Annotated in this window: 46 protein-coding genes, 2 pseudogenes and 1 riboswitch (1 of these 49 cut by a window edge); of the genes and pseudogenes, 20 read left to right on the forward strand and 28 right to left on the reverse strand. The window is 38.4% G+C overall.

All coding sequences use genetic code 11. The features are described from left to right. The 3 genes from pyrD to pepN all read right to left on the reverse strand — a co-directional run. Positions 1-984 carry the 5' portion of a quinone-dependent dihydroorotate dehydrogenase gene (gene pyrD, locus HMPREF2750_RS02400; RefSeq protein ID WP_070582432.1) on the reverse strand. Its footprint begins 36 nt before the window's first position, so only the first 984 of its 1,020 coding nucleotides appear in the window; it begins with the start codon at positions 982-984; its stop codon lies off the left edge, out of view. Between the two features lie 136 nt (positions 985-1,120). Next, positions 1,121-2,731: an ABC transporter substrate-binding protein gene (locus HMPREF2750_RS02405; protein ID WP_070582433.1), complete on the reverse strand. Its 1,611-nt coding sequence runs from the start codon at positions 2,729-2,731 to the stop codon at positions 1,121-1,123. A gap of 150 nt (positions 2,732-2,881) precedes the next feature. Beyond that, positions 2,882-5,491, reverse strand: a complete 2,610-nt coding sequence (gene pepN / locus HMPREF2750_RS02410) for an aminopeptidase N (protein ID WP_070582434.1) — start codon at positions 5,489-5,491, stop codon at positions 2,882-2,884. A gap of 162 nt (positions 5,492-5,653) precedes the next feature. Here pepN and purE point away from each other — a divergent pair, with 162 nt between their 5' ends. The 3 genes from purE to HMPREF2750_RS02425 all read left to right on the forward strand — a co-directional run bounded on the left by purE (position 5,654) and on the right by HMPREF2750_RS02425 (position 8,636). Next, positions 5,654-6,148 (forward strand): 5-(carboxyamino)imidazole ribonucleotide mutase, encoded by a 495-nt coding sequence (gene purE / locus HMPREF2750_RS02415; protein WP_070582435.1) that lies wholly within the window; start codon positions 5,654-5,656, stop codon positions 6,146-6,148. A 70-nt stretch (positions 6,149-6,218) separates the two neighbouring features. Continuing rightward, positions 6,219-7,307: a 5-(carboxyamino)imidazole ribonucleotide synthase gene (purK, locus tag HMPREF2750_RS02420; protein ID WP_070582436.1), complete on the forward strand. Its 1,089-nt coding sequence runs from the start codon at positions 6,219-6,221 to the stop codon at positions 7,305-7,307. A gap of 138 nt (positions 7,308-7,445) precedes the next feature. Then, positions 7,446-8,636, forward strand: a complete 1,191-nt coding sequence (locus tag HMPREF2750_RS02425) for an amino acid aminotransferase (RefSeq protein ID WP_070582437.1) — start codon at positions 7,446-7,448, stop codon at positions 8,634-8,636. Between the two features lie 100 nt (positions 8,637-8,736). On the opposite strand, the gene HMPREF2750_RS02430 is transcribed toward HMPREF2750_RS02425, so the two are convergent. From HMPREF2750_RS02430 to moaA, 5 genes are all read right to left on the reverse strand, one after another. After that, positions 8,737-11,019, reverse strand: a complete 2,283-nt coding sequence (locus HMPREF2750_RS02430) for a YadA family autotransporter adhesin (protein WP_070582438.1) — start codon at positions 11,017-11,019, stop codon at positions 8,737-8,739. Between the two features lie 251 nt (positions 11,020-11,270). Continuing rightward, on the reverse strand, positions 11,271-11,723 hold the full coding sequence (gene moaE, locus HMPREF2750_RS02435; protein ID WP_005631888.1) for a molybdopterin synthase catalytic subunit MoaE: 453 nt from the start codon (positions 11,721-11,723) through the stop codon (positions 11,271-11,273). Further along, entirely contained in the window at positions 11,724-11,969 is a 246-nt protein-coding gene (moaD, locus tag HMPREF2750_RS02440; protein WP_070582439.1) for a molybdopterin synthase sulfur carrier subunit, read from the reverse strand. Between the two features lies 1 nt (position 11,970). Further along, on the reverse strand, positions 11,971-12,453 hold the full coding sequence (gene moaC / locus HMPREF2750_RS02445) for a cyclic pyranopterin monophosphate synthase MoaC (RefSeq protein ID WP_009499888.1): 483 nt from the start codon (positions 12,451-12,453) through the stop codon (positions 11,971-11,973). Between the two features lie 88 nt (positions 12,454-12,541). Beyond that, positions 12,542-13,555 carry a GTP 3',8-cyclase MoaA gene (gene moaA / locus HMPREF2750_RS02450; protein WP_070582440.1) on the reverse strand — a complete coding sequence of 338 codons (1,014 nt, stop codon included), beginning with the start codon at positions 13,553-13,555 and terminating at the stop codon, positions 12,542-12,544. Continuing rightward, positions 13,544-13,685, reverse strand: a riboswitch (molybdenum cofactor riboswitch). (Overlaps the previous gene by 12 nt.) 157 nt (positions 13,686-13,842) lie before the next feature. On the opposite strand from moaA, the gene yvcK reads away from it, so the two are divergent. Beyond that, positions 13,843-14,787: a gluconeogenesis factor YvcK family protein gene (gene yvcK / locus HMPREF2750_RS02455; RefSeq protein ID WP_070582441.1), complete on the forward strand. Its 945-nt coding sequence runs from the start codon at positions 13,843-13,845 to the stop codon at positions 14,785-14,787. A 34-nt stretch (positions 14,788-14,821) separates the two neighbouring features. Here the strand turns inward: yvcK and thiI are convergent, their stop codons facing one another. Then, the gene (gene thiI, locus HMPREF2750_RS02460) at positions 14,822-16,273 is read right to left on the reverse strand and encodes a tRNA uracil 4-sulfurtransferase ThiI (protein ID WP_070582442.1); all 1,452 of its coding nucleotides are present in this window, start codon (positions 16,271-16,273) and stop codon (positions 14,822-14,824) included. Positions 16,274-16,440: 167 nt separating this feature from the next. Here thiI and xseB point away from each other — a divergent pair, with 167 nt between their 5' ends. The 3 genes from xseB to dxs all read left to right on the forward strand — a co-directional run bounded on the left by xseB (position 16,441) and on the right by dxs (position 19,503). Further along, positions 16,441-16,683 carry an exodeoxyribonuclease VII small subunit gene (gene xseB / locus HMPREF2750_RS02465; RefSeq protein ID WP_005696153.1) on the forward strand — a complete coding sequence of 81 codons (243 nt, stop codon included), beginning with the start codon at positions 16,441-16,443 and terminating at the stop codon, positions 16,681-16,683. Between the two features lie 3 nt (positions 16,684-16,686). Further along, complete coding sequence (gene ispA, locus HMPREF2750_RS02470; RefSeq protein WP_070582443.1) at positions 16,687-17,580, forward strand: (2E,6E)-farnesyl diphosphate synthase; 894 nt, start codon at positions 16,687-16,689, stop codon at positions 17,578-17,580. Positions 17,581-17,649: 69 nt separating this feature from the next. Further along, positions 17,650-19,503, forward strand: a complete 1,854-nt coding sequence (gene dxs / locus HMPREF2750_RS02475; protein WP_070582444.1) for a 1-deoxy-D-xylulose-5-phosphate synthase — start codon at positions 17,650-17,652, stop codon at positions 19,501-19,503. A 244-nt stretch (positions 19,504-19,747) separates the two neighbouring features. On the opposite strand, the gene rplT is transcribed toward dxs, so the two are convergent. The 5 genes from rplT to thrS form a co-directional block, all read right to left on the reverse strand. Continuing rightward, positions 19,748-20,101 (reverse strand): 50S ribosomal protein L20, encoded by a 354-nt coding sequence (gene rplT, locus HMPREF2750_RS02480; protein WP_005596075.1) that lies wholly within the window; start codon positions 20,099-20,101, stop codon positions 19,748-19,750. 66 nt (positions 20,102-20,167) lie between these two features. Continuing rightward, positions 20,168-20,365, reverse strand: a complete 198-nt coding sequence (gene rpmI / locus HMPREF2750_RS02485) for a 50S ribosomal protein L35 (protein WP_005596065.1) — start codon at positions 20,363-20,365, stop codon at positions 20,168-20,170. Between the two features lie 198 nt (positions 20,366-20,563). Further along, positions 20,564-21,106: a translation initiation factor IF-3 gene (gene infC, locus HMPREF2750_RS02490; RefSeq protein ID WP_080351268.1), complete on the reverse strand. Its 543-nt coding sequence runs from the start codon at positions 21,104-21,106 to the stop codon at positions 20,564-20,566. Between the two features lie 145 nt (positions 21,107-21,251). Next, positions 21,252-22,070: a D-hexose-6-phosphate mutarotase gene (locus HMPREF2750_RS02495; RefSeq protein WP_070582445.1), complete on the reverse strand. Its 819-nt coding sequence runs from the start codon at positions 22,068-22,070 to the stop codon at positions 21,252-21,254. 127 nt (positions 22,071-22,197) lie between these two features. Continuing rightward, a complete protein-coding gene (gene thrS, locus HMPREF2750_RS02500) occupies positions 22,198-24,129 on the reverse strand; it encodes a threonine--tRNA ligase (protein WP_070582446.1) in 1,932 nt (643 codons plus the stop codon). A 260-nt stretch (positions 24,130-24,389) separates the two neighbouring features. On the opposite strand from thrS, the gene HMPREF2750_RS02505 reads away from it, so the two are divergent. The 9 genes from HMPREF2750_RS02505 (at position 24,390) to trpA (ending at position 33,015) form a co-directional block, all read left to right on the forward strand. After that, positions 24,390-24,971: an FMN-dependent NADH-azoreductase gene (locus tag HMPREF2750_RS02505; RefSeq protein ID WP_054420397.1), complete on the forward strand. Its 582-nt coding sequence runs from the start codon at positions 24,390-24,392 to the stop codon at positions 24,969-24,971. Positions 24,972-25,168: 197 nt separating this feature from the next. After that, the gene (gene trpE / locus HMPREF2750_RS02510) at positions 25,169-26,719 is read left to right on the forward strand and encodes an anthranilate synthase component I (protein ID WP_070582447.1); all 1,551 of its coding nucleotides are present in this window, start codon (positions 25,169-25,171) and stop codon (positions 26,717-26,719) included. Positions 26,720-26,731: 12 nt separating this feature from the next. Then, entirely contained in the window at positions 26,732-27,316 is a 585-nt protein-coding gene (locus HMPREF2750_RS02515) for an aminodeoxychorismate/anthranilate synthase component II (protein ID WP_070582448.1), read from the forward strand. A 9-nt stretch (positions 27,317-27,325) separates the two neighbouring features. Further along, entirely contained in the window at positions 27,326-27,712 is a 387-nt protein-coding gene (locus HMPREF2750_RS02520; RefSeq protein ID WP_005629316.1) for a tautomerase family protein, read from the forward strand. An 11-nt stretch (positions 27,713-27,723) separates the two neighbouring features. Beyond that, positions 27,724-28,725, forward strand: a complete 1,002-nt coding sequence (gene trpD / locus HMPREF2750_RS02525; protein WP_070582449.1) for an anthranilate phosphoribosyltransferase — start codon at positions 27,724-27,726, stop codon at positions 28,723-28,725. Between the two features lie 56 nt (positions 28,726-28,781). Further along, a complete protein-coding gene (trpCF, locus tag HMPREF2750_RS02530; RefSeq protein ID WP_070582450.1) occupies positions 28,782-30,218 on the forward strand; it encodes a bifunctional indole-3-glycerol-phosphate synthase TrpC/phosphoribosylanthranilate isomerase TrpF in 1,437 nt (478 codons plus the stop codon). Between the two features lie 23 nt (positions 30,219-30,241). Further along, positions 30,242-31,000 carry an SDR family oxidoreductase gene (locus HMPREF2750_RS02535; protein ID WP_070582451.1) on the forward strand — a complete coding sequence of 253 codons (759 nt, stop codon included), beginning with the start codon at positions 30,242-30,244 and terminating at the stop codon, positions 30,998-31,000. A 12-nt stretch (positions 31,001-31,012) separates the two neighbouring features. Then, positions 31,013-32,209: a tryptophan synthase subunit beta gene (trpB, locus tag HMPREF2750_RS02540; protein ID WP_070582452.1), complete on the forward strand. Its 1,197-nt coding sequence runs from the start codon at positions 31,013-31,015 to the stop codon at positions 32,207-32,209. Beyond that, complete coding sequence (gene trpA, locus HMPREF2750_RS02545; RefSeq protein WP_070582453.1) at positions 32,209-33,015, forward strand: tryptophan synthase subunit alpha; 807 nt, start codon at positions 32,209-32,211, stop codon at positions 33,013-33,015. Before trpB ends, trpA begins: the two co-directional genes overlap by 1 nt. A 49-nt stretch (positions 33,016-33,064) precedes the next feature. Here the strand turns inward: trpA and HMPREF2750_RS02550 are convergent, their stop codons facing one another. The 4 genes and pseudogenes from HMPREF2750_RS02550 to rplM form a co-directional block, all read right to left on the reverse strand. After that, positions 33,065-33,511, reverse strand: coding sequence for a ClpXP protease specificity-enhancing factor (locus tag HMPREF2750_RS02550; RefSeq protein WP_049366607.1), 447 nt, complete (start codon positions 33,509-33,511; stop codon positions 33,065-33,067). Then, positions 33,511-34,148, reverse strand: a pseudogene (gene sspA, locus HMPREF2750_RS02555) (stringent starvation protein SspA). The gene HMPREF2750_RS02550 and the pseudogene sspA overlap by 1 nt, the downstream one beginning before the upstream one ends. 229 nt (positions 34,149-34,377) lie before the next feature. Further along, positions 34,378-34,770, reverse strand: coding sequence for a 30S ribosomal protein S9 (rpsI, locus tag HMPREF2750_RS02560; protein WP_005696173.1), 393 nt, complete (start codon positions 34,768-34,770; stop codon positions 34,378-34,380). Positions 34,771-34,786: 16 nt separating this feature from the next. After that, the gene (gene rplM, locus HMPREF2750_RS02565) at positions 34,787-35,215 is read right to left on the reverse strand and encodes a 50S ribosomal protein L13 (protein WP_005628896.1); all 429 of its coding nucleotides are present in this window, start codon (positions 35,213-35,215) and stop codon (positions 34,787-34,789) included. 329 nt (positions 35,216-35,544) lie between these two features. Between rplM and metF the strand changes: the two genes are divergently transcribed. Beyond that, a complete protein-coding gene (gene metF / locus HMPREF2750_RS02570; RefSeq protein ID WP_070582454.1) occupies positions 35,545-36,435 on the forward strand; it encodes a methylenetetrahydrofolate reductase in 891 nt (296 codons plus the stop codon). Between the two features lie 42 nt (positions 36,436-36,477). Here metF and HMPREF2750_RS02575 read toward each other — a convergent pair whose 3' ends face one another. The 4 genes from HMPREF2750_RS02575 to pheS all read right to left on the reverse strand — a co-directional run bounded on the left by HMPREF2750_RS02575 (position 36,478) and on the right by pheS (position 40,779). After that, positions 36,478-36,963: a C40 family peptidase gene (locus HMPREF2750_RS02575; RefSeq protein ID WP_049383976.1), complete on the reverse strand. Its 486-nt coding sequence runs from the start codon at positions 36,961-36,963 to the stop codon at positions 36,478-36,480. 47 nt (positions 36,964-37,010) lie between these two features. Then, entirely contained in the window at positions 37,011-37,310 is a 300-nt protein-coding gene (locus HMPREF2750_RS02580) for an integration host factor subunit alpha (RefSeq protein WP_005697518.1), read from the reverse strand. A gap of 13 nt (positions 37,311-37,323) precedes the next feature. Further along, positions 37,324-39,714, reverse strand: a complete 2,391-nt coding sequence (pheT, locus tag HMPREF2750_RS02585) for a phenylalanine--tRNA ligase subunit beta (RefSeq protein WP_070582455.1) — start codon at positions 39,712-39,714, stop codon at positions 37,324-37,326. 75 nt (positions 39,715-39,789) lie between these two features. Next, on the reverse strand, positions 39,790-40,779 hold the full coding sequence (gene pheS / locus HMPREF2750_RS02590) for a phenylalanine--tRNA ligase subunit alpha (protein ID WP_070582456.1): 990 nt from the start codon (positions 40,777-40,779) through the stop codon (positions 39,790-39,792). Between the two features lie 200 nt (positions 40,780-40,979). On the opposite strand from pheS, the gene HMPREF2750_RS02595 reads away from it, so the two are divergent. Further along, positions 40,980-41,843, forward strand: a complete 864-nt coding sequence (locus HMPREF2750_RS02595) for a fructosamine kinase family protein (RefSeq protein WP_070582457.1) — start codon at positions 40,980-40,982, stop codon at positions 41,841-41,843. A 65-nt stretch (positions 41,844-41,908) separates the two neighbouring features. Here HMPREF2750_RS02595 and HMPREF2750_RS02600 read toward each other — a convergent pair whose 3' ends face one another. Further along, on the reverse strand, positions 41,909-42,766 hold the full coding sequence (locus HMPREF2750_RS02600) for an OmpA family protein (protein ID WP_049365443.1): 858 nt from the start codon (positions 42,764-42,766) through the stop codon (positions 41,909-41,911). 213 nt (positions 42,767-42,979) lie between these two features. Next, positions 42,980-44,035, reverse strand: a complete 1,056-nt coding sequence (gene sohB / locus HMPREF2750_RS02605) for a protease SohB (protein WP_070582458.1) — start codon at positions 44,033-44,035, stop codon at positions 42,980-42,982. A gap of 140 nt (positions 44,036-44,175) precedes the next feature. Between sohB and asnS the strand changes: the two genes are divergently transcribed. Together asnS and can are read left to right on the forward strand one after the other, a co-directional pair. Next, entirely contained in the window at positions 44,176-45,579 is a 1,404-nt protein-coding gene (gene asnS / locus HMPREF2750_RS02610; RefSeq protein ID WP_005696185.1) for an asparagine--tRNA ligase, read from the forward strand. A 128-nt stretch (positions 45,580-45,707) separates the two neighbouring features. Further along, positions 45,708-46,400 carry a carbonate dehydratase gene (can, locus tag HMPREF2750_RS02615; protein ID WP_049366615.1) on the forward strand — a complete coding sequence of 231 codons (693 nt, stop codon included), beginning with the start codon at positions 45,708-45,710 and terminating at the stop codon, positions 46,398-46,400. 56 nt (positions 46,401-46,456) lie between these two features. On the opposite strand, the gene bioD is transcribed toward can, so the two are convergent. The 4 genes and pseudogenes from bioD to HMPREF2750_RS10025 form a co-directional block, all read right to left on the reverse strand. Continuing rightward, entirely contained in the window at positions 46,457-47,191 is a 735-nt protein-coding gene (gene bioD / locus HMPREF2750_RS02620; RefSeq protein WP_070582459.1) for a dethiobiotin synthase, read from the reverse strand. Positions 47,192-47,293: 102 nt separating this feature from the next. Then, on the reverse strand, positions 47,294-47,560 hold the full coding sequence (locus HMPREF2750_RS02625; RefSeq protein WP_070582460.1) for a YcgL domain-containing protein: 267 nt from the start codon (positions 47,558-47,560) through the stop codon (positions 47,294-47,296). Positions 47,561-47,629: 69 nt separating this feature from the next. Then, positions 47,630-48,175, reverse strand: coding sequence for a histone (locus HMPREF2750_RS02630; protein WP_049373402.1), 546 nt, complete (start codon positions 48,173-48,175; stop codon positions 47,630-47,632). Between the two features lie 300 nt (positions 48,176-48,475). Continuing rightward, a pseudogene (locus tag HMPREF2750_RS10025) lies at positions 48,476-48,789 on the reverse strand (histone); the annotation flags it as partial.

Consider the following 48,789-nt stretch of genomic DNA (forward strand, 5'->3'; position numbering starts at 1 on the left):
TGGACCGTGATAAATCAAACCCGAATAAACTTGTAACAATTCAGCACCCGCTTCAATCTTCTCTTGTGCATTTTGTACACCATCAATGCCACCACTCCCAATAATCGGAATTTGACCTTTCAGCTCTTGATGCAATCTTCGAATAATTTCTGTGCTTTTATGCTGTAACGGTTTTCCACTTAAGCCACCTTGTTGTTCTGCATTTTTCAGACATGTGACGTTGTCGCGAGAAATGGTCGTATTAGTCGCAATTACCCCGTCCATTTGATGACGAAGTAACGTATCTGCAATTTGAACAAGCTCAGTCTCGGATAAATCAGGTGCAATTTTTACTGCAATCGGCACATATTTATTATATTGCTCAGCTAATACTTTTTGGCGCTGTTTTACACTTTGCAGTAAATCATCAAAATAATCACCATACTGCAATTGACGCAAATCTGGAGTGTTCGGTGATGAAATATTTACCGTAATATAATCCGCATAGTTATAGGCTTTATTTAAGCAAAATAAGTAATCATCTTTCCCCTTTTCAAGTGGCGTGACTTTATTTTTGCCAATATTAATCCCAATTACACCATCAAATTTTGCTTTTTTAACATTCTCGACCACGTAATCAATGCCATAATTATTGAATCCATTACGGTTAATAATCCCTTCCGCTTCTACTAAACGGAATTGACGAGGCTTAGCATTTCCCTCTTGTGCCAAAGGCGTAACCGTACCGACTTCAATAAAACCAAATCCCATCGCACCAAAGCCATCAATAGCCTCGGCATTTTTATCAGCCCCCGCTGCTAACCCAATAGGATTTTTAAACGTAATGCCCATTACTTGCTTAGGCGAACCTTGTGGACAAGCCAAAAGCTGCTTCAATAAAAATTGAAAAGGTGATTTACCCGCTAAGTGCAATGATTTAATCACTAAATCATGGGCGGTTTCAGGATCAAGGGAAAAGATGGCTTTACGGATCAAAGAATACATACTCGTTTATCTCTCAGGATAGTTCACTGTAAATGGAAAGTGCGGTCAAAATTAACCGCACTTTAGCTGAAAATTTCGTTGCATAGCATTTTAAAATGAAAGCAATGTATATGCAACGAAAGGTGCTTAGATAACACTACTTACGAATATAAAGCTCCTTAGTATAAACATAATCCTGTGGATTATGCATTGGGAACCCACCTACTGCTGGATTAATTACTTTGATCAACGGTGAATAGAAAATCGGTATTAAAGGTGCTTGCTCCGCAATAAGCTGCTCGGCTTGTTGATATAAATCAGCACGAGTTTTGTCATTTAAAGTACTTTGCGCATCTTTCATGACTTGATCAAATTTTTTGTTCTTCCACTGCCCCACATTTTCTGGTGATGTAGAAAGCAAAGAATTGAGAAATGCAGACGGTTCATTGTATTCAGCATCAATAGACATACGGGATAATTGGAAATTACCGACATTGCGTTCACCCAAGTAGGTTTTCCATTCCATCGTACGTAATTTTACATCTGCACCTAATTGTTTCTTCCATTCAGAAGCGAGCGCCAACGCCACTTTTTCATGAGTTGCATACTTATTATAAAAAATTTCAAATTGAAGCGGTTTTTTTTCACTATACCCCGCTTCATTTAATAATTTTTTAGCCTGCGCTATTCTTTCTGTTAATGGCTGATTTAATTCAGCAATATTTGGCGCATTAAAACCATCAACTTCTGGTGGTGTCAATGTTGCTGCTGGTTTGCGCAAACCAATAATATGCTCGGCAATCAATGTTCTATCTAAGGTAAGATATAACGCCTTGCGTACTTTTTCATTATCAAATGGAGGTTTAGCCACGTTGAATGTATAGAATTCCGTGGTTAATCGAGGTACGACAATCAGTGCATCTGGTGTGTGTTTTTGAATATGTGGAATCTGTTCTACTGGTACCCAAGTTAAATCCAATTCTTTAGCTTGGTAACGTTGATAGGCTGAAGCCAAACTTTCTTGAAATAAATATTCTGAAGTATTAATAAGCGTCTTTTTATCATTCCAATAGAATGGGTTACGTTCTGCCGTAATTTTCTCGTTAATTGTCCATTTTTTTAATTTATAAGCACCATTACTCACGATATTTTTAGGGGTAGCCCATTTATCACCAAATTGCGCTAATTTATGATGGGGAACAGGAAATGTTGTAGGATATGCGAGTAGCTGTAAGAAGTAAGGTGTGATTTGGGTTAATTTGATTTCAAGTTGTTTATCATTAATCGCCTTAATGCCCAAAGCGCTCATAGGCAGTTTACCTTGCATCACATCTTCCGCATTTAAAACATGTGCTTTAGATAAATAACTAGCATTTGGACTACCAAACTTAGGATCAACTGCACGTTGCCAACCTAGCACAAAATCTTGAGCAGTTACTGGTGTACCATCCGACCATTTTGCATCACGCAATGAAAAGGTATAAATCTTGCCATCGTCAGATACTATCCATTTCTCTGCCTGTGCAGGCTGAACTTGTCCATTTTCATCTAACCAAATTAACCCTTCAAATAAATCAATCACAATTTGTGCAGCGGTATTTTCTTGTACCAATTGGGGATCAAGAGAACCAGGATCACTATGTGTGTTTTGACGGAAGACTTGAGTGTCAGAAAGTGGCGTACCAGCAGGCACAGTGGCAGAAAATGCTGTTGTTGAAAAAATGCCAAGCATCATACTGACCAGCACTGATGTTTTGTATGTTTTCATATAAAATCCTTATTAACTAACATGGCGAAATGCCACCAATCATTCTATCAAGGTCAATAAAAGAAAAGATTGATATAGTTAACAAATTTGAAAAAAATACGGAATGTATTAGACATCCCGTATTAAATTTATTAAGCCTCTGTATAGCGATTATTGCAAGGCTTTTTCAATCTTCTCAAATAAATCTTTTGAGAGATCTTCAACAGCACTTAATCGTTCTAAGGCGCGTTTCATTAATGTTTGACGTTGTGCATCAAAACGTGAGAAACGAATTAATGGCTCAATTAAACGTGCTGCCACTTGTGGATTGCTTTCATTTAAACGAATTAAGACGTCTGTTAAGAAACGATAGCCAGAACCACTGATATGATGGAATGCTTTTAAGTTGTGATTTGCAAAGCTCCCCACTAATGAACGCAAACGGTTTGGATTGTTGAAGTTAAAGCTTGGGTGATCCATTAATACTTGTACAATCTCCAATACGTTTTCATCAGGGCGGGTTGCTTGTAAAGCAAACCATTTATCCATGACCAAGCCATCATGTTGCCATTTTTGTTCAAAATCGGCCAACAAGGCATCACGGCAAGGTAACGCCGCTTTGGTTGCCATATTTAATGCAGCCAAAGTATCTGTCATATTATTGGCATTATTGTAATGTTTTTGAACTACATTGTTGCCTAAATTGGTGTAAGCCAAGTAACTTAAACAAAGATTACGCATTGCTCGTAAAGCAATATCTTCTTGCGTCACTCGATAATCTTCAAGACGAATATGAGTGTAAATACGCAATAAATCTTCTTTCAAGTATTCTGCAATTTGCACCAACATAAATTCTCTTGCGGCTGCAATGCCATCAGGATCAATCGTTTTAAAACTTTCTGCAAACTCAATGTCTTTTGGTAAGGTTAGAATTAATGTGGCTAATTCGATATCCTGTTCGTAATTTTCCAATACATGCGCAAGTGCGGTCAAAACATCAGGTGAAATGTCAAAGGCTTCACCTTGTTGGAAATGTGCAACATTACGACGCAATTCCTGAGTAAAGAGCATTTGTGCTGCATCCCAACGAGCAAATTGGTTATCTGCAAATTTAAGTAAACCTAATAACTGCTCTGTGGTGTAATCATAATCGAGTTTCACCGGTGCAGAGAAATCACATAATAACGCAGGAATTGGGCGACCATAAATGCCATGGAATTCAAACACTTGGTCTTTTTCCGTTACATTTAACACATCGCTTAACAATTCACCGTTATGCTGTAACATTTGTTTGGTGCCTTTGGCATCATAAAGCGCAATTTTTAATGGAATATGTAAATTTACTTTTTCCATTTGGTCCGCTGTTGGTGGCGTAGATTGCGAAACGGTTAAACGATAAGTATGAGTTTGTTCATCATAGGTATCGCTAATCAATAATTCAGGTGTGCCTGATTGACTATACCAACGACGGAATTGTGCTAAATCAACGTCATTTGCACGTTCCATTGCAGAAACAAAATCTTCACAGGTTGCTGCTTTACCATCGTTTTCAGCAATATAAAGTTGCATACCTTTTTGGAAACCTTGTTCACCCAATAAGGTGTGCAACATACGAATCACTTCTGCCCCTTTTTCATATACGGTCACTGTATAGAAGTTATTCATTTCAATGACTTTTTCAGGGCGAATTGGGTGTGACATTGGGCTTGCATCTTCAGCAAATTGCACCGTACGTAAGAATTTCACGTTATTAATACGATTAACTGCTCGAGAACCTGTGTCAGATGAAAACTCTTGATCACGGAAAACCGTTAAACCTTCTTTCAAACTTAATTGGAACCAATCACGGCAAGTTACACGGTTTCCTGTCCAGTTATGGAAATATTCGTGTGCAATCACGCTTTCAATGGCGAGATAATCATCATCGGTTGCTGTTTGTGGATTTGCCAACACAAATTTAGAGTTAAAAATATTCAACCCTTTATTTTCCATGGCACCCATATTGAAGAAGTCCACTGCAACAATCATGTAAATATCTAAGTCGTATTCTAAATTGAAACGCTCTTCATCCCATTTCATCGCTTTTTTCAGGCTTTCCATTGCCCAAGAAGCACGATCAAGATTGCCACGGTCAACATAAAGCTCTAAGGCTACTTCACGACCACTTTTTGTCGTAAAGGTATCTTGTAATAAATCAAAATCACCTGCCACTAAAGCAAATAAATAGCTTGGTTTCGGGAATGGGTCATTCCATTCAACCCAATGACGACCGTCCTCTAATTCACCACTTGCAATGCGATTACCATTAGAAAGTAAGTAAGGATATTTAGTCTTATCTGCGGTAATTTTGGTTGTATAGCGCGCCAATACATCTGGGCGATCAAGCATATAAGTGATTTGACGGAAACCTTCCGCTTCACATTGTGTACAAATGCCCTCGCCAGATTGATAAAGCCCTTGTAAAGAGGTGTTTTGTGCAGGCTCTAAATTCGTCACAATTTCAAGTTCAAAATTGACCGCACTTTGATTGGTTAAATCTAACGTTAAACTTTCGTGATCTTGATGATAATGTTTGAAATCTTCACCATTGAATTTAATGGAGGCAAATTGGAAGCCATGACCATCTAATCGTAGATGGGTTGCTTCATCATTTAAACGTTGGAAGGTTGTTTTTGCAGTGACAACGGTATGCTTAGGATCTAATTGAAAATCAAGGAAAATATCCGTAACTGTAAAATCAGGTTGTTTGTAATCTTTTCTATATTTCGCTTTAGCTAACATAATCTGCTCTATTTCTAAGAAAAAAACTCGTATTAGGATAAGATTTTATGACAAAACTTGCAATGGAATTTTCAGTTTTTACCACATGGCAAACGTTTGCTTAAAAGTAGGTAAATATGCTATTCTACGCATCGTTTTTTATCAGATAATTTTTTTTAAAATATGTCAAATACCACACAAATTGCTATTGTTATGGGCTCAAAAAGCGATTGGGCAACCATGCAAGAAGCCACTCAAATTTTAGATGAACTCAATGTGGCATATCATGTTGAAGTTGTTTCCGCACATCGAACCCCCGACAAACTGTTTGAATTTGCCGAAAATGCACAAAAAAATGGTTACAAAGTGATTATTGCAGGTGCGGGTGGCGCTGCTCATTTACCCGGTATGATTGCAGCTAAAACGCTTGTACCGGTATTGGGTGTCCCTGTTAAAAGTTCTATGTTAAGCGGTGTTGATAGTCTCTATTCTATCGTGCAAATGCCTAAAGGCATTCCTGTCGGTACGTTAGCTATTGGCCCTGCTGGTGCTGCTAATGCAGGATTACTCGCTGCACAAATTCTTGCAGGTTGGGATGATGCGTTATTCGCTCGCCTACAAGTATTCCGCGAAAATCAAACCAATATGGTATTGGCTAATCCTGATCCACGTACATAAAACACCTTGCAATTTGACCGCACTTTTTAAAGTGCGGTTGTTTTTTTAGCTAGATTTGATGAGAAATTTTATGCAAAACTCTACCCTATATCCTACCGTTTATGTGCTTGGTAATGGTCAACTCGGCAGAATGTTACGTTATGCAGGCGCACCTTTAGATATTCACGTTCAACCGCTTGAGTTCAATGCACCCGTATTTGATTTACCTAAAGATGCCATCATCACCGCAGAAATTGAACGTTGGGAAAAAACACCGTTAACCGAGTTATTAGGTCATCACAAGAATTTCGTTAATCAGAATGTTTTTGGCTTATTGGCTGATCGCTTTACCCAAAAATCCTTACTAGATGAACTCAATCTCTCTACCTCGCCATGGTGTTTATTAAAAGATAAAACGCAATGGTCTGAAGTATTTAAAAACGTAGGTGAAAAAGTCGTTGTTAAACGTCGCACCGGTGGTTATGACGGCCGTGGTCAATGGATTATTACTGAAAGTAATCAACGTGATATTACGGACGATTTATTCGGTGAAGTTATCGCAGAAAAATTTATTCCTTTTGATTATGAAGTGTCTATCGTTGGCGCAAGATTTAAAAATGGTGAAAAACGTTTCTATCCTGTGACGCATAACCTGCAGCAAAATGGCATTTTACGTTACAGCGTGACAGATATTTCATTTCCTCAACAACAAAGCCAACAAATTCAGGCTGAATCTATGCTCGGAAAAATCATGGATAAGCTTGAATATGTAGGTGTAATGGCAATGGAATGCTTTGTGGTGGGGGATAAATTATTAATTAATGAGCTTGCCCCTCGAGTGCATAACAGTGGTCATTGGACACAATTAGGTTGTGCTATTAGTCAATTTGAATTGCATCTACGTGCCTTGTTAGATTTACCTACTCCGTCATTACAGCCCATTGCACCAAGTGTCATGGTCAACTTGATTGGTACAAAACATAATCCACAATGGTTGAACACGCCTTTCTCTCAGTTACATTGGTATGGTAAGGAAGTTCGTCCAGGTCGGAAATTAGGTCATATTAATATTACGCATCCTGATAAAACAATCATTATCCAACAGCTTGAAAAACTTCGCCATGAACTCCCTGAAGACTATCAATCCGGTTTAAATTGGGCAATTGAAAAATTAAAATAATTGAAAAAACAACCGCACTTTTTGATGAATATCTAAAAACATCAAAGTGCGGTTGATTTTTATTAGGTTCTTCTTGATAAAATCCATCGACTGAAGTATAAAATTACTCATCTCACAACACATACATAAGGAAAAGCTATGTTTGAACATATCAAAGCGGCTCCGGCCGATCCTATCTTAGGCTTAGGCGAAGCATTCAAATCTGAAACACGTGAAAATAAAATCAATTTAGGTATTGGCGTTTATAAAGATGCACAAGGTACAACACCGATTATGCGTGCGGTAAAAGAAGCCGAAAAACGCTTATTTGATAACGAAAAAACGAAAAACTATCTGACTATCGATGGTATTGCAGATTATAACGAACGTACAAAAGAACTCCTTTTCGGTAAAGATTCAGAAGTCATTAAAGCAAATCGTGCAAGAACGGTACAAAGCTTAGGCGGTACAGGTGCATTACGTATTGCTGCGGAGTTCATCAAACGCCAAACCAAAGCTCAAAATGTGTGGATTAGCACGCCAACATGGCCAAACCACAATGCCATTTTCAATGCGGTAGGCATGACGATTCGTGAATATCGTTATTATGATGCTGAACGCAAAGCCCTTGACTGGGAACATTTACTTGAAGATTTAAGCCAAGCAATCGAAGGTGATGTAGTGCTTTTACACGGTTGCTGCCACAACCCAACCGGTATTGACCCAACCCCTGAGCAATGGCAAGAATTAGCTGCGCTTTCAGCAAAAAATGGCTGGTTACCACTCTTTGACTTTGCTTATCAAGGTTTAGCAAATGGCTTAGACCAAGATGCTTACGGTTTACGTGCTTTTGCGGCAAATCATAAAGAATTATTAGTGGCGAGTTCATTCTCTAAAAACTTTGGTTTATACAATGAGCGCGTAGGTGCCTTTACCCTTGTGGCTGAAAATGCAGAAATTGCTTCAACAGCATTAACACAGGTGAAATCAATTATTCGTACACTCTACTCTAACCCTGCATCTCACGGTGGGGCGACCGTAGCAACAGTATTAAATGATGCACAACTTCGCCAAGAATGGGAAAATGAATTGACTGAAATGCGTGAACGTATCAAAAAAATGCGTCATTTATTCGTTCAGTTATTAAAAGAATACGGTGCAGAACAAGATTTCAGCTTTATCATGGAACAAAATGGTATGTTCTCTTTCAGTGGCTTATCACCTGAACAAGTTGATCGCTTAAAAGAAGAATTTGCGATTTACGCTGTTCGTTCTGGTCGTATCAATGTGGCTGGTATCACTGAAGACAATATTCGTTATTTGTGTGAAAGTATTGTGAAAGTGCTTTAATCAATAAAAACAAAAAGTGCGGTTAAATTTGACCGCACTTTTTTTCATCTCAACATAACAAAAGAAAAGGCAGATTTTACTCTGCCTTTTTATCAAATAATTACCATTGGTAACCGATGCTTCCGCCCCAGTTCACATCACTGCGGGAATTAATACTTGCACCAACTTTAATCGAAATTTTATTATTATCAGAGTTTCGACCATAACCAACCGCTAATGCATTTTCGTTGCGATAACCACCAACACCAACAGAAACTAAGCTTTTACCCGCTTCATTTGGACGTTGTAAGAAAGAAATCGCTGTCGCACCTGCAATACCTGCACGTAAACGACGATCAACGTGATCAATTTTGTTGTCTAAACGATTGATGTTGTTATTAATGTTTTTCACTGCATTATCAACATAACGTTTATTTACTGCATCAGTTGGGTCTTTAGGATCTGCCACATTCACAATTCGATTATTGTGAACATCCAAGCCACCATGTGCATGAACAGTACCACCAATGTTGATATCACCCGTTGTTGTGACATTGGTAAATGTTGGTGTATCAGATACTGCAACACTTAACACTTTGCCTTTTTTGTGGGTTAATTTAATATTTTTACCCGCATCAAGTGTCAATTTATCCATTTTTGTTGCAGTAGATTGAACCGTTTCTTCTGTTACTTCATTTACAACAGTACCTTCAGATGCACTTGCAGTCACGTTAAATCCACGACCACCTGCGTTTTTGATTTCATCTTTGGTTTTTTGTGAAAGATCTACTTTGTAATTGGTTACTGTGGTAACAGAAAGACCATCTTTTTTAGTCGTTTCTCCACCTACTGTTACAGTAATTGCATCAGAACCAGCTTCAACTGATGCTGAAGTGTCTTTTGCATTCACTGTAATTTTTGCAGCATTATCACCATCTTCAACAACGACTTTAGTATTTTCACCATTCACAAAATTTACTTTGCCATTGGTATTAATACGTGATGTGTCAGTATCATTGTTTTGAATATTAAAGCCTGCATTGTAATAGGCTTGATATAACTGACTACCATTTACTGCATCGGTTGATTCAGCAGTAATTCGACCCGCACCCACATTTTGGATCTGGCGAACAAGTTTTCCATCACCGACAGATACTGCGCCTTTTTGAGTTGAAGAAGTACCATTGTACTTAACTGTCACGCTGCTCTTATCACCAAAATAAGATAAAGCTTTTGCTGTCTGATTAAAATCATTGGCTGCACTGCTTGAATAAGAACCCAATGTCACAGAATTTTCATGCGTAGCTTTTGCTTGAGTACCAATCACAACAGCACTAACCGCAGAGGCATTACTCGCTTGACCAAGAGCAATAGCATTAACAGCAGAAGAATTACTATCTTTACCAACCGCAACTGCATTCATTGATGAAGCATTAGCATTAGAGCCAGATGCCAATGCATCCACACCTGAAGCTTTAGATGCATAACCGAAAGCCATTGAACCTCTACCACTAGCATCTGCAGTATTACCTAATGCTGAAGCTCCTAAAGCACTCGCTTTAGCCCCATTACCTACAGCTGTCGAAACAACCCCACTTGCATTAGCTCCGGTACCTAGAGCCGCAGCACTTTGAGCGCCAGCGTAAGAACGACGTCCCAATGCTGTAGATTCTCGTCCTTCTGTCACTGCTTCTGAGCCCACAGCAATAGAATTATCTGCTCTAGCCGATGCACCACGACCTAATGCAGTTGCACCCCATGCTGAAGCTGATGCACTATCACCAAAAGCAGAAGCACTTAGTGCGAGAGCTTTTGAGTTTCTACCAACAGCGGTTGCTAGAGCGCCTGTTGCATTTGCTGTTGCACCAAAGGCTGAAGCTGCTTCACCATCAGCATAAGATGCTGCCCCTACAGCAGTTTGGCTATTTCCACCCACTTTCTCATTAGAGGTTTTTGCCATTAAACCGATAGCAATTGCGTTTCCGCCTTTACCTGTTGATGCACGATCACCAATCGTCACGCCGTATTGAGAATTACCATTAGCTTTATCACCCAAAGTTACTGACCAACGTCCTGTATTTGTAGTATTACCACCAATTACTACGCTCTCAGTTGTTTCAGATTTAGCTTTATTACCTAAAACAACAGAATTTCCTGTTGTACCAGTTCCACCAAGAGCGCTCGCACCAATACCACCAACGATATTTCCCTGATCATTTGATACCACATTGGTTTCAGCCATTGCGGTTGTGCTTACACCCGCTAAAACTGCAGCTCCAATAATTACATTTAATGCTTTACGTTTGTCTATTTGAGATGATTTACCCACAGATTTGCTTAGTTCTGAAACAGCAATCCAGCATTGGTTTACTGTATTCCAGATAATTTTAAAAACATGATTCATAATTAATTTCCTATTGTATATGGTTATATTCAAGTACAAATAACCCTGAACAATACCGCACAAGTATAATACAATATTTATTACAATGAATACTAAATTTACATTATTTTACATATCATTCAATAAAACAGTATTTCTCATTGAAAAATAAAGAAATTTACAAATCATCACATAATATACCAAAATGCAGTTACACTTTTTTTACAGGAATAAAAAATGGCCATAAAAATGACCATGTTTTTTATATTGAATTACCACTTCTCTAACGCTTCTTTATCGCTCTCTCTTGCTTCAATCCAGCGTTCCCCTTGATTGGTTTGTTCTTTTTTCCAGAACGGGGCTTTGGATTTTAAGAAGTCCATAATAAATTCATTAGCGTGGTAGGCGTCACCTCGGTGAGCAGAACTGATGCCGACTAAAACTATTTCATCGCCAGTATGCAAAAGCCCTACTCGATGTATCACAGATACTCGTTGAATATCCCAACGCGCTTTCGCCTGTTCTACAATTTCACGTAAGGCTTTCTCTGTCATGGCGGGATAATGTTCTAAGTATAAGCTGGATACCTCATCGCCTAAATTAAGATCGCGAACTTTACCCACGAAAATAACCGTTGCACCAACCGAATGTTGTTCAGAAAGCCATTGGTAAACGGCATTTTGATCGAAAGGCTGTTCTTGTACTGAAATTTGAATATCCGTCATTTAGCCCCCTGTTACCGGTGGGAAAAATGCAATTTCATCCCCATTTTTGACCGCACTTTCTAATGGCATCAAGGTTTGATTGATAGCGACTAAAAGCTTCCCTTTTTCTAACGCTAACGCCCATCTATCACCTTTTTGAGCGAGATGTTCACACACCGCTTCTGCTGTCGCAAAATCGCCTTCAAGCTGAATAGAATCTTCCCCAATTAACTCTCGAGTTTGAGCAAAAAATAAAACATTTAACATCTTATTTTTCCTCCGCAATAAAATGACCGGATTTTCCACCGCTCTTTTCTAACAGGCGAACGTGCTCAATTACCATGTCTTTTTGTACGGCTTTACACATATCGTAAATGGTTAAGGCTGCTACGCTTGCTGCCGTTAATGCTTCCATTTCTACGCCAGTTTTTCCGGTTAATTTACAAAGAGATTGAATACGAACTTGGTTTGTTTCAAGTAACGGTTCTAAATTCACTTCTACTTTAGAAAGTAACAATGGATGGCAAAGTGGGATAAGTTCCCAAGTACGTTTTGCCGCTTGAATACCTGCAATACGTGCTGTAGCAAATACATCGCCTTTGTGATGTTTGCCTTCCACGATCATGGAAAGGGTTTCTTTTGACATGGTCACAATGGCTTCAGCACGAGCTTCACGAACGGTCTCTGCTTTTGCAGAAACATCCACCATATTGGCTTCGCCTTGAGAATTGATATGCGTAAATGTAGTCATAATAAAATAAAGTGCGGTTAAAATATTGAATGTTTTACATGTGTGATGAAAGCAAAATAAGTGAATAATAAAAGTCACCTATTTTCTTTTAGCCACCGATAGAAGCTAAATGATTTCTTACGCCACTATCACCGATATGCAAATAATGATGTTCACGTTTGCCTTGCAATGCAGAAAAAATACGTGCTTGCAAAATATCTTGCTGTTCATGGGATTGCAATAAATCACGTAATTCAATGCCTTCTTCACCGAATAAACAGAGATGAAGTTTGCCCTTCGCTGATACTCTAAGACGATTACAGCTTGCGCAGAAATTCTTCTCATAAGGCATAATTAAGCCAATTTCACCTGCATAATCAGGATGCGTGAATACTTTAGCAGGCCCATCAGTATGGGATTTGTGTTGTAATTGCCAACCGTTTTGCAGCAATTTATCCGCTAATACTTGTCCTGAAAGATGGAATTTATCAAAGAAACTATCCATTTCGCCCGTTTGCATGAGTTCGATAAAACGCATTTGAATTGGGCGATCTTTCACCCAAACAAGGAATTGCTCAAACTCTTTGTCATTCAAATTTTTCATCAAAACTGAATTGACTTTAACTTTGTTGTAGCCCACTTCGAATGCACGATCGATACCACGCATCACGTCATCAAATTTATTGATACCCGTAATTTGATGGAACATTTTGGGATCTAAGCTATCAACACTGACGTTAATGGACGTAATTCCTGCGTTCTTCCAATCAGCCACATCTTTTGCCATGCGATAGCCATTTGTCGTGACGGCTAATTGACGGATTCCATCAATATTAGCAATGCTTTCAGCAATAGAAATAAAATCTTTGCGTAAAGTCGGTTCGCCACCCGTTAAACGGATTTTTTCTGTACCCATTTCAGCAAACGCTTGAGCGAGATGGGTAATTTCTTTTAAAGTTAAGAAACTTGGCTTGTTAGCTTCAGGTTGATAACCATCAGGCAAACAATAGGTACAACGAAAGTTACACTGTTCGGTAATCGACAGTCGTAGATAGTAATATTGGCGTTGGAAAGGATCGACTAAGCGAGACTCTCCTACGTTCTTGATAGGAATGGATTGCATTTTACACCTTTCTAAATATGGAGAGGATAAACCGTTTCCAGCGTATCCCTGAATAACGTACCGCGTTATTGGCTTGCCACCGTATTTCTTATGAAACTTAGGCTAAACAAGCTCGGAGTTATGCGTTAAAAATAAATTGTATTGGTATTGTAATAAAAGCAAGCGGTTAATAGCAATAATTTGGTAGAATAACCCGACTATATTAATAAAAATAACAGCATCAACTTATATAAAAAAATATATAACATTATTTTTTATAATTATTTATAGGTAAAAAAGGAAGAAAAATGTCTGATTTATCTCGTCACAGCCGTCATGAACATTTAGACGAAATCAAACATATTGTTGCCATTGGTGGTGGCCATGGATTAGGGCGTGTATTATCGGCGCTTAGTTTTATGAAAGAGCGTTTAACCGGTATTGTCACCACCACAGATAACGGCGGTTCAACGGGTCGTATTCGCCAAGAACGAGGTGGTATCGCATGGGGCGATCTACGTAATTGCTTAAACCAAATCATCATTGAGCCAAGTACAGCATCTGCATTATTTGAATACCGCTTTACTGGTGAAGGTGAACTTTCTGGGCATAATTTAGGCAATTTAATGCTCAAAGCCTTAGAAGATATGCATATTCGCCCTATTGAAGCCATTAACTTAATTCGTGAATTACTCAAAGTAAAATCTCACATTATTCCCATGTCAGAAGAACCTGTTCATCTTGCCGCGAGTTTAGGTTCCGGCTCCAGTATTGTGGGGGAAGTGAGCATTGATAATTTAACAGAATTACCCCAATCACTTTTCTTAGTGCCCATGGTTAAAGCCGCACAAGAAGCCATCCAAGCATTGGAGCAAGCGGAAGTCATTTTACTTGGTCCAGGAAGTTTTATGACGAGTATTATGCCTCCGCTATTGCTACCTGAATTAGCGACTGCCCTGCGTAATAGCAAAGCGAAAGTGATTTTTATTGATAATTTAGGGGTAGAAATTGGCGCTGCCTCTCAGCTTTCACTGGCTGATCGTATTCAGAAAATTAATGAAATTACCGGCGAATCCATTATTGATGGTGCTATAACCCCTTATCGTGAACAAAGTGCGGTCGGTTTGTCTGCGATTTCTTCCATTAAAATCTTAGCTAAACGCTTGAATGCGGATGATATTAGCTATCGTCATGACAGAACATTACTTGCCAAAGCTATCGATGAATTAGTGGGTGAATTAGATTACGAATAAAAAAACCGCACGTTAAAGTGCGGTCATTTTTTGCTTATTTTTTCCCGAAAACTCTCACATTCGTGAAACCATTTTCTTTTAAATAAAGTGCTTGCAGTTTACTCATCACGCCTCGCTCACAATAAAGCACATAGTTTTTACTTTGATCTAATGAGCCGAATTGTGAAGATAATTTATAAAACGGCAACTGCATTACTTGATGCTCGTCTAATTCAAATGGGTTTTCATCTGTCTCTTCAGGGCTACGAATATCTAAAATAATATCGTTTTCACCAAGCACTGAAATGGTATCTACTTCTACCACTTCTTTCTCTGTTTCTTCTGCAATTTGGCGAATATCTAAATATTGTGCATTTTCAACCGCACTTTCCAACACGCCAAAATCAAAGTGATTTTCTTCTTCAAGAATTTTTTCACGTACCGCTTTAATCGTTGGATTTTTAGAAATCACTCCACAGAATTCAGGCATGGATTTGGCAATATCATCCGTACCGATCTCTTTCGCCATCGCGATAATTTGTTCTTTATCATGGGTAATAAGTGGACGTAAGACTAATGCATCTGCAGCTTCATCAATTAAACGTAAATTGGTTAAAGTTTGGCTGGAAACTTGTCCGAGAGCTTCGCCGGTAACAATGGCTTGAATATCAAAACGTTGTGCAACTTTACTTGCAGCTCGCACCATCATTCGTTTTAACACGACGCCCATTTGGCCGTTATCGACTTTCTCTAAAATCTCACCTACTACGCCTTCAAAAGGAATGGCAATAAAACGGACTTTATGTGATGAACTATAACGATTCCAAATATGGTAAGCCATTTGTTTCACGCCAATTTCATGGGCTGCCCCACCTAAATTGAAGAAACAATAATGCACACGTGAACCACGGCGAATAAGCATATAACTAGATACGCCAGAATCAAAACCACCTGAAATCAATGAAAGCACATCTTCTTGTGTCCCAATTGGATAACCACCAAGACCAACATGACGAGCTCTCACCAGCATCATTTTGTCATCTTCAATATCAATACGCACCGTCACATCAGGATTTTTTAAGCGTACTTTTGCGCTTTCAATATGCTGATTTAAACCACCACCGATATAACGTTCAGCTTCAATGGAACTAAAATCATGTTTCCCTTTACGTTTTACACGTACACAAAAGGTTTTGTTTTCAAGTTGAGTAGCCACATCTGCTAAGGTCAACTCAAAGATATGATGTAAATCGGTAAACGGTTTTTCTTCCACCTCTAAAAAATGATGAATCCCCGGAATGCGTTGTAAAAGCGCAATTAATTCTTCACGGTTTGCTTCATTTTTTGACCGCACTTCGATGTAATCCCAATGACGAACAACCGCTGTTTCTTCATCATATTTCTGTAAAATATTGCGGATATTTGAGGTCAAAATTTTCGCGAAACGCTTACGCACGGTTTCGCTTTTAATCATAATTTCAGGAAAAAGTTTAACGATAAATTTCATAATAATCTGTGAATAATAAAAAATGGCCGTATTGTACGCTAAATTCCAGATCCCACAAAGTTCAAATTCTCACGAAAAACTGACCGCACTTTGAAATAAGTTTTTAACATCCCTATAAAAATCAAGTACAATACGGAGCAATTTATTCATCTGAAAAGGATAATTTAATGGCGCGTAAACCAGCAAATGCTGAACCTGATTTTGAAACAACACTTGCACAATTAGAAACAATTGTGACAAAACTTGAAAGCGGTGAATTACCATTGGAAGATGCGCTGAAAGAATTTGAGAACGGCATTAAATTGGCTCAACTTGGTCAAGAGCGCTTGCAACAAGCAGAACAACGTATTCAAATTTTGTTACAAAAAAGCGAAACCGCCCCATTAAGTGATTATCAAGGGGACGAGTAATCCATGAGTTATCAATTCGGCACTGAACTCAAACAAGTTCAAGATCGCATTAATCAGTTTTTAACCAATCAATTTGAAGAAATTGACTCTTATAATGCCCCTTTGCGTGATGCCATGAAATATGGCTTATTGCTAGGCGGTAAACGCGTTCGTCCTTTTCTTGTCTATGCAACGGGAAAAATGCTGGGTGCAGAAATGCCCGCTTTAGATTATGCCGCAGCAGCTATTGAATCTATTCACGCTTATTCTTTAATCCATGATGATTTACCAGCTATGGACAACGATGAACTTCGTCGTGGTCAATCAACTTGTCATATTGCTTTTGATGAAGCCACGGCCATTTTAGCTGGCGATGCATTACAAGCTTTTGCCTTTGAAATTCTTACACTAGCCCCTTCTCTTTCTGCAGAACAAAAATTGCAATTGGTGAAAGTCTTAGCCCAAGCATCTGGCGTACAAGGCATGTGTTTAGGGCAAAGCTTAGATTTAATTTCTGAGCATAAACAAGTTAATTTAACCGAATTAGAGCTTATTCATCGCAACAAAACTGGTGCATTGCTAACGGCCGCATTAAAAATGGGTTTTATCTGCTCGCCTCACTTTGAAAACAAAGAATTAGAGCAACAACTAGAACGTTATTCACAAGCTATTGGTTTAGCTTTCCAAGTGCAAGATGACATTTTAGATATTGAAGGCGACAGTGCGGAAATCGGTAAACCGGTGGGATCTGATTTAGATTTAGATAAAAGCACTTATCCAAAGCTGTTAGGATTAGAGGGCGCGAAACAAAAAGCACAAGAACTCTATCAAACTGCTTTACATGAATTAGACAATTTACCTTTTGATACCACTGCATTGCGTGCATTAGCTGAATTTATTGTCAATCGTAAAAGTTAATGGTGACAGCGCTGACTTTGATTTTTCAAAGTGCGGTCACTTTTTTCACATTTTAGGACTAACGAATATATGAACAACTATCCTCTTTTATCCTTAATTAATTCGCCGGAAGATTTGCGTCTTTTAAATAAAGATCAGCTTCCGCAACTTTGTCAGGAATTACGGAGTTATCTGTTGGAATCCGTTAGTCAAACCAGTGGTCATTTAGCATCTGGTCTTGGTACCGTTGAATTAACGGTTGCACTACACTACATTTTTAAAACTCCTTTTGATCAATTAATTTGGGATGTGGGCCATCAAGCTTATCCACACAAAATTTTGACTGGGCGTCGAGATCAAATGTCCACCATTCGCCAAAAAGGCGGTATTCATCCCTTCCCTTGGCGTGAAGAAAGTGAATTCGATGTATTAAGTGTTGGTCACTCTTCTACTTCAATCAGTGCAGGACTAGGTATTGCTGTTGCAGCAGAACGTGAAAATGCGGGTCGTAAAACCGTTTGTGTGATTGGTGACGGTGCTATCACTGCGGGGATGGCATTTGAAGCCTTAAACCATGCAGGTTCTTTGCATACTGATATGTTGGTCATTTTAAATGACAATGAAATGTCTATTTCTGAAAATGTGGGAGCATTAAATAATCACCTTGCCCGTATTTTCTCTGGTTCATTGTATTCAACTGTTCGTGACGGCAGTAAAAAAATCTTAGATAAAGTACCGACTGTTAAAAACTTTATGAAGAAAACCGAAGAACACATGAAAGGTGTGATGTTCTCGCCAGAAAGTACACTCTTTGAAGAACTCGGTTTTAACTATATTGGACCTATTGATGGGCATAATATTGACGAATTAATTGCTACTTTAAGCAATATGCGCGATCTCAAAGGACCACAATTCTTACACATAAAAACCAAAAAAGGGAAAGGTTACGAGCCTGCAGAAAAAGACCCAATTGGTTTTCATGGCGTACCAAAATTTGATCCAACAAGCGGTCAACTCCCGAAATCAAATGCCAAACCAACCTACTCAAAAATCTTTGGTGATTGGTTATGTGAAATGGCAGAACAAGACGATAAATTAGTGGGCATCACACCTGCAATGCGTGAAGGTTCTGGCATGGTTGAATTTTCAGAACGATTCCCACAACAATATTTTGATGTAGCCATCGCTGAGCAACATGCTGTTACCTTTGCAGCCGGTCTTGCAATTGGCGGTTATAAACCTGTTGTGGCAATTTATTCTACCTTCTTACAACGTGCTTACGATCAACTTATTCATGATGTCGCCATTCAAAACTTACCTGTTCTCTTTGCAATCGATCGTGCAGGTATCGTAGGTGCCGATGGTCAAACTCACCAAGGTGCGTTTGATTTAAGTTTTATGCGCTGCATTCCGAATATAATCATTATGACACCAAGTGATGAAAATGAATGCCGCCAAATGCTTTATACCGGTTATAAATGTGGTAAACCGGCTGCGGTACGTTATCCGCGTGGAAATGCAATCGGCGTAGAATTAACCCCACTTGCTGAATTAGAAATTGGTCGTTCAAAAATGGTTCGTCAAGGTGAAAAAATCACGATTCTGAATTTTGGTACTCTCTTACCTGCTGCTTTATCTGTGGCAGAAAAACTCAATGCGACTGTTGTCGATATGCGCTTTGTGAAACCAATTGATGAAGCTCGTATTCTAGAAGTGGCAAATACCCATGATGTCATTGTGACATTAGAAGAAAATGCAATTCAAGGTGGTGCAGGTTCTGCTGTTTCAGAAGTGCTAAATTCTCATGGAAAAACAACCGCACTTTTACAACTAGGTTTACCTGATATCTTTATTCCGCAAGGCACACAACAAGAAGCGCTTGCTGAAATTAAATTAGATGAAAAAGGGATTGAAGAGCAAATTATTGCCTTTATAAAGGGCTAAATTCGTTCATTTTGGTTTAATTTTGATATTTTTTAAATATTTTTTCAAAAATATCGAACTATTTCAAAAACACACAGTCTGATACATTGCTAGTGCACTGCGTATTGCAGTTATCTTTTTGAAGTTTCTTATAAATTAAGACCTCCCCGCTATTCAAGTTTTGAGTAGCGGTTTTTTCTTTTTTGGAGGTAATAAAAAAGGACGCTTTTCAGCGTCCTAATTTTTGAATCTAAACTTTAAAAAATTAAAGTGCAGATTTTGCTTTTTCAACTAATGCAGCGAACGCTACTTTGTCGAATACAGCGATATCAGCAAGGATCTTACGGTCGATTTCAACTGACGCTTTTTTCAAGCCGTTGATGAATTTGCTGTAAGATAAACCATTTTGACGAGCCGCAGCGTTGATACGTGCAATCCATAATTGACGGAATTGACGTTTACGTTGACGACGGTCACGATATGCGTATTGACCAGCTTTGATCACCGCTTGGAAAGCAACGCGATACACGCGTGAACGTGCACCATAATAACCTTTAGCAGCCTTAAGAACTTTCTTATGGCGTGCTCTTGCAATAACACCACGTTTTACACGAGCCATTATCTAATCTCCTATGTAATATTTTTAACTAATTTAACTAATCGTACGTTTTGCTTAAATAACGGCTTATGCGTATGGTAAGCAAGCTACTACTAAAACTTGGTCTGCTTTCGCAACCATTGATTTATGACGTAAATGACGTTTACGTTTAGTTGTCTTTTTAGTCAAAATATGACGTAAGTGAGATTGTTTACGTTTGAAACCGCCAGAAGCTGTTTTTTTGAAACGCTTAGCAGCACCACGTACTGTTTTAATTTTAGGCATTGTTAAAATAACTCCGCATTTTAAGTTAAACACATAATTAGGCGAATCCGAAGATTACTTGTAGGCACTAATTATTCCAATATGGCAAATTGAATTGCCCTTCTCCAAAAGCAATTAGGCTGCGTAGTTTGCCCAATATGCAGTTGTATTCTCACCGAAGTGAAAATTCGATTATCTAGATCAAATCTAAATAAAAAATTATTTTTTCTTAGGTGCTAACACCATTACCGCTTGGCGACCTTCTAATTTACCCGGTGCAGATTCCACTACTGAAATGTCAGCCAAATCATTTTTAACACGTTCTAATACGTCTAAACCGATATCTTGGTGAGCCATTTCACGACCACGGAAACGTACAGTAATTTTCGCTTTATCGCCATCTTCTAAGAAACGGATTAAGCTACGTAATTTAACTTGGTAGTCACCTTCATCAGTACCTGGACGGAATTTAATTTCCTTCACTTGTACAACTTTTTGTTTTTTCTTCTGTTCTTTTGCGGTTTTGCTCTTTTCATAGAGGAACTTGCCGTAGTTCATAATACGACAAACCGGTGGTTCGGCATTCGGACTGATCTCAACTAAATCAAGCGCTGCTTGTTCTGCCATATCTAAGGCCTGTTGAATTGATACAATCCCCGCTTGTTCACCATCTTGGTCAATCAAACGAACTTCTTTTACTCGAATTTCATCGTTAATGCGATTCGGGCGGTTAGCTGCCGGAGCTTTTTTTACGGTTTTGATAATGTTATTCCTTCTATTTATTTAAGATAAAACCCACTGCATTTAAAACAGAAGATTTCTTCAATCATTTGCTATAAAAACAAACAAAAAACGGGCAAAATTTTATAGTATTTGCCACGTTTATGCAACAAGGATTTCTATTCCTTTAAATATCAGCGGGTAAAGCAGTTATTTCAGCTGAAATACTCTCTCCAAATTGAAGCAGTTTTTCTAATCTTGCGGTTTCAATACATACCATTGTTCTATACCCTTTTGGTTGCATCGCACTTGGTGTTTTCTCCCAAGGATTCCATAGCACAATTGAATCTGCATGATGATGGGTAATTTGAATACGTCGATTAAATGCTTTATCCACCAAGAATGTTTTATTTTCTTCTAATGAATAAATACAATCCACACCTTGTTCTATTTTGCGTGTTGAAGGAACATCAGTATGTTTACCTTGTAATGAGTCATAACAACGACTTGGTAAATTTTGGACTTCAATTTGTGAAATATCACCAATATTAAAATAACTGTGTAATGCCGCTTGAGCTGGTTCTTGCCCTAAATGCGTTAAAGTCATTGTGCATTTATCGGTAAATTCCATTTTCATTTTGGCTTCAATCACACCATATTCAGAAAAGAGCGAAAATTCTAACCGCACTTTATTCGCTTGCAGATCATAATCACTTAATTGCCATAAACGTAAACGCGCTGTACCGTGTGAAGGTTGTTTAACGCCTCCAAACCAAGGGTAACAAATCGGTACACCGCCGCGAATTGCAACACCTTGTGTGAAAGGTTCAATCTCACTTAACCAAAAGATATCCTGCTCTGCCCCTTTAGGTTGCCAATTTAATAGCTGCGCCCCTTGTAATGCAATTCGAGCCGTTCCTACTGGATGATTTAAGATTAAAACAGGAATTTCATTGATATGTTCTAACGTTAATTCTGGTGTTAATTGTTGAGTTTGAGCTGTCATATTCGTCTCCTTGTGATAAGGCTATTATATAGAAGAAAGAGAGACTTGAGTTTATTTTTATACCGTGAATATAAAAAAACCGCACATCAAAGTGCGGTCATTTTTAATTAAGATTTTAAAGAATTAATTACTCTTCACCCAACAATTTCAACTCACGTTGTCTTACTTGGGATTTTAAGATTTCAGCAAATTCTTCAATCGTGAAAGTACCTAAATCTGCACCTTTACGGGTACGTACAGCCACTTTGCCTTCTGCGATTTCTTTATCACCGCAAACAAGCATATAAGGCACGCGACGTAAGGTATGTTCGCGGATCTTGAAGCCAACTTTTTCATTACGTAAATCAGCTTTAACACGTAATCCCGCATCAGAAAGTTGTTTCACCACTTTTTGAACATAATCTGCTTGGCTATCGGTAATGTTCATCACAATCGCTTGAACTGGTGCTAACCATGCCGGGAAGAAACCCGCATATTCTTCAGTAATAATACCGATGAAACGTTCAATCGAACCTAAAATCGCACGGTGAATCATAACTGGTGTACGACGATCGTTATCTTCAGCCACATAAGATGCATTTAAACGACCAGGTAATGCAAAGTCTAATTGGATAGTACCGCATTGCCATTCACGATCTAAGCAGTCACGTAATGCAAACTCAATTTTCGGACCATAGAATGCACCTTCACCCTCTTGAATTTCATATTCAAGACCGTTATGTGCTAATGCTGCCGCAAGACCTGCTTCTGCACGATCCCACATATCATCTGCACCGATACGTTTTTCTGGGCGAGTAGATAGTTTCACCTGGATATTTTGGAAACCGAACGTGCTGTAAATGTCGTAAACCATTTTAATACAGCTGGTTACTTCACTTTCAATTTGATCTTCAGTACAGAAAATGTGTGCATCATCTTGAGTGAAACCACGTACACGCATTAAACCGTGTAAAGAACCTGATGGTTCGTTACGGTGACAAGAACCAAATTCTGCCATACGGATTGGCAAATCACGGTAAGATTTTAAACCTTGGTTAAAGATTTGAACGTGTCCTGGGCAGTTCATTGGTTTAATCGCATATTCACGGTTTTCTGATTGTGTAGTAAACATCAAATCGCCGTAGTTTTGCCAGTGACCTGTTTTTTCCCATAACACACGGTCCATCATGAACGGACCTTTCACTTCTTGATAATCGTATTCTTTTAATTTTGTACGAACGAAGGTTTCCAATTCACGGAAAATTGTCCAACCATCGTTATGCCAGAACACCATACCCGGTGCTTCTTCTTGCATATGATATAAATCTAACGCTTTACCGATTTTACGGTGGTCACGTTTTGCCGCTTCTTCTAAGCGAGTTAAGTATTCCGCTAATTGTTTTTTATCAGCCCACGCCGTACCATAGATACGTTGTAACATTTTATTTTTGCTATCACCACGCCAGTAAGCACCTGCAACTTTCATTAATTTAAAGTTGTGGCAGAAACGCATATTTGGCACATGTGGTCCACGACACATATCAATGTATTCTTCGTGATGATAAAGCGCAGGCGTTGCGGTGCGTTCGATGTTTTCATCTAAGATAGCCATTTTGTATGGCTCACCGCGTTTTTCAAAAGTATCTCTTGCTTCTTGCCAGCTTACCGGAGTTTTGATCACGTCATAATTGGTTTTCGCCAATTCAAGCATACGTTTTTCGATAGCATCAATGTCTTCTTGCGTTAAAGAACGGTCTAAATCCACATCATAATAGAAGCCATTTTCAATCGTTGGACCGATTGCCATTTTGACATCTGGGAATAATTGTTTGATTGCGTGACCGAGCAAGTGTGCGCAAGAGTGACGAATAATTTCTAAACCGTCTTCATCTTTTGCTGTAATAATTTCAAGGTTGGCATCTTCATTGATGATGTCACACGCATCACGACGTTCACCGTTTACACGGCCAGCAATGGTTGCTTTGGCAAGACCGGCTCCGATATCTTGAGCTACTTCTAACACAGAAACTGGACGATCAAATTCACGTTTAGAACCGTCCGGTAAAGTAATAATAGGCATAATTTTTCCTTATACAGTGGTCGCCCATACGAAAGGCAACATGCAAATAATGATTAAAAACAAACCGCACTTTCATTCACTCCCACTATCGAGCAAACCAAGTGCGGCGGAGAATTTTAGCACTTTCCACCACACTTGTTAATATCTCGCTGAATTCTTTCCAATGAGTAAATAATGATTTTCCTGATAGCTACTTTATCTATTCAAAATTTCCGATAAAATGACCGCACTTTTGATAAACAGCAATTAAAGGAAACTCTATGAACGTATTAGTATTGAAATCAAGCATCCTTGCAGATAACTCTCAAAGTAATAAATTAGCCGATTACACCATTGAAAAATTAAAAGACCACAACATTGTGGTACGTGATTTAGCGGCGCAACAACTTCCCCATTTTGATGCAACGGCGGCAACTGCGGTACGTGGCGAACCTAAAACTGCAGAAGAAAATGCACTTTTAGCCTTATCTGATGAGTTAGTGGCTGAATTAAAAGCCGCTGATATTATTGTAATTGGTGCACCTATGTATAACTTAGGCATTCCAACACAACTTAAATCTTATTTTGATTTTATTGCGCGTCCTCGTGTGACTTTCCAATACACCGCAAATGGCCCTGAAGGTTTACTTCAAGGTAAAAAAGCGATTGTATTAGCAAGCTTTGGGGGCATGTATGATGAAAACAACAATGTGACAAATTACTTAAAAGCCATTTTAGGTTTTGTTGGCATTACCGATGTTCAGTTTGCTTATGCAAAAGGTATCGGATTAGGTGCTGAAGCGATTGAAAAAGCACAACGTTCAGCAAGAAATAAAATTGATGAGATTGTTGCATCTCTCTAATTACTAAAATCCCCAGATAAGCCATTTTGAGATATGCCTCGAAATGGCTTTTTTCTAATCAACTTCCTCTATTTTTAATATCTTTGGTTAAAAATTAAAAAAATATTGTAAAATCACGCCAAATTTTTGATTATTTTCTTGACTTATGCATTATGTACTAGTTTAATAGTGCAGAAGTTCAAAATACAGGATTGATTATGAAAAATACCCCTTTTATTGCGGTGACCTCTCAACCGGTTCCCTATCATGCTGACACCACCGCAATTTTTAATACGCTTTGCAAACAGAACTCAAATTCTCTTCTCCTCGACTCTGCCGAAATTGGCAGTAAAAACAGCTTACAGAGCCTTATTCTAATTAATGCTGCCGTTAAAATTACTTGCCTAGGCAATCAAGTGACCTTTAGAGCACTAAATGCGAACGGAAAACAAGTGTTAAATGAAATTCATCCAGTATTAAGCCAACTCGGTACCGTAAGTGCAGTCAATTTTGAGAATGAATTTTCTGTACAATTTGCGCCACTCGATAATCAATTAGATGAAGACAGTAAATTACAAGCCGCAACCATTTTTGATGGACTTCGTGTAATTTCTAACCATTATCAACATAGCAGCACACCTGTCTTTTTAGGTGGTTTATTTGCTTATGATTTGGTGGCAAATTTTATTCCAATGCAAGGTGTTGAATTAAAAGATGATGGCATTAACTGCCCAGATTACAGTTTCTATCTCGCAGAAAACTTAATCACCATCGATCACCAAAGCCAACAAGCTACATTAAAAAGCTTCTGTTTTAGCCAAGAAGAGCAAGTGGAAGTCGCGAAAACCGCACTTTCTATTGCACAAAAATTAAGAAATATTGATGGCGTACTTTCCATTAAAGCAGCAAGTGATGAGGTCAACACCAACTTTGAAGATCCTGAATTTATCGGCATTGTCAAAGCATTAAAACATCATATTAATATTGGTGATGTGTTCCAAATTGTGCCATCTCGCCGTTTTTCATTAGCTTGCCCGAATACCCTTGCGAGCTATGCACAATTAAAACATAACAATCCAAGCCCTTATATGTTCTACATGAACGATGAGGATTTCATTTTATTCGGTGCATCACCAGAAAGTGCGTTGAAATATGCACCAGATAATCGTCAATTAGAAATTTACCCAATTGCAGGTTCTCGCCCACGTGGTTTTGATGCCCATGGCAATATTGACCCTGAATTGGATGCGCGTTTGGAATTAGAACTACGTCTTGATCATAAAGAGCAAGCTGAACATTTAATGTTAGTAGATTTAGCCCGTAATGACATTGCTCGTGTTTGCCAAAGCGGTACACGTAAAGTGGCAGAATTAATGCAAGTGGATCGCTATTCTCACATCATGCATTTGGTTTCTCGCGTAGTGGGTAAACTTCGTCCTGAACTTGATGCCTTACACGCTTATCAAGCTTGCATGAATATGGGGACGTTAACTGGTGCGCCTAAAATCAAAGCGATGCAGTTAATCTATCAATTTGAACAGCAAAAACGTCACAGCTACGGCGGTGCGGTCGGCTATCTCACCTCTGATGGTCATTTTGATACCTGTATCGTGATTCGTTCTGCTTTTGTACAAAATGGCATTGCCCATATTCAAGCAGGTTGTGGTGAAGTGTTGGATTCTGATCCTCAAATGGAAGCGGATGAAACTCGCCATAAAGCGGCTGCAGTGCTTAAAGCAATCAAACAAATCAATACCCAAGCAAAATAAGGACGATAAATTATGGCTAATATTCTCTTTTTAGATAATTTTGATTCATTCACTTATAACTTAGTGGATCAATTCCGTGTGCTTGGGCATAACGTAAAAATTTATCGTAATGACACCAATTTAGAGCAAGTGGTACAAGAGGCATTAAATACACCGGATACGATTCTTGCACTCTCTCCAGGACCAGGTACTCCGGCTGAAGCAGGTATCTTGCTCCCGCTCATTGAACGTTTAAAAAATAATGTGCCAATTATTGGTATTTGCTTAGGCCATCAAGCGCTTATTCAAGCCTTTGGTGGAGAGGTTGTACATGCAGGCGAAGTATTACATGGTAAAGTATCGCGCATTCAACACGATAACCAAGCCATGTTTAAAGATATTGCCAACCCAATGCCTGTGGCTCGTTATCACTCTTTGATGGGTAAAAATCTGCCTGACGAATTTATTGTCAATGCCGATTACAATGGTATCGTGATGGCAATTCGTCATAAAACCTTGCCAATTTGTGCTTTCCAATTCCACCCAGAAAGCATCCTTACTGTGCAAGGTTCCAAATTATTACAACAATCTGTGGAATGGTTATTAAACAGAGATTAAGGAAGAAAAATGATTACCGTATATGGATTAAAAGAAGTGCTTGCACCTCGTCGTCAAGATATTGCTGAAGTAATTTATAACTGTTTAAACCTTGGTTTAGACATTCCTCGTGGAAAGCATGCGATTCGTTTTTTATGTTTAGATAAAGAAGATTTTCTTTATCCTATCGATCGTAACGATGATTATACCGTTATTGAAATTAACCTGATGCAAGGTCGTATGGAAGGTACAAAAAAACGTTTAATCAAAATGCTCTTCAGCGAACTCGAATACAAAATTGGTATTAAATCTCACAACGTTGAAATTACGATTAAAGAACAACCGGCGCATTGTTGGGGTTTCCGTGGTATGACTGGCGATGAAGCGCGCGATTTAGATTACGATATTTACGTATAAAGGACGAGATTATGCAAACGGCTCAATTATTAGAACAACTTTACAACGGAAAAACACTTAATAAAGAAGAAAGTGCGGTCATTTTTAATGCCATTATGCAAGGCGAACTGAATAACGAACAAATTGCTGCCATGCTGATTGCATTAAAAGTACGTGGCGCCACTATCGATGAATTAAGTGGTGCGGTATCAGCATCCTTGAACAATGCCAAATCATTCCCTCGTCCTGATTACCCTTTTGCGGATATTGTAGGAACGGGTGGCGATGGTCAAAACACAATTAATATTTCTACTGCAAGTGCCATTGTTGCAGCCTCTATGGGTGCAAAAGTAACAAAACACGGTAACCGTAGCGTATCAAGCAAATCAGGTGCCAGTGATGTATTAACCGCACTCGGTGTAAATGTGAATGTCACACCAGAACAAGCTCGTCAAGCGCTTGATGATATTGGCGTATGTTTCTTATTTGCTCAACAATATCACAGTGGGTTTAAACATGTGGCCCCTGTTCGTGCGGCATTAAAAACACGTACGCTTTTTAATATTTTAGGTCCATTAATTAACCCTGCTCGCCCAACTTATCATTTGCTTGGCGTGTATGCCCCTGAATTAGTGAAAACCTATGCTGAAACCGCTGTCGCATTAGGTCATCAACATACTTTTGTGGTTCATGGTGCGGGTCTAGATGAAGTCGCCGTACATGGTGAAACGCAAGTGGCAGAAATTAAAAACGGCAATATTGACTACTTCACCTTAACGCCAGAAGATTTTGGTTTAAAAACACAATCTTTAGAAAGTTTACGTGGTGGCGAACCGCAAGAAAATGCCCAATATCTGACTGCTCTTTTACAAGGTAAGGGCAAAGCTGAACATGCTAATGCGGTAGCCGCAAATGTCGCATTATTGTTGAAATTATTTGATCATGATGACTTAAAACAAAATGTTCAAAATGTGTTGGCTCACCTTGCATCAGGCAAAGCGTTTGAGACACTACAACATTTGACAAAATATTAAGATAAAGGCTGATTTGATACGCCACAATAAAGCTCCAATAAATAAGAAGAAAAATTATGATCACGCAAGATTTCACCAAACCAATTGACTCTGCTACGGTGCTACAAAAAATCGTCTTAGACAAAGCGCAATGGGTTAAAGCAAAGGAAGCTGAATTTCCGCTTTCACAATTTAAAGAAAACATTCAAAAATCTGACAGCTCTTTTTATGATGCGTTGACTAAAGGCACCCATCAAAAGCCTGCTTATATTTTGGAATGTAAGAAAGCTTCCCCTTCTAAAGGATTAATTCGTGATGAATTTAATTTAGACGAAATCGCCAATGTGTATAAACATTATGCGTCGGCTGTTTCTGTGCTAACGGATGAGAAATACTTCCAAGGTAAATTTGATTATTTGCCGCAAGTACGTGACGTTGTCTCACAACCTGTATTGTGCAAAGATTTTATGATCAGCGAATATCAGGTGTATCTTGCGCGCTACTATCAAGCTGATGCTATTTTATTGATGCTTTCAGTGGTGAATGATGAAACCTATCGCATACTGGCTGATCTGGCACATTCTCTCGGCATGGGGGTATTAACAGAAACCAGCAATGAAGAAGAATTTGAGCGTGCCCTTGCATTAGGTGCAAAAATCATCGGTGTTAACAATCGTAATCTTCACGATCTCACCGTTGATTTAAACCGCGTGGTAGAACTCACACAAAAATATGCCGATCGCATTCCTAGTGATGCACGTATTATCAGCGAATCTGGTATTTATAATCACAGCCAAATTCGTGATTTGCAAAAAGTGGCACATGGCTTTTTAATCGGCAGCAGCCTAATGGGCAGCCCAGATTTAAATAATGCTGTGCGTGAAGTGATTTTTGGCGAAAATAAAGTATGCGGTTTAACTCGCACACAAGATGTCAAAGAGGTTTACGCAAACGGAGCATTATACGGCGGCTTAATTTTCGTCGAACATTCAAAACGTTGTGTGAGCCTACGTCAAGCTCAAGAATTAGTGACAGCATCACCACTTCGTTTTGTGAGCGTGTTCCAGAATCAAGAAATTGATTTTATTGTAAAAATCGCTAAACAATTGCAGCTTTATGCTGTTCAGCTACACGGTTCAGAAACGGCCGAATTTATTACCGCACTTCGTCACCAACTGCCTGAAGAAATACAAATTTGGAAAGCCATTTCGGTGAATACTGAAGCACAAAGTGCGGTTGATTTTACTGATGATTTAAATATCGCACGCTATATTTTCGATAGCCAATCCGCTAATCAACAAGGTGGCACAGGAAAAACCTTTAATTGGTCAGTCATTCCTGAAAACTTGAAACACAAAATTATTTTGGCTGGTGGCATTTCACCCGACAATATTGAACAAGCCATTAAGCAAGGTTGCTTAGGTGTTGATCTCAATTCTGGTGTAGAAGCTGCTGCTGGCGTAAAAGACAGCGAAAAAGTGCGATCAGTTTTTAATAAGATTTTATCAAATTAATCTGATTGCTAAGGGGAAGCATTATGCAAAGAACAGCGTTAGTAACCGGCGCAACTGCCGGATTTGGTGCGGCAATTTGTCGCACACTTATTGAAAATGGTTATCGTGTAATTAGCACAGGGCGCCGCGTAGCTCGTTTAGAACAATTACAACAAGAATTAGGTGAAAACTTCCACTTTCTTGCCTTTGATATTTCAGATCGCCAAGCAACAGAAGAGGCTTTCCATTCCCTTCCCGCTAATTGGCAATCCATTGATTTATTGGTGAATAATGCAGGTTTAGGATTAGGCTTAGAAAGTGCAGATAAAGCGAGTTTAGACGATTGGATGCAAATGATTGATACCAATATTAAAGGTCTCGTCACCATCACTCGTCTTGTGTTACCACAAATGGTTGAACGCAATTCAGGTCATATTATTAATTTAGGCTCAATTGCAGGTACTTATCCTTATCCAGGTGGCAATGTATACGGTGGCACTAAAGCTTTTATAAAACAATTTAGTTTAAATCTTCGAGCCGATCTTGCTGGTACACAAATTCGCGTGTCCAATGTTGAACCCGGTCTTTGTGGTGGAACTGAATTTTCTAATATCCGCTTTAAAGGTGATGATGCCCGAGCTAAAAAACTCTATGAAAATGTAGAATATGTCAGCCCACAAGATATTGCTAATATTGTGTTATGGCTCAATCAACAACCTGAACATGTCAATATTAATCGCATTGAAGTGATGCCTACTGCACAAACCTTTGCACCACTTAATGTCGCAAGAATTCAAAAATAACAAGGAAATATTATGTCAGCAACCCTTTTAAATCCTTATTTCGGTGAATTTGGCGGAATGTATGTACCGGAAATTCTCGTACCGGTACTACAACAGCTAGAAAAAGCCTTTGTTGAAGCAAAAGACGATCCTGAATTCCAACGTGAATTTCAAGATTTACTTAAAAATTATGCGGGCAGACCAACCGCACTTACCCTTTGCCGTAATTTAACCAAAGGCACAAAAGCAAAAATTTATTTAAAACGTGAAGATTTACTTCACGGTGGTGCCCATAAAACCAACCAAGTGTTAGGTCAAATTTTATTAGCAAAACGCATGGGTAAAACACGTATTATCGCAGAAACTGGTGCGGGCCAACATGGCGTGGCAACAGCCCTTGCTTGTGCAATGTTAGATATGCCTTGTCGTGTTTACATGGGGGCAAAAGACGTGGAACGCCAATCACCAAACGTCTTCCGTATGCGTTTGATGGGCGCAGAAGTGATTCCTGTACAAAAAGGTTCTTGCTCATTGAAAGATGCGTGCTGTGAAGCAATGCGTGATTGGTCAGCCAACTATGAAAACACCCATTATTTATTGGGTACAGCTGCAGGCCCTCATCCATTCCCAACCATTGTACGTGAATTCCAAAAAATGATTGGTGAAGAAACCAAACATCAAATCTTAGAAAAAGAAGGGCGTTTACCGGATGCTGTCATCGCGGCAGTCGGTGGTGGCTCGAATGCGATTGGTATGTTTACGGACTTTATTGATGAAAAAGGCGTACGCTTAATTGGTGTGGAACCTGCTGGTCATGGCATCGAAAGTGGTGAACATGGTGCGCCATTAGGTCATGCAAAAGTGGGCATTTATTTCGGTATGAAATCACCTTTAATGCAAACTGAAGATGGTCAAGTGGAAGAATCCTACTCTATTTCTGCGGGCTTAGACTTCCCTTCTGTAGGGCCTCAACATGCTTACTTGCAAAGTATTGGTCGTGCAGAATACCCAAGTATTACAGATGATGAAGCATTAAACGCTTTCCAAGAATTAGCAAAACATGAAGGAATTATTCCTGCACTGGAAAGTTCTCATGCATTAGCACATGCGCTAAAAATGATTCATCAAGAACCGAATAAAGAACAAATTTTAGTGGTGAATCTCTCTGGTCGTGGTGATAAAGATATTTTCACCGTTGATAAAGTTTTAAAAGAAAAAGGAATGCAATAATGAGCCGTTTTGAAACTAAATTTGCAGAACTTGCAGCGAAAAAAGAAGGGGCTTTTGTACCTTTCGTTACATTATGCGATCCAACATTTGATCGCTCTTTTGAGATTATTTGCACGTTAGTCGAAAATGGCGCAGATGCTTTGGAATTAGGCTTTCCATTTTCTGATCCATTATTAGACGGCCCTGTTATTCAAGCGGCTAATAACCGTGCGCTCAATGCGGGTCATAGCACTGAAGACAGCTTTAAATTACTCGCTAAAGTGCGGTCAAAATATCCTGAGATTCCGATTAGTTTACTTCTTTGTGCGAATTTAATTTTTGCGAAAGGCTTAGATAATTTCTATCAACGCTGTGCAGAAGTCGGCGTAGATGCGGTTTTAGTGGCAGATATTCCACTATTGGCAAAAGAAGACTATGTTCAAGCTGCTAAAAAGCATGGCATTCAACCTGTCTTTATTTGCCCACCAAATGCTGATGCAAAAACCGTACAAGGTGTTGCTGAAAACAGCGAAGGCTATACCTATTTAGTTTCTCGTGCAGGTGTGACAAGTGCAGAGAATCAAGCTCATGCTGCAAACTTAGATACACTTGTAGAACAACTTAAAGCCCATAAGGCGCCACCAATTCTACAAGGTTTTGGTATTGCTCAACCAGCTCAGGTAAAAGAAGCCCTTCAACTGGGAGCAGCTGGTGCAATTTCAGGTTCTGCAACTGTAAAAATTATTGAGCGAAATTTAGATAATCAAGCTCAATGCTTAACTGAACTCGCTGAGTTTATCCGCAATATGAAAGCTGCAACCAAATAATAAATAAAAAAGTGCGGTTAAAATTAACCGCACTTTTGTTTTTCTTTTATTAATCCACAATTCGTAAATGAGATGCTGATTTCTGTGGTTTCTTTTCAGCTTTAGGTTTATCTACCGCTTCTGCAAAGCTTAATGGCTGTTCTGATGTCGGCTCACGATTGAGTTCATCGTAAATTTCTTCTGGCTCAAACATCACGCCATCACCATTTTCACGTGCATAAATAGCTAAAGCGGCACCCATCGGAATATATAACTCACGAGCCACACCTTTGAAACGTGCATTAAACTGAATAAAATCATTCGTTAATTGCAAATTCCCGGTTGCTCCCGCAGAAAGATTTAAGACGATTTGCCCATCTTTCACGTATTCTACAGGTACATTGGTACCATAATAATTAGCATCCACCACTAAATATGGGGTGAAATCGTTATCCACTAGCCAATCATAATAGGCTCTTAGTAAATAAGGGCGCTTTGGAGAAGGTGTGTGGGTCATTATTTATCATCCATTAAATTTTTAGGTGCAGCCTCACCTACAGATTGTAAAAATGAATCACGGCTAAATACACGATCCATATAGCCTTTGATTGCTTTGCTTCCTGTACCGCTGAATTCCACGCCCATATTACGTAGTTTCCATAATAATGGTGCAACATAACAATCAACCAAACCAAACTCTTCACTCATAAAATAAGGGGTTTGTTGGAAGATAACCGATACTGCTAACAATTCTTCTTTTAGCTGTTTTAATGCTTCTTCACGTTCAACTTCCGTGCCTTTTTCAGCAATTTCTAATGTTGGGTACCAATCTTGTTCGATACGTAACATTAAAAGACGGCTTTTCGCACGAGAAACCGGATAAACTGGCATAAGTGGAGGATGTGGAAAACGCTCATCAAGATATTCCATAATGATGCGTGAGCTGAATAACACTAAATCACGATCCACCAAGGTTGGTAATGTGCCGTAAGGATTTAATTCCATTAAATCTTCTGATAATGCTTGCAGATCAACTTCTTCGTTTTCGTAAGCGACACCTTTTCAGCTAAGACAATTTTTACCTGATGGCAGTAAATGTCATTTTTATTTGAAAAAAGAGTCATTACTGAACGTTTACTTGATGCATTGGACATTTATTCCTCCGAAGATCCAAAATAATCTATATACTTCTACTAAAAGCGGGCGATTATTTTAACATAACCGAGATCTAAATTGCCAATAATTTCTCATTTTTGTTTTTAAATCAAATAATTACAAACAAAAATAAGAAATCAAAGAATGGTGATTTTTAATTAATTTGTTTTTTACAGACATAAAAAAAGCAGAGATTGCTCTCTGCTTTCTTGAAACGATAATAAAAAATTAACGTTTGGAGTATTGTGGACGACGACGTGCTTTGTGTAAACCAACTTTTTTACGTTCAACGCGACGTGCGTCACGAGTAACGAAGCCAGCTGCACGAAGAGCAGGACGTAAAGTCTCATCATATTCCATTAATGCACGAGTGATACCGTGACGGATTGCACCCGCTTGACCAGAAATACCACCACCTTTAACAGTGATGTATAGGTCTAATTTATCAGTTAATTCCACTAATTCTAACGGTTGACGTACGATCATACGAGCTGTTTCGCGACCGAAATATACGTCTAATTCACGTTGGTTGATAGTGATTTTACCACTGCCCGGTTTGATAAATACACGAGCTGAAGAGCTTTTGCGGCGACCAGTGCCGTAGTTTTGATTCTCTGCCATTTCCTAAACCTCGTGATTAAATGTCTAATACTTGTGGTTGTTGTGCTGCGTGTTGGTGTTCTGCACCTGCATACACTTTTAATTTACGGAACATTGCACGGCCTAATGGACCTTTTGGCAACATACCTTTAACCGCAATTTCAATCACCGCTTCAGGACGGCGAGCGATCATTTCTTTGAAAGTCGCTTGTTTGATACCACCTACATAGCCAGTGTGCCAGTAGTAAAGTTTATCTGTTTCTTTACGACCAGTTACTGCCACTTTGTCTGCGTTGATAACGATGATGTAATCACCAGTATCTACGTGTGGAGTGTACTCAGCCTTGTGTTTACCACGAAGACGGCGTGCTAATTCAGTAGCTAAACGACCTAAAGTTTTACCTGTCGCATCTACCACATACCAGTCACGTTTTACTGTTTCCGGTTTTGCTACAAAAGTTTTCATTAATTAATTACCAAAATATAAGTTTGATACCCAGTGTTCCATACTGATTGAAACACAACCATTAATCTTAATCTCCACCCCTTCGAGTGTGATCTCGATAAAATAATGCACGGTGGGAATCCGTGCATTTACAGGGTCGGCACATTATACCTATTTTTAGAAAAAATGCTAACTTTTTGTGCAAATAAATTGATTTTCTTTTAAAATACAACGCACAATAAACAATCATTAATTTCATTCATTATTTTGATGAAATCATTGAAATTGACGCATATTAGTTCTTATCTTATGATAAGTGCATTCTAATAAAAAACGTAAGAAGGCATGCTATGAGCTACGCAAACGAAATTAACACATTAAATCAACATCTTGCTGATACTAACAAAAAAATTAATGTCTCCTTTGAATTCTTTCCGCCTAAAAATGAAAAAATGGAAAGCATGCTTTGGGATTCCATCCATCGCTTAAAAGTATTAAATCCTAAATTTGTTTCCGTCACCTATGGTGCAAACTCTGGCGAACGTGATCGTACACATAGCATCGTGAAAACCATTAAAGCAGAAACAGGCATAGAAGCCGCACCACATTTAACAGGTATTGATGCAACACCTGAAGAATTAAAAGAAATTGCAAAAGATTATTGGGATAGCGGTATTCGTCGCATTGTGGCATTACGCGGTGATGAGCCAAAAGGCTATGCCAAAAAACCTTTCTATGCGGCTGATTTAGTTGAACTACTCCGCTCCGTAGCTGATTTTGATATCTCAGTTGCAGCATATCCTGAGGTTCACCCTGAAGCAAAATCAGCACAAGCAGATTTAATCAATTTGAAACGTAAAATTGATGCAGGCGCTAATCATGTCATTACTCAATTCTTCTTTGATATTGATAGTTATCTTCGCTTCCGTGACCGCTGTGCATCCATTGGTATTGAGGCTGAAATTGTTCCGGGTATTCTACCTGTAACTAACTTCAAACAACTTCAAAAAATGGCATCATTTACGAATGTAAAAATTCCAGCATGGTTGGCTAAAGCATATGAAGGATTAGATGATGATCCTACTACTCGCAATCTCGTCGCGGCGAGTGTGGCAATGGATATGGTAAAAATCCTTTCTCGTGAAGGTGTGAATGACTTCCACTTCTACACGTTAAATCGTAGCGAACTCACGTATGCGATTTGTCATACATTAGGCATTCGCCCTACAGCAAATCCATAAAAGAAAAGTGCGGTTAAAATTAACCGCACTTTTTTATTTCCACTATACTCGTCTAACTTGCCAAAAAGCTTTTTTCCAATAAGGGCTATTCATCGAAGAATAAATCACACCACCTTTGGTTGAAGCGTGTAAAAATTTATCTTCTTTCACATAAATCCCAACATGATAACCATTTGGTCCGCGTCCCGTTTTAAAGAAAATTAAATCGCCTGTTTGGATATCTTCTTTACGAACAAGTTTTCCGTAACCCGCTTGATCTTTCGTAGTTCGAGGAAGATTGATATTAAAACGATCAATAAAGGTCTTTTGCACAAAACCAGAACAATCAATACCGCCACGAGATTGTCCACCTAAGACATAAGGTGTACCCGCCCATTCATATTGTTGTTCACTTAACATGGCAATGGCTATAATCGGATCACCAATCTGACCTTTATAGTTCATCGCATACTCTTCACGAATACCACTTGAACAAGCAAAAAGCAAAAAACTTCCTGCGACTAAAAAAGCACATTTAATCTTATTCATGTTCAATCCTGACAAAAGTGCGGTCAAAAACGACCGCACTTTTCTTACTATTGTTTTGGCTTGGTGTTTTCCACACGAGCACGTAATTTTTGCCCTGGCTTGAATGCCACTACACGGCGAGCAGAAACAGGAATGCTTTCACCTGTTTTTGGATTACGCCCCGGACGGGAAGCTTTATTACGAAGTTCAAAATTACCAAAACCTGATAATTTTACTTCACCACCAGATTCTAACGATAAACGAATTTCCTCAAAAAAGTCTTCCACTAATGCTTTAGCTTCAGCTTTTTGTAATTGATACTTATCTAATAAGTATTCAGTAATATCAATTTTTGTAATCGTTGCCATGTTAGTCTCCTGTTTAGTCTCTAAGCTCCGCATTAAAGCGTTGTTTAACTTCGTTTAATACAGCAGAGATTACCGCATTAATCTCATCATCTTCAAGCGTTTTTTCATTATCTTGAATAGTTAAACTGATTGCTAAGCTCTTATGTCCGCTAGCAACGCCAATGCCTTGATATACATCGAATAAATTGACTTGTGTTAATTTTTCTCCGCCAGCTTGCTTACATGCTTCGATAATATCGCCTGCTGACACATTATCAGCAACGACTAAAGCTAAGTCACGACGGTTTGCTGGGAATTTTGAAATCTCTTTAGCTTGAACCACACGACGATTTGCAATGGCATCCCATAAAATTTCAAAAACAACTGCTTTGCCATTTAATCCTAGTTTTTGAGCGATAAGTGGATGAATAGTTCCAATAAAACCAATTTCTTTTCCATCTAATTCAATTGAAGCAGATTGTCCTGGGTGCAATGCACTGTGTGCTTTTGCCACAAACTTAACACGACTCCCCACTTCAGTGAGAGAAAGAATGCTTTCTAAATCACCTTTAAGATCAAAGAAATCAACATTTTCGGCCTTACCTGTCCAAGATTCAGATTTAGCGGTACCTGTAATTACACCAGCAAGAACAAACTCTTGGCGAATGCCAAATTCTGCATTAGCATCAGGAATAAAACGTAATCCCGTTTCAAATAAACGTACGCGGTTTTGCTGGCGATTTTGGTTGTATAACACCGCACCGAGTAATCCACTTAACAATGAAACGCGCATCGCTGACATTTCAACTGAAATTGGGTTTGGCAATACAAGTGCATCAATTTCTGGATGAAGTAAAGTCTGTACTTTTGGATCAACGAAGCTATAAGTAATTGCTTCTTGATAATCTGCATCAACAAGAGCAGTTTTAATTCGGCTTAAATCTAAATCAGACTCTTTATGTTCACGCATACGAAGATGTGCTAATGGTGCATTATTTGGAATGCTGTTATAGCCATAAATACGTGCTACTTCTTCAATGAGATCTTCTTCGATTTCAATATCAAAACGCCAGCTTGCTGAGGTCACGGTCCAAACATCATTAGCATATTTCACAGCAAAACCTAAACGCTCAAAAATCTCGGTCACGGTTTCAGTTTCGATATGATGACCTAATAAGCTATCTAATTTTTCACGACGTAAAGTGACCTCATTGACTTTTGGTAAATATTGCTCACTCACAACTTCACAAATTTCGCCTGCTTCACCGCCACAAATTTCGAGTAACAGTGCTGTTGCTCTTTCCATTGCGTGACGTTGTAGCGTAAAATCAACACCGCGTTCAAAACGATGTGAAGAATCAGTGTGTAAACCGTATTGTCTTGCACGTCCCGCAATCGCTAGTGGTGCAAAGAATGCTGCTTCTAAAATTACATCTTTTGTTGTTTCAGCATCAACACCGCTAGCTTGACCACCAAAGATACCTGCCATTGCTAATGGACCAGTTTGGTCTGCAATCACTAAAGTATTCGGTTGTAATTTTGCGGTTGTACCATCTAATAAAACAAGTTCTTCGCCGTTATTGGCTAAACGTACTTGAACAGGTTGAGATACTTTTGATGCATCAAAAGCATGCATTGGTTGACCTAATTCAAGTAAAACATAGTTGGTAATATCTACAATAGGATCGATAGAACGAATACCACAACGACGTAATTTTTCTTGTAACCAAATTGGTGATTGCGCTTTAACATTGACATTTTTCACCACGCGCAATAAATAACGAGGGCATGCTTCTGGCGCGTTTAATTCAATTTGAACTTTATCTGAAATCGTTGCCGGTACGGCATCAAAGTGCGGTTGATTAACAACTTGTTTATTAACCACGCCAACTTCACGTGCAACACCTGCAATGCTTAAACAATCTGCACGGTTTGGCGTTAAACTAATTTCAATGGCTTTATCATCTAAATCTAAATATTCACGTAGATTTGTGCCTACTGGTGCATCTAACGGTAATTCAATAATACCATCTGCATCCACATCAATGCCTAACTCAGAAAATGAACAAAGCATCCCTTCTGAAGGTTGGCCACGTAATTTAGTCTTCTTAATTTTAAAATCAACAGGCAATACAGCGCCTTCAGTTGCACATGCTACTTTTAAACCTTGACGGCAATTTGGTGCACCACAAACGATATCTAATAAGCGCTCGCCACCAACATTTACTTTAGTGACACGTAATTTATCTGCATCTGGGTGTTGCGCACATTCAACAACTTCACCCACAACAACACCTGTAAAGTCGCCAGCTACTTTTTCAACACCATCAACTTCTAAACCAAGCATCGTGATTTGATCACATAACTGCTCTGTTGAAATTGATGGATTAACCCATTCTCTCACCCAATTCTCGCTAAATTTCATTATCTCTGTATCCTTTATTGATGAACGTGTTACGTTCTGAATTAATCATTATCGTCAATTTAACCCAACGGTTAATTACTTAAATTGTTTTAAAAAACGTAAGTCGTTTTCAAAGAATGAACGTAAATCTGTGACGTTGTAGCGTAACATGGTTAAACGCTCAACCCCCATGCCTACTGCGAAGCCAGAATATTCATTTGGATCAATACCTACGTTACGTAACACATTAGGATGCACCATACCACAACCTAATACTTCTAACCATTTTCCGTTTTTACCCATTACATCTACTTCTGCAGAAGGTTCGGTAAATGGGAAATAAGAAGGACGGAAACGAACTTGTAAATCTTCTTCAAAAAATGCACGTAAGAAATCGTGTAATAAGCCTTTTAACTCAGTGAAGTTTGCTTTTTTATCTACATAAAGCAATTCAATTTGATGGAACATTGGTGTATGTGTTTGATCGTAGTCGTTACGATATACACGACCAGGTGCCATAATACGAATAGGCGGTTGCATTTTTTCCATGGTACGAATTTGCACACCTGAGGTTTGTGTACGGAGTAATAATTCAGGATTAAACCAAAAAGTATCATGATCAGCACGTGCTGGGTGATGTTTAGGGATATTTAATGCATCGAAATTATAATAATCACTTTCAATTTCGGGACCGGTTTCCACAGAAAAACCTAACTCTGAAAAGAATTTTGTTACGCGATTAATGGTAATAGTCACTGGGTGTAAACCACCCGTTTCTGTTTTACGACCAGGAAGACTCACATCAATACGCTCTTTTTCCAATTTCGCATTGAGTTCTGTTTGCTCCCATTCTGCTTTTTTAGCATTTAAAAAATCTAATGCCGCTTGTTTTGCTTCATTGATTTTAGCGCCCATTGCTGGACGCTCTTCTGCAGCAACATTACGCAATTCTTGCATAAGTTGGGTGAAATGCCCTTTTTTACCAAAATATTCCACACGAATTTCATCTAATGTGGCTAAACTTTTATTTTCGATTTGCTCAATCGCTGATTTTGCTTTCTCAACAAGATCTTTCAGATGTTGCATAGTTTCCCCTGATTATCTTTTCTAACTAAAAATACACTTAATGATAATACTAACTCATTAAAAAATCACGCGTTTATTAGTGAATTGATGTTTCAGATGAAAAATGACAAAGATTTTTGCTATTTTTTGAGATATATCACAGTAATTTTTAACATTTTGGATAGAATGAAGGAGAATCGAGCATGTCTAGGAGGCGTATTATGTGGAAATCAATTTCTCAAGTCTTAGCTGATCAATTTGGTGCTTACTATAACATCAAAGAAAAAAACAAAGTTCCTGGTGGCGAAGTGAATGAAACTTGGCTTATTACGGATGGAATCCAACCAGTCTTTGTTAAAGTGAATGAACGGTCCTATCGTTCAATGTTTCGTGCAGAAGCTGACCAATTAAACCTACTAGGCAAAACCAATACAATCCGACTTCCGCAAGTATATGGTATAGGCTGTTCTCAAAACCATAGTTTCTTATTATTAGAAGCGCTTCCTATTACTCAACAAACCAATGCAACGCCACATTTTGCTGAAGAATTAGCAAAACTCCATCAAGTGTCTGGCACTAAAAACTATGGATTAGATTTTGATACTTGGCTTGGTCCTGAGTATCAGCCAAATAAATGGAATGGAAGTTGGGCGAAGTTTTTTGCAGAACAGCGTATTGGATGGCAATTACAACTCTGCAAAGATAAAGGTTTAGGCTTTGGTGATATTGATTTAATTATTGAAAAAGTAAAACACAAACTTTCAAAACATAATCCTAAACCTTCTTTGTTACATGGTAACTTATGGATTGAAAATACCGCTATTGTAGGAAATCAAACCTTTACTTACGATCCTGCTTGCTACTGGGGTGATAGAGAGTGCGATTTAGCATTCAGTGAGCTTTTCCAACCTTTCTCAGCTGAATTCTATGAAATTTATGACCGCACTTTCCCACTTGATAAAGAAGGTTTTGAAGAAAGAAAACACCTTTATCAGCTCTATTATTTACTAAATTTCAGCCATCGTTTTAATGGAAGTTATATTAACTTAACCACTAAATTGATTGAAGAACTTCTACTTGAATAATTTCTTAAACATCAGATAAAAAAAGAGCGTAATTTTCATTACGCTCTTTCTATCTTCTCTATCTATTATTTTTGATAAAGAGGTGCTGGACCTTGAGTTCCACCGTTAACTTGACCACCTTCTTGTAATTTTAATACAGAACCAGAAGCAGTGATTTCTACACGACGGTTTGGACGTAAACAGTCTTTCTCAGCTTTACTTGCGTGTTTGTAACCGTTACAAGCTTTAACTTGTGGTACTTTACCGTAACCAACAGCTGTAATTTCAGATGTTACACCATCTTCAATTAAACGAGCTTTAACACGGTTTGCACGACGTTGAGAAAGATCTAAGTTGTAAGCATCAGAACCTAAACGGTCAGTGTAACCTGCAACTTTAACTTCTTTAGCACCAGTTTCTTTTAATTGTGCTGCAACGTTATCAACAACTTCTTTACCACGTGGAGTTAAAGTATCTTTATCGAAGTCGAACAAGAAGTCACCACTTAAAGTAAATGCTGAGTTTCCGTTACAACCGTTTGGATACCAGAAGAAGCTTTGAGCATTGTGGTTTTTGTCAAATAATATTTTGTATTGACAAATTTTGTGAACACCATTCTCACGATAGTTGAACGCATAATCCCACTCTTCAACACCGTATAAACCTTCAGAGAAGTGTGGACGACCGATTAGGTTATATAATTGGTCTTTGTTCATACCACGTTCGATCATACGAACGTTATCCCAGTTTGGCCATGAACCAAATTGGCTACCATCATGGTTGAAACCAGCTTTATCAATCTTAGGCCATACGAGTTGTGGTACTTGTTGACCATCAACTTCTTTATATTCTGGAGTACCAGCTTCTGTAACTTTGCTTAAGTTACCACAAGCAGCAACTGTCGCTACTGCTACTGCAGATAATAAAATACGAGATAATTTCATTTCTTTACCTTTTTACTGTTAAGGTGCAATCCTTGCAAGAAGAACCTACACAACTAAACTTTATAAATTTTACAAATAAAACTATAAAAAGTTTCATGGCGTATGGTAGTCATAATTCTTTAACTTGTAAATAAAAAAACATTAAAAAATGATTTTTTATGGAACTTTTTTGTAAAGTTGTGTAAAGAGTTGTCAAATAAGTAAATTTTTTTCTTATTGAATAAAATCCTGTCCATTTTTTGTTAAATTTCGATGGATAATTCCCTCAATACTCTCTTCAGCTTGCTTACCTATTTTTTGTAAAAGTGGCTTTTTCACTTTATATTTCACCGCGATCACAGACTTATCTTTCATTTTTTCAAGAATAATATCATCACTGGTTGCTAACTCATCGACTAGTTGAAGCGCTAAGGCTTGTTGACCGAACCAATGCTCACCAGTTGCGACTTTATCCACATCTAAGTGCGGTCGATTTTGAGCCACAAATTGTTTAAATAATTGATGAGTTTCCTCAAGTTCTGCTTGGAATTTCTGTTTTCCTTTTTCAGTATTTTCACCTAATACTGTAACGGTGCGTTTAAATTCTCCAGCGGTCATCACATCAACATCGACATCATGTTTTTTCAATAAACGATGAATATTGGGAATTTGAGCTACAACACCAATAGAACCGATGATCGCAAAAGGTGCGGAAACAATTTTATCTGCCACACAAGCCATCATATACCCACCACTTGCAGCAACCTTATCTACTGCAACTGTTAATTTAATTCCTTTTTGTTTTAAGCGAGCTAACTGCGAGGCAGCCAAACCATAACCATGAACAACACCACCTGGGCTTTCTAAACGTAGTAAGACCTCATCATCGACTTTTGCTACATTAATAATCGCCGAAATTTCCTCTCGAAGTGCGGTCGTTTCGGATGCCGAAATATCACCTTTAAAATCGAGCACATAAACACAAGGTTTAGGCGTTTCTTTCTCACCATTTTTTAATTTCGCTTTTAATGCCTTTGCTTCTTGCTTTTTCGCTTTTTTCTCCGCTTTTTCGGCTTGTTTAAGTTCTTCTTCTGAAAGCTGAAAATCGCGTAAATGCTTTACCGTATCCTTAAATTCTTCTGAAAGATCTGTCACGACCAACTCACCATGATGTGTTGCATTACGCTGTTTTGCCGAAATAATCATTGCGACAATAGCGGCAATCACAAGTAAAATCGTTAAAATCTCCAAAATAAAAATGCCATAGCCGGTCAAAATATCAGACCACATAGTTTTCTCCTAAAATAAAGTGAAGGCATTATTTTACTGTGCAAGCCTGATTTACACTAACTTTTTATGGAAAATTTTGCGATTTAAGGTAAACTAACGCAGTTTTATTGCCTAATTTATAATGAATTACAGAGGTTTATATGTCTAAAGTTGCATCCATTGTTGATGTGTTACAAGGTAAAATCGCTATTGGCGAAAAAGTTACCGTACGCGGCTGGGTTCGTACCCGTCGTGATTCCAAAGCTGGTCTTTCTTTCCTCGCTGTTTATGACGGTTCTTGCTTTGATCCTATTCAAGTTATCGTCAATAACGATATTGAAAATTATGAAAGTGAAGTATTACGCTTAACAACGGGTTGTTCTGTTATCGTAACCGGTACCATTGTTGAGTCACCTGCTGAAGGTCAAGCTGTTGAACTTCAAGCTGAAAAAGTAGAAGTGACAGGGTTTGTAGAAGATCCTGACACTTATCCAATGGCAGCAAAACGTCACTCAATTGAATACTTACGTGAAGTAGCTCACTTACGTCCTCGTACCAATATTATCGGTGCCGTGGCGCGTGTTCGTCACTGCTTAGCACAAGCTATTCATCGTTTCTTCCATGAACAAGGCTTCTATTGGGTCGCTACCCCATTAATTACCGCTTCAGATACTGAAGGTGCGGGTGAAATGTTCCGTGTTTCAACGCTTGATTTAGAAAACCTTCCTCGTGGTGAAGATGGCAAAGTTGATTTCAGCCAAGACTTCTTCGGAAAAGAGTCATTTTTAACGGTTTCAGGACAATTAAACGGTGAAACTTATGCGTGCGCATTAAGCAAAATCTATACTTTTGGTCCTACATTCCGTGCTGAAAATTCAAATACAACTCGTCACCTTGCAGAATTCTGGATGGTTGAACCTGAAGTCGCTTTCGCAACGCTTGCTGACAATGCTAAATTAGCAGAAGATATGTTGAAATACGTGTTCCGTGCAGTACTTGCTGAGCGTAAAGATGACTTAAAATTCTTTGAAAAACACGTAGATAAAGATGTGATTACTCGTTTAGAAAACTTTGTAAACTCTGATTTTGCTCAAATCGACTATACCGATGCAATCGACGTGTTATTAAAATCAGGTAAGAAATTCGAGTTCCCTGTTTCTTGGGGTATCGATTTATCTTCTGAACATGAACGTTTCTTAGCAGAAGAATATTTCAAATCACCTGTTGTCGTGAAAAACTATCCAAAAGATATCAAAGCCTTCTATATGCGTTTAAATGATGATGGTAAAACTGTGGCCGCAATGGATGTTCTTGCACCTGGAATTGGTGAAATCATTGGCGGTTCTCAACGTGAAGAACGTTTAGACGTATTAGATAAACGTATGGAAGAAATGGGCTTAAATCCTGAAGATTACTGGTGGTATCGTGATCTTCGTAAATATGGTACCGTACCACATTCAGGTTTCGGTCTTGGTTTTGAACGCTTAATCGTTTATGTAACTGGCGTACAAAATATTCGCGATGTGATTCCATTCCCTCGCGCACCAAGAAATGCAAATTTCTAAAAATATTGTTTAAATTGACCGCACTTTTTTTAAAGTGCGGTCATCATTTTAGGCGATAAATTTATCCCCTATTCCATTTATTGTGTTTGAATCAATCTTTCAAATACATCACATTAAGGAAAGTAGAAATGGACAAAATTAAACAACTCTTTGCTAACAACTACAGTTGGGCGCAAAGAATGAAAGAAGAGAATTCCACTTATTTTAAAGAACTTGCCGATCACCAAACACCTCATTATCTTTGGATTGGTTGCTCTGATAGCCGTGTTCCTGCTGAAAAACTCACAAATCTTGAACCGGGCGAATTATTTGTTCATCGTAATGTTGCTAACCAAGTTATTCATACGGATTTTAACTGCCTTTCAGTTGTACAATATGCCGTTGATGTACTCAAAATTGAACATATTATTATTTGCGGTCATACAAATTGTGGTGGTATTAAAGCAGCGATGCAAGATCACGATCTAGGGTTAATCAATAACTGGTTGCTCCATATTCGTGATATTTGGTTTAAACACGGGCATCTATTAGGCAATCTTTCAGCAGAAAAACGTTCAGATATGCTCACTAAATTAAATGTTGCAGAGCAAGTTTATAACCTAGGACGCACATCTATCGTAAAAAGCGCTTGGGAGCGTGGACAAAAACTCTCCCTACATGGCTGGGTATATGATGTAAATGATGGATTCTTAGTAGATCAAGGTGTTATTGCAACCAGTCGGGAAACTCTTGAAATCTCTTACCGTAATGCGATTGCTCGCCTATCTAGCCTAGCGGAAGAAGATATCCTGAAAAAAGAACTTCCAGAAAACGAAGAATAAAAAAAAAGTGTGGTTAAATCTAATGAAATTTAACCGCACTTTTTATTTCAAACTTACTATTTAACTAACTCTGTTTGCATATACATCAAACGATCAATATTCGTTAAATAATGTCCTAACTCTTGGGATTCTGGCTTATGAATATAAGGGATTTTACCTAGCAAAGGCGCATCAATCTGAGCCTCTAAAATATCTACCACCTCTTTATAATGCCCTAAACAAGGGTTAATTCGATTTGCAATCCAGCCTAATAAAGGAACGCCAAGCTGTTTAATCACTTGAGCTGTCAGCAATGCATGGTTAATACAGCCTTCTTTGATACCAACAACCAACACAACAGGCATTTTATGCTCAACAACCCAATCAGCAAAACTCTTACCTTCTGCCATTGGTGTGAGTAACCCAAATGAACCTTCCACCACAACAGATTGATATTTTTGAACTAATGTTGTTAAGGCTTGGTTAATCTTATTTAATTTAATGCGTGATTTATCTCGAGTCAGCATCGGCAAGGAATGAGCAAAAGTATAGCTATTTACTTCTTGATAAGATACGGGCTCATTCGTTGCATCCATTAAAGCTAACACATCTGAATTATTGTCAGCATCATAATCTGTTTGGGATTCATTAGACTGATTTTCGACAGGATAGATACCCTCTTCACAGCTACAAGCTATTGGCTTATAACCCACAATTCGCACGCCCTTTGCTTGTAATGCCTGAATAATGGCACGGCAGGCGGTGGTCTTGCCCACGTCGGTATCTGTACCTGCCACAAAGAAACTACTCATTTTCATTCTCCTTTTAAAAGTGCGGTGAATTTTAAATGAGTTTTTTGAAGAAAATATTGAGGTAAAGCAAGATTTGAAGATTTTTACGAAAAAATAAGAAGGTTATTTGATCTCACTCAAACTATTAAATAACCCATCATCCTGTTTTGGCATTTGAAGGTAAAATCCTTGCTGAGTAATTTTCTCCATTACTTCATCTTTATCAGCATGAACAAGCGGCTTACTTCCCTTCAAATTGAAAGGCATAAGAAACTGAGGCTTGCCAAAACTCTGCATTAATATATCCGGTACGGCTGAAAAATCATCTCGTTTGGAAATATAAAGATAGCAGCCTGGTTTACGTTTACTTTTATAAATTGCACATAACATTTCATATTGCTCCAAAAAGAAAAAACCTACCAGATAATCTCTGATAGGTTTTATTTTACGAAAGTTTAATTATTTAGTCACAGCTTCTTTTACTTCAGCTGCTTTATTTGCTGCCGCATCTTTTGCTTCAGCCGCTTTATCAGCTGCCGCATCTTTTGTTTCTGAAGCTGAGTTTTTTACTGCTTCCATTTTAGAAGACATCGCATCTTTTGCTTCAGCCATTTTATTTGCTGCAGCATCTTTCATTTCAACTGCTTTATCTGCTGCTGCATCTTTTGCTTCAGAAGCTGCATTTTTTACTTCTTCCATTTTAGAAGACACTGCATCTTTTGCCTTAGCCATTTTATTTGCAGCAGCATCTTTCATTTCAGAAGCTTTATCAGCTACTGCTTCTTTTGTTTCAGCCATTTTATTTGCAGCTGAATCTTTTGCGTCAATTGCTGCATTTTTAACATCAGTTGCAACTTCTTTTGCTGCATCTTTAATTTGTGTTGCTGCATTTGCTGTTGCATCTTTTGCTGCTTCAACTTTTTGAGCTGTTTCTTGTTTATCGAAACAACCAGTTACGGCTAAAGATGCACCTAATACTAATACGGCTAATACTGATTTTTTCATTGTCATTCTCCATTTTATAATTAAGAATTAATCCAAAGCTATCTGCTTTGTGTGATCTAGTTTACGTAAAAAAAACTTAAAATAAAACATCTTCCAAAAAAATTTACATTTCTAAAGATATAGTTTTTTATAATACCTCTCTAAAACAACTATAACCCAATGAAATTAAAAGATTTGTAAAAAAGTTCATTATAAAAATTTTATTTTTTGTAAAGATAAAAAATCACTTTTTTGTGTTTTTTTTGAACAATCCCACTCAGTTAATTTGAATAATCCTTAACTATTGCTTTTACTTTTCAGTTACTTTTTTACGGCTGCAGATTGATCTTTTGTTTCAGAATCTACATTTTTTACTTCCTCTGCTTTAGAGCACACAGCATCTTTTGCTTCAGTCATTTTATTTTCCGCAACATGTTTAACATAGTTAGCTGCTGCAACCACAGCATCTTTAACTTGTACTGCCACGCTTACTGTGGCATCTTTTGCAGCTTCAACTTTAGAAGACATTACATCTTTTGCCTCTGAAAGCGAATCTTTTACTTCAGCAACTTTATCTTCGACAGCTTCTTTTGCTTTTACAGCTTTATCTTCAGCCGCATCTTTCACTTCAGCAG

Origin of the sequence: Haemophilus sp. HMSC066D02 (genome assembly GCF_001810545.1) — a bacterium.
Classification (GTDB): Bacteria; Pseudomonadota; Gammaproteobacteria; order Enterobacterales; family Pasteurellaceae; genus Haemophilus_D.

What these genes read in the sequence shown, in the direction of transcription:
- HMPREF2750_RS02405 (WP_070582433.1), bottom strand. Translation starts at nt 2,731, where the DNA reads ATGAAAACATACAAAACATCAGTGCTGGTCAGTATGATGCTTGGCATT.
- pepN (WP_070582434.1), bottom strand. Translation starts at nt 5,491, where the DNA reads ATGTTAGCTAAAGCGAAATATAGAAAAGATTACAAACAACCTGATTTT.
- purE (WP_070582435.1), top strand. Translation starts at nt 5,654, where the DNA reads ATGTCAAATACCACACAAATTGCTATTGTTATGGGCTCAAAAAGCGAT.
- purK (WP_070582436.1), top strand. Translation starts at nt 6,219, where the DNA reads ATGCAAAACTCTACCCTATATCCTACCGTTTATGTGCTTGGTAATGGT.
- HMPREF2750_RS02425 (WP_070582437.1), top strand. Translation starts at nt 7,446, where the DNA reads ATGTTTGAACATATCAAAGCGGCTCCGGCCGATCCTATCTTAGGCTTA.
- HMPREF2750_RS02430 (WP_070582438.1), bottom strand. Translation starts at nt 11,019, where the DNA reads ATGAATCATGTTTTTAAAATTATCTGGAATACAGTAAACCAATGCTGG.
- moaE (WP_005631888.1), bottom strand. Translation starts at nt 11,723, where the DNA reads ATGACGGATATTCAAATTTCAGTACAAGAACAGCCTTTCGATCAAAAT.
- moaD (WP_070582439.1), bottom strand. Translation starts at nt 11,969, where the DNA reads ATGTTAAATGTTTTATTTTTTGCTCAAACTCGAGAGTTAATTGGGGAA.
- moaC (WP_009499888.1), bottom strand. Translation starts at nt 12,453, where the DNA reads ATGACTACATTTACGCATATCAATTCTCAAGGCGAAGCCAATATGGTG.
- moaA (WP_070582440.1), bottom strand. Translation starts at nt 13,555, where the DNA reads ATGCAATCCATTCCTATCAAGAACGTAGGAGAGTCTCGCTTAGTCGAT.
- yvcK (WP_070582441.1), top strand. Translation starts at nt 13,843, where the DNA reads ATGTCTGATTTATCTCGTCACAGCCGTCATGAACATTTAGACGAAATC.
- thiI (WP_070582442.1), bottom strand. Translation starts at nt 16,273, where the DNA reads ATGAAATTTATCGTTAAACTTTTTCCTGAAATTATGATTAAAAGCGAA.
- xseB (WP_005696153.1), top strand. Translation starts at nt 16,441, where the DNA reads ATGGCGCGTAAACCAGCAAATGCTGAACCTGATTTTGAAACAACACTT.
- ispA (WP_070582443.1), top strand. Translation starts at nt 16,687, where the DNA reads ATGAGTTATCAATTCGGCACTGAACTCAAACAAGTTCAAGATCGCATT.
- dxs (WP_070582444.1), top strand. Translation starts at nt 17,650, where the DNA reads ATGAACAACTATCCTCTTTTATCCTTAATTAATTCGCCGGAAGATTTG.
- rplT (WP_005596075.1), bottom strand. Translation starts at nt 20,101, where the DNA reads ATGGCTCGTGTAAAACGTGGTGTTATTGCAAGAGCACGCCATAAGAAA.
- rpmI (WP_005596065.1), bottom strand. Translation starts at nt 20,365, where the DNA reads ATGCCTAAAATTAAAACAGTACGTGGTGCTGCTAAGCGTTTCAAAAAA.
- HMPREF2750_RS02495 (WP_070582445.1), bottom strand. Translation starts at nt 22,070, where the DNA reads ATGACAGCTCAAACTCAACAATTAACACCAGAATTAACGTTAGAACAT.
- thrS (WP_070582446.1), bottom strand. Translation starts at nt 24,129, where the DNA reads ATGCCTATTATTACTTTACCGGACGGTTCTAAACGTGAATTTGATCGT.
- HMPREF2750_RS02505 (WP_054420397.1), top strand. Translation starts at nt 24,390, where the DNA reads ATGAACGTATTAGTATTGAAATCAAGCATCCTTGCAGATAACTCTCAA.
- trpE (WP_070582447.1), top strand. Translation starts at nt 25,169, where the DNA reads ATGAAAAATACCCCTTTTATTGCGGTGACCTCTCAACCGGTTCCCTAT.
- HMPREF2750_RS02515 (WP_070582448.1), top strand. Translation starts at nt 26,732, where the DNA reads ATGGCTAATATTCTCTTTTTAGATAATTTTGATTCATTCACTTATAAC.
- HMPREF2750_RS02520 (WP_005629316.1), top strand. Translation starts at nt 27,326, where the DNA reads ATGATTACCGTATATGGATTAAAAGAAGTGCTTGCACCTCGTCGTCAA.
- trpD (WP_070582449.1), top strand. Translation starts at nt 27,724, where the DNA reads ATGCAAACGGCTCAATTATTAGAACAACTTTACAACGGAAAAACACTT.
- trpCF (WP_070582450.1), top strand. Translation starts at nt 28,782, where the DNA reads ATGATCACGCAAGATTTCACCAAACCAATTGACTCTGCTACGGTGCTA.
- HMPREF2750_RS02535 (WP_070582451.1), top strand. Translation starts at nt 30,242, where the DNA reads ATGCAAAGAACAGCGTTAGTAACCGGCGCAACTGCCGGATTTGGTGCG.
- trpB (WP_070582452.1), top strand. Translation starts at nt 31,013, where the DNA reads ATGTCAGCAACCCTTTTAAATCCTTATTTCGGTGAATTTGGCGGAATG.
- trpA (WP_070582453.1), top strand. Translation starts at nt 32,209, where the DNA reads ATGAGCCGTTTTGAAACTAAATTTGCAGAACTTGCAGCGAAAAAAGAA.
- HMPREF2750_RS02550 (WP_049366607.1), bottom strand. Translation starts at nt 33,511, where the DNA reads ATGACCCACACACCTTCTCCAAAGCGCCCTTATTTACTAAGAGCCTAT.
- rpsI (WP_005696173.1), bottom strand. Translation starts at nt 34,770, where the DNA reads ATGGCAGAGAATCAAAACTACGGCACTGGTCGCCGCAAAAGCTCTTCA.
- rplM (WP_005628896.1), bottom strand. Translation starts at nt 35,215, where the DNA reads ATGAAAACTTTTGTAGCAAAACCGGAAACAGTAAAACGTGACTGGTAT.
- metF (WP_070582454.1), top strand. Translation starts at nt 35,545, where the DNA reads ATGAGCTACGCAAACGAAATTAACACATTAAATCAACATCTTGCTGAT.
- HMPREF2750_RS02575 (WP_049383976.1), bottom strand. Translation starts at nt 36,963, where the DNA reads ATGAATAAGATTAAATGTGCTTTTTTAGTCGCAGGAAGTTTTTTGCTT.
- HMPREF2750_RS02580 (WP_005697518.1), bottom strand. Translation starts at nt 37,310, where the DNA reads ATGGCAACGATTACAAAAATTGATATTACTGAATACTTATTAGATAAG.
- pheT (WP_070582455.1), bottom strand. Translation starts at nt 39,714, where the DNA reads ATGAAATTTAGCGAGAATTGGGTGAGAGAATGGGTTAATCCATCAATT.
- pheS (WP_070582456.1), bottom strand. Translation starts at nt 40,779, where the DNA reads ATGCAACATCTGAAAGATCTTGTTGAGAAAGCAAAATCAGCGATTGAG.
- HMPREF2750_RS02595 (WP_070582457.1), top strand. Translation starts at nt 40,980, where the DNA reads ATGTGGAAATCAATTTCTCAAGTCTTAGCTGATCAATTTGGTGCTTAC.
- HMPREF2750_RS02600 (WP_049365443.1), bottom strand. Translation starts at nt 42,766, where the DNA reads ATGAAATTATCTCGTATTTTATTATCTGCAGTAGCAGTAGCGACAGTT.
- sohB (WP_070582458.1), bottom strand. Translation starts at nt 44,035, where the DNA reads ATGTGGTCTGATATTTTGACCGGCTATGGCATTTTTATTTTGGAGATT.
- asnS (WP_005696185.1), top strand. Translation starts at nt 44,176, where the DNA reads ATGTCTAAAGTTGCATCCATTGTTGATGTGTTACAAGGTAAAATCGCT.
- can (WP_049366615.1), top strand. Translation starts at nt 45,708, where the DNA reads ATGGACAAAATTAAACAACTCTTTGCTAACAACTACAGTTGGGCGCAA.
- bioD (WP_070582459.1), bottom strand. Translation starts at nt 47,191, where the DNA reads ATGAGTAGTTTCTTTGTGGCAGGTACAGATACCGACGTGGGCAAGACC.
- HMPREF2750_RS02625 (WP_070582460.1), bottom strand. Translation starts at nt 47,560, where the DNA reads ATGTTATGTGCAATTTATAAAAGTAAACGTAAACCAGGCTGCTATCTT.
- HMPREF2750_RS02630 (WP_049373402.1), bottom strand. Translation starts at nt 48,175, where the DNA reads ATGAAAAAATCAGTATTAGCCGTATTAGTATTAGGTGCATCTTTAGCC.